Here is a 57671-nt window from a genome sequence, read left to right on the forward strand (position 1 = left end):
CTCGAAGCGCCCACACAGTTTGTCTTCCACTTCTTAATGAACCCGCCCCGAAGGCGTGATGCGTATTCTACTCATCCAGACTTCCTTGTCAAACACTTTTTTCATTTTTTATCAAAAAAATGTTTTTTATTTCAGTCTGCTTTTTGTAAGCGCACTTTGGCTATTCGACGTTTACCAACTTGAATAACATAAGATTGACCAGCATTGAGTGTCATTGCAGCGTCAGTTACCCGCTCGCTATCAAGTTTTACCGCACCTTGATTAGTTAACCTAATAGACTCTGACGTGCTTTTTGTCAAGTTAAGTTGTTTAAGAAGTTGCGCCATAACGATTGAGCCTTCACAAGAAATGGTTTGTTCCACCAGATCGTCTGGAATCGTTCCTTTTTGAAAACGCTCGATAAAAGCCTGGTGGGCAATCTCTGCCTGAGTTGTGTCATGGAAACGTGCGATTAATTCCTTGGCTAAATCAATTTTAACATCCCGCGGATTTAAACCTTCAGAAACTGCCTTTTTGGTTTGCTGGATTTCACTACTCGATTTAAAACTAAGTAAATCAATGTAACGCCACATTAATTCGTCTGAAATGGACATGATTTTGCCAAACATCGTTTCTGCTGGCTCACTAATACCAATATAATTATTGAGGGACTTCGACATTTTCTTAACACCATCTAATCCTTCAATTAAAGGAGTCATCATTACAACCTGTGGCTCATAACCATAATGCTTCTGTAATTCACGCCCCATTAAAAGATTAAATTTTTGATCAGTACCACCTAATTCTATATCGGCTTTTAAAACAACAGAATCATAGCCTTGTACTAAGGGATAAAGAAATTCATGGATAGCAATAGGTTGTCCTGTACTATAGCGCTTGCTGAAATCCTCTCGTTCCAACATTCGTGCTACCGTATGAGTCGCAGCTAAGCGAATTAAATCTGCTGCATTTAAACGCCCCATCCATTCAGAGTTGAAAGCAACGGTTGTTTTTTCCGGGTCAAGAATTTTGAATACTTGCTGTTGGTAAGTTTTGGCATTTTCAATGACCTCTTCCTGGCTTAAAGGCATACGAGTGACATTTTTTCCGGTTGGATCACCAATCATGGCCGTAAAATCACCGATCAAAAAAATTACCTTGTGGCCGATTAATTGAAATTGGCGCAATTTATTGAGCAAAACAGTATGTCCTAAATGAAGATCAGGCGCGGTAGGATCAAAGCCTGCTTTAATTGTTAACACCTGATTTTTTTGTATTTTTTTTTCCAGTTCTTGCTCTGGAAGTACCTCTTCACAACCGCGTTTTAATTCGGTACATACTGATTTTTCGATTATCATAACAACAAAACCTTATTTTTAATGATTGACCTAACATCCTACAGCGAGTATCTTAGCCCGGTTATTCTCTTCTCGCTAGAGTATAGATAATCAGAAGAGATTAGAAGCGTTAAGCTTAAGTGGTAATGACTAGTTGTGACTGATTCATCAATCTACCGATTGGGTTGAGGCACCTTAACTAAGCGGTCAGGACCAGAAGATGACTGTAAATAAATTTACTGTAGCATTTTAATAACAGCATTCTCCAGGATGACAGTAGTAAAGGCGAAACATGGATCAACGACCCAATGTCTCATTAGAAAGTTCTGCAAAGCCCTCTAAATTGCTGGCACTTATTGCCTTGGTGATCGCTTTTGCTCTGCCTTTTGTTTTAGTCAAATCCTTTCCCCACAAGCACAAAACCGGTTACAGTGAAAACCGTTTGTCGGTACCAGAATTAGAAGAGCCCAGTTCTATTCCAGTGACTGCTGTAAGGCAAGCAGCCGCCACCGTGCGAACTCAAAACACACCTGCAAAAGCAGCACCGAAGGTAAGCCAGCCCTCTAAAACAACTGTACAGGCCTCTGTGGCAACAAAGCCTAAATCTGTTGCCCCTGCGCGTACACCAGCACCACCGGCGCCTGAAAATGAGTGGAAGACAGTTATTACAAAGAGTGGTGATTCCCTCGCCACCGTATTTAATCGACTTGGGTTAAGTCCGAAAATATTGCAAGCCATTATTCACGATAATCCACATGCAAGGACACTCACCCATCTCAAGCAAAATCAACAATTACAATTTTTGATCAAAAAGCACACCTTGCAAAAGATGATAATTCCTTTTAGCGAAACACAGTATTTAGTTGTTTCCAAAGAAGGGCAGCGCTATAAAAGCAAAGTGAATTCGCGCAAGATGAATAGCTATAACCATTACGTAACTGCGACTGTGCGCGGTTCTCTGTATAGTACCGCCAAGCGCAATAACATTCCTTATAAGCTCATTCAGCAAATGACTGAAATTTTTACCTGGGATATTAATTTCGCCAAAGAAGTACGTGCAGGGGATCAATTCACTATCATCTACGAAGCTTTTTATATTGAAAATAAAGTAGTTGGCACAGGTAATATTATTGCAGTGAGTTACAAAAATCGGGGCAAAACTTATCAGGCTATTCGCCACACTGATAAATCAGGGAACTCTGAGTATTATTCCCCGCAAGGGACGGGTTTAAAGAAGGCATTCAATCGATATCCGCTTCGCTTTAGCCATATCAGCTCAACTTTTAGCCTATCACGGACACATCCCATTTTACATTACAAGCGTCCTCATAAAGGCGTTGATTTGGCGGCGCCAATCGGTACTCCAATCACCGCAACAGGTAATGGGCGTATTGAAATTATTGGGCGTCAGAGTGGTTATGGCAACATGATTAAGATAAGCCATAATAAACTTTACAGTACTATTTATGGACATATGTTGAGATTTCAAAAGGGCTTATCCAGAGGCTCCTATGTCAAACGCGGGCAAGTTATTGGTTATGTCGGACAAACAGGTTTGGCAACAGGTCCGCATTGCCATTATGAGTTTCATATCAACAGGCAACCCAAGAATCCTACCACCGTTGATTTACCACGGGGATTACCCGTTCCCGCCAGAGAAATGGCTTCTTTTAAAACCAAGAGCAACCTGTTATTAGCTCAATTAAAACAGTATGAGAGAGCTGCTCTTGCCAGTAAAGGTCCTAATAAACCACACAAAATAGCATAACCTGACTTACCTTATGTCTGTTCATTTTTTATACTAATAGACTATACTTCTAAGGTTTGATGCATTTAATCAAGCATAAACACTGTGGAGAAAGAAATGAGCAGAAAAGAGAAAACCCCTAAAGCCGAAAAAGTAACAACTACCAAGAAAAAAAAGCTTGGCTCTGAGAATTTAAAAGATGTCAGTGGCGGTAGATTGAATCCAACAATCCCTTGGCTGCCTAGAGGCAGATAGCAACAATAGACAGTCTAGGTAAAAAGCTGGCGTTTAGCCATAGATTGGAATAAACCATCCTGTTGCATTAATTCGGCGTAAGTGCCTGATTGGATAATTTCACCCTGATTCATTACCAGGATTAAATCGGCTTTTTCGATGGTCGTTAAACGGTGGGCAATAACCAAGCGAGTCGCTTTTAATCGTTCTAAACTTTCAATAACAACAGCCTGGGTAAGATTATCCAAAGAACTGGTTGCTTCATCGAAGAATAGAATCCTTGGTTTTCTAGCCAGTGCTCTTGCAATGAGTACACGCTGGCGTTGGCCTCCCGATAAGGTTCCTCCTCGCTCAGAGACGATAGTATGCATTCCCATTGGCATTTTACGGATATCATCGGCCAAACCAGCCATTTCCGCAGCATGCCAGGCATCCTCCTGAGTTAAAGGTGCGGAACCGACGATATTATCAAACAAAGTGCCTGAAACTAATATACTATTTTGTAAGACTACTCCGCATTGCTCGCGAACGCGCTGTATATTTAACTGCTTAATATCATGATCATCAAAGAAAATATTGCCTTGCACAGGCTTTTCAAAACCAAGTAAAAGACGCAAAAGTGTTGATTTCCCTGAACCTGAAGGCCCAGTAATTGCAATATATTGCCCAGGCTCAATTATAAACGAAACGTCTTTAACAACCGTCTGCTCTTTGGAGGAATAAGAAAATCGTAAATGATCTACCTCAAGCTTACCCTGTAACATCCCGGGATCAAGTTTCCCGGCGTAGATTTCAGGGATGTTTTCAATAATAGGCTTAACGCGCTTCATAATGGGGATACTGTTGATAACAGTACTGATTGCATCGGTCATTGCGAGCATACTCGCGGTAAACTGTCCTAAAGCCGCGTTAAACGCCAAAAACACTCCCAAACTGGGCGGATGTTCACGGCTAACAAATTGGGCAAAAATAATGACATACAATATAGTCAGGCATAAAGCATTCAAACTGGATAACAACGCGTTATACCAATTGGACTTATAGGTTTCCTTTTTTATCTGACTGTTTTTTATAGCCCACAACGAGAAAGCTGTTTTTTCGCGACCACTAGTCTGGATTTTACCAATACCCCCTAATAGTTGTATCACTATACCAGAGAGCTCCCCACCAAGAGATGCTATTGCTTTGTAATGAAAAAGTTGCTTTATGCTAATAAACAGCGTGTAAACACAAACGAACAATATGAGGAAAATAGCTATTAAGGCCAATTTAACATCGTAATAAAATAATAGTGCAATACTAAATAGTGAAAAAATACCACTTAGAAGCGAACTAATAACGACGCCAGCCATAATTTGCCGAACACGACTGGTTGCCATGGCCCTTTGGGCTAAATCACCGGTAGTAAATTGCTGAAAAAAAGTAACAGGAAGGCGGATAAGTCTATCCCAAATAGCGATTTCAAGATTAAGATTTAACTTGGAGCCGACCCGAAGCACAGTAATAGCTCGAACGAGTTCAAATAAACCAGCAGCCAAAGCTGCGACTACCAAAGCCCATACAATCTGGTGCAATTGCAATTTATCGCCGGCAGGCACTACTTGTTCAAATAAAATGCCAGTAAACCATGGAGTAACCAAACTGAGTATTGCAGCGAAAGAACCTACCACTACCAAGCGAATTAAATCTCGCTGGCAGCCTTGGAATGCAAAAGAAAATAAATCTCTAATTTTTAGTTTTTCCTGAGGTAGCGAAGAATAGATTTGCCAGGCTTCCGTTGAAAATAACTCGGCGTCTTCGAGAGTTAATTTTTTCCTTAACCCTTTGAGGGGATCAATCAAAATGGAACCACGGGCCCCCTTAGGTATTACCAGATAAAATCCTTCTTCATTTTCTTTTTTTAATAATAGCGGGTGTGTAACAGCTTGCCACCACTTATTACTCAGCCGGACCTGGCGCGTTTGCATGTCTGTTTTTGATGCTATTTCCTCTATTCTTGTAAAGGTAATATGTTCAGCTAAGGGGATTTGATAAAACTGGGCTGCATTTTGTATGCAAAACGTTAACGTATTACTTCGTCCTATTTTACCAATAGCGCTGTAGTTATGCAGAGTTGAAAGCATTTGAATATAAGCGCGTTTGAGTACATTATTTTCAATTTTTTTCCTTTCGCTTATACGTTGCGCTTCCTGGTAACGTGCCAACTTGATAGTAGCCATTAATTGCGGCTGAATATGCTGGTAAAAACTTAAGAGCTCATCATATAATTTGTCGGGTGGACCGGCAGCGATATCGGCACCAGGCTCGTTGGCATAGTCACTTTTATATTGATGTAAATAAGTAATAAAGTGTTGCTTCCATTGTTGTAAAGACTCTAATCGTGATGGCTTGGCAAGGGCATTCCAGCGTAAGCGCTTTAAGGTAGCATTGCCAGAGCAAGAGGCTAATAATTGCAGGTTCTCCTGCTTACCCCCCCCATGCAATCCAATAAGGATTTCACCGGTTTTCCAGTGTCCTAAAGGATAACGCTTACCACATTCTTTTCCGCGAGTAGGGATTAGAAACACATCAACGCTCCCGCTGATAATTTCATAATGGCAATCAGTCGCAAGTAAATCAAACTCTCGCGGAAAAGAATCTTGCTTTTCTGAAGTACCAGTCATTATCAGGCCTCACTCGCTAATAAACGACAATAAGCCCCTTGAAGAGCCACCAACTCTTCATGTGTACCACGCTCAACGACGTTGCCTCCTTCCAGCAAAATGATTTCATCGGCGTCACGTATCGTACTTAAACGATGAGAAATGATTAGCAAGGTACATCCCAAACGCCGTAAATGCGTGTCAATAATTTGTTCCATTTGTGCATCAAGCGCGGAAGTTGCTTCATCCAGGATAAGGATACTGGGCTTCTGGAGCAACGCACGGGCGATTTCCAAACGTTGGCGTTGTCCACCACTAAAGTTGGTGCCGCCTTCATTAATCATGCTTTCGTAACCATTTTCTCGTTCACCAGTAATCGCGTCATGCATTAAAACTGCTTTACAAGCATTGAGTATTTCCTCATCCGGAACCAGAGGATCCCATAGTGTTAAATTATCCTTTAACGTTGCATGAAATAAATTGATATCCTGGTCGACGCTAGCAATTGAATGTACTCTTACCTCGTTGGGGATTTGCTGCAATAATTTTCCATCAATCCAGATTTTACCTGACCAAGGTTGATAATAGCTGAGTAAGAGTTTACCGATAGTTGATTTACCACTTCCTGAACTTCCTACCAAAGCAACTCGTTTACCGGGTTTAATTTCCAGGGAAAATTTTGTTAATAAGGGCTCTGCGAGAGGGCTATAGCCAAATGTAACGTCTTCAAAAACAACGTGTCCTATCAGCTTATGAATCCTGGCGGTTTTTTTTGTAGTCTCCTGATAACGCTCTGCCAGTTTATGCGAGGTAATATCTTCTATCGTTAATAAATCGGCTGTAGTTTCCTGAATCTTTCCGGCCAGCATCACCAACATTTTGATTGGATAGATAAATCCCCTGTATAAAAGTTGAAACCCGACCACTGCTCCAATAGTCATCTCTCCCTCGATTGTTAACCAGGCACCCAACCCTAAGATGAGTGTATTGGTTAATAACTCCAACACGGTTGGTATTACGGAAATACAATCTCTCGTCCATCCCAACTGTTGTTCAGCTAATAAATAATTAGCGTGCATGCCGCTAAATTTACGGAAGAAATCACCTTCGGCACCAGATGCCTTATAAGTTTCCATCATTTGCAAACCACTAATTGCTGTACTCATTAGATTATTTAACGCTTTGGTTTGCCGTTTGCTTTCACTGGCTCGTCGTTGTGCAACAAGAAGGAGAATTACCACATTAATTAGAGTAGAGAATATTACTAGCAACGTTAAAGGCACACTTAGTAAGAATAGAATGACCAGATAAATGAAAGCCAATAATATATTAACCATATTCGTGCCAAATTGCTGCGAAACTAAATTGGCAACCGTATCGCTAGCCTGCAAACGATTAAGGATATCCCCCAGATAGCGCTGATTAAAGAAAGACATGGGTAAGCGAAGTAAATGCCAGAAAAAGGAAGAACCAGTCATTAGAGCCATTTTAGTTTCTAACCGACTCAACATAATTCGTTGATACCAGGTTAATAACGCATTAAAACAAGCCGCAATCACTAAACTGATTAAGACAGGCCTTTGCCAATTCGTCATATCCTGAATGAGAACCTCATCAATAAAGATCTTATTCAGCCCTGCGATAGCAATCCCCGGGATTGCCAATGCTAATGTTGCAAGTACAATGAAAATGACAGCTGTTATAGAGCTTCGTAGCCGGCTCAATAAACTGGGTAACGCTTTGGGTCTATGGCCAGATTTAACAAACTGAGGACTTGGAGTTAACTCAAGGATAATGCCTGTAAAACCTTCGTCAAATTCACTCCATGTTAAAACACGTGCGCCATAGGCCGGATCATTAATATAGACATGGTGTTTACTTGCTCCTTCCAGAACCACAAAATGGTTAAATTCCCAATGAATAATTGCTGGTAAATGAGATTGTACAATCTCTTCAGGTTCAATGCTGTAAGCATTCACCTCCATACCATGTTTTTCTGCTGCGCGAAAAATATTATCAGCTCTACTGCCATCACGAGAAACGCCACAATCATTACGTAAGACATCAAGGGGAATCCATCGGCCGTAATAAGCCAGTATAATTGCCAGAGCGACTGCACCGCATTCAACAGATTCCATCTGCAAAATATTGGGTGTCTTGTTTATACGATAAAACAATTTAGTCATTATCATAATTCATTAGTCTATCCCTAAAAATTGTTTAATCGCCGGTATAAGCAAACTAATAGGAGGCTGTTTTTTAGTAATAATATCTGCTGTACATAAAGTGCCGTTAGTCACAATCATATTAGGCCCCTTCGAGGTAGTCCATTTATAATGACTTGGTGTATCTGCTTTGGTTAAATTAATCCGCACATACAATTGAGGCCCATACTTTGTAAAATCTTCCACTAATTTTTCATTCGACAAAACAGCCATCATGCTACTCTGGCTACTGGGGAAATTCGCTACATCCTCGACAACGCCTACGATACTACCGTATTCCTGTTTCGTTACTGTACTAGGCACTACCTGGGCTGGCATTCCAGGCAAGATAACCTTACCCATCCCCGCAGGCACATAAATCACTGCATCTACCGTTTCAGCGTAGGGTTCAATGTCCATAATCTTGACCCCACTTTGTACAATTTCCCCTGGTTTGCCAATGATATTAATGATCTCTCCATCGACAGGGCTTAGGATAATACTCCCCACTTTAAGTTTTTTCTGAATAAGGGCTAAGTCCAGTTGCACCTGTAAAATACGATTGCTGATTTCCACTAATCGTTGTTGATTGGCTTCCGTACGGCGCTTAAATTCAATAACGTTTTCCAACATCTTTTTTCTAATTTCATCACGTTGTTGTAATTCTTTGAAATAATTACTTTTTAGTTCGGCTAACTCTTGGCGAGAAACCACTTTATCAACTAATTTCTCTTGCTCATCGAGTGATTTTTTCAAATATTGCACATGAAGATTGGCATTTTCCAAATCTTTAGCCCAATTTTGTTGGAGTACAATATTATTCTGTTTTTCGAGTTTAAAATCTTTTTGGATAAACTGGTGTAGATTGCCGCGCTGCTTTTGCAGTGAATCCAGCATCTGTTGTTTATGTTCCAGTTCTAAAGCAAGCAAGGGTAGTTTAATAGTGGCCAATTGCTGGCCTTTCTTGACCAGATCACCAATTTTCACATTAACAGTGAGCAAACGGCCTGAATCTTCCGCGATAACGTCATATATTTTTTGCCCGCCGCTAATCAGAATTCCGTTGCCAGAAATCCGCGTATCAATAGTACCCCATAGAGACCAAGCCACAATCATGGTCAAAAGAAGAACAAGGGCTGTTAATATGAGCCAATTTAAAGGAGGAACAATACGAAAAAGATTATCTAATTTTTCCGGACTGTTTAATCGGTGTAGACTTTTTTCACGAAACAATTTTGCCATAAATCATGCCGTTCGATTAGCCTATGTTTTCAGTATATAGCTGATATTGCAGGATTTCGAATTCAAGAAATAAAAGTAGCCGTTTCCGTTTCATCAATTTTTAGAACTAGGGGCAACGGCAGGATTTTGGTTGGCGCCGGGCTTAACATTAATTCCAGGCTTGCTACCTCCAGAGATGTTTTTTAAATCGTCGGAAGACAGTTTTTTGTTTCTTAGCTTGGCCCCTTCTTTTTTCACTTTTTTAGACATCTGAATCACCATATAATTAACCCTATTGGTTGATTATAGTTCATCGATAAGAAAAGATAGCCTTTCAGTCAATCAGGCGAAGAGATAACGACAAATAACCACACTCGCAATAATACCTGCCAGATCAGCCAATAAACCGGCCGGAATTGCATGTCTTGTACGCTTTATACCGATTGCACCAAAATAAACAGCAACAACATAAAAAGTTGTCTCTGTACTTCCCATCATTGTTGCCGCGGTCTTGGCAATCAGCGAATTCCCTCCATGTTCATGGATTAATTCAGCCATTATTCCAGTTGAAGCACTCCCGGAAAAAGGCCTAATGAGGGCTAACGGCAGTAACTCGGTTGGCATACCAATAGCCGACAGTGCTGGCGCAAGCAAACTGCTAAGTAGTTCAAAAAAACCTGAGGCACGTAACATGCCTATGGCAACTATCATCGCCACAAGGTAAGGAATAATGCTTACACTGGTATCAAAGCCCTGCTTAGCGCCCGTTACAAAGGCATCAAAAACATTAATTTTTTTCAGGGCCCCGTACAAAGGGATCCCTACCACAAAAGCCAGGAAGATCCAGTTAGAAAATTGGTTGGCAAAGTTATTCATTGATGCTACTCATCTCTTTGATTCGGTAACCAGGTAATTTAGCGAGTTTCTTAACCGCAATAATAGCAACTAAGGTTGAAATAGACGTTGCAACCAAGGCGCTAAAAATAACACTACTTGGATGCGTACTGCCATTTGCGGCAAGAAAAGCAATTGCAGTAGCCGGAATCAGTTGCACGCTAGAGGTATTAATTGCCAGAAAAGTACACATAGCATCACTGGCCTCTTGCGCTTGTTCATTCAAGCGCTGCAACTCTTTCATAGCCTGCAAACCAAAAGGTGTAGCAGCATTGGCAAGCCCTAACATATTAGCCGATATATTGAGTATCATGGCTCCCATGGCAGGATGATCAACCGGGACATCAGGAAACAAACGACGCATCACAGGGCGCAATAATCGGGCAAAACGATTGACCAAGCCAGATTCTGAAGCAATGGCCATGATACCCAACCATAAAGCCATGATACCCGTTAACCCCAGAGCGATCTCAAAACCAAGCTTTGCAGAATCTGTCACTGCATGGACAACTTGTTCGATACGCCCCTGGATTACTCCGACTACAACGGAAAGGAGGATCATCCCCAACCATATTGCATTAAGCATTCTTGTACCTCAACAACGTCATAGGTTAAAATATATACTCCACACGAATGAGGAAAGTTATGAATAGGTTTTACCAGTATCTAAAAATAACAAAACATCTTGTTTGGATTGGTTGTCTGGGTCTTTTATCATTCAATACCAATGCTGCTGTTCACCCCAAACAACAACAGGCTATTGAAACAATAAACCAACTATACCACAGCCTGAATCAGATGCAGAAATCTGATATGACGCACAGGCTTGATACCATAAGCGCCCAATTTTTAGGCAAACCTTACGCCCTTGGCGCCCTCGGTGAAGGAAGCCATGCCCGCTTTGATCAAGAGCCTCGTTATCGAACAGATGCTTTTGACTGTGAAACTTATGTAACGACAGTACTGGCCTTGGCACTGGCTAAAGACACCACAAGATTTAAGCAATGCCTGAGCAAACTGCGTTACCACAATGGACAGGTTAGCTACATCACCCGTAATCATTTTACCGAGCTTGATTGGAACCTAAACAATCAGCGTCAGGGTTTTGTCAAAGACATCACTGAATCCTTTCAGGATAAAAACAAAGCGCCTGTTGCCAAAATAGCCAACGCTTTGATTGATAAACCGTCCTGGTACCAACATTTCACCCTGGCAACCATCCGCTTGCAATCACCGGATAAAGCAGAGCAGACAAAGCGCTTAGCCGAACTGAAAAGCAGGGGAAGCAAATTGCCAAAAACCAACGCTCAACTGCCCTACATCCCCCTGACTAGCTTGTTTAACGCAAAAGGTGAGCCAAACCAATACCTGTTTGCTCAAATACCTGACGGAGCAATTGTTGAAATCGTAAGACCCAACTGGAATTTGCGCGAGCAAATTGGCACCAATCTAAATGTCTCTCATTTGGGCTTTGTATTTTGGAAAAACGGCGCTCTTACCTTTCGACAAGCCTCTTCAATCTACAATAAGGTTGTCGATGTTCCCTTAATTGATTACCTCAAAGAAGCCTATGAGAACAGCCCGACAATCAAAGGTATCAATGTACAAATCGTTGTACCGAAAACACCTCTGACTGATAGCTGCAGTGTATCCGCATAACAAAGAACGTTCTCAACCTTGCTGGTGAAAAACCCTAGCCTGTTGACCTTTCGCTTTGAGTCGAAAGGTCAACAGACCTGGCAAGGTTGTCAATTTAAATAATACAATAGCTGCCAATAGCAATGGTTCGGTTATAAGGTAACTTATAAAATTCGATATTCAGGTTTGCAGAATAGTTCCGCATTAGAAAAGCAAACAACTTTTCCTGCCAAAAAAACATGAGTGTCTTTTTTTCCCGCGAAGCCACAACATTCGGTACCTCAACAAGGTAAGTTGCCGCCTCAATGTTCAGTTCAAACGGGAGCAAGCCTTTTGTCTCATTCGCTTTGGTTAAAGCTTGCGGAACAGAAATATTGTCCATAAACCCGTAATGTAAGGTTAACTGACAAATTTTTTCGTCCAGTCGATTGACTTGAAAACGCTGGTTTGAGCGTACGTGAGGTTTGTTTTCTACTGTGTAATTAACAATCAATATATTTTCCGGGACAGCAAGGCTTAGTTTAAGGAAATGGAGAAAGCTACCGCCGCTGCGATCATAGATATCGGTAATAAAGATCGCCGTCAATCCTGATAGTTGCTTAAGGGACTTATAATGTAACTGTTTGACAATTTTTGAAATATCTTCTTTCTGCATATAAAAATTATGAATTAAAAATTGCAATCCCAAGTTCCAGGTATACATGATGAAAGCAACAACGAGAGCAAAGCAGACTGGGACCCAACCCCCGGTTAAGAATTTATGAGCATTGGCACCCAGGAAAGTCAAATCAATAAACAGGAAAGGGGTAAACACAAGAATGATGCGAATTAAAGACCAATGCCATACATGGCTTGCTGCATAAGCGACCATGGTTGTCACTAACAACATATCCAGGTTAACGGCAATACCATAAGCATGGGTCATACCGCTTGAATTTTTAAAAGTAAAAATAAGCAATAACGTACCGATTAATAAGACAAAATTCATCTGTGGAATATAAATTTGGCCCATATGTTCTTTTGATGTTTGCACAATCGGCAGCCGTGGGTATAAACCTAATAAAACAGCCTGTTTGGTTAAGGAAAAGGTGGCTGAAATCACCGCCTGTGAAGCAATTACCGTAGCAATAGTAGCTATGACGATAAGAGGAATGTTGAACCAATCAGGAGAGAGCATATAAAAGGGGTTTTCGATGGCTTCCGGATGTTCAAGCAAATGTGCACCTTGGCCGAAGTAATTTAATAGAAGACCAGGTAAAGCAATGCAAAACCAACTGTAACGAATGGGATTTTTGCCAAAATGCCCGATGTCAGCATAAAGGGCTTCCCCGCCTGTCATTACCAGGAAAACGCCTCCAAGCAAGAAATACCCTCTTAAACCATTCGTATGTAAAAAATCATACGCATAATAAGGGTTGATCGCTTGCAACACGACAGGATTATCAACTATATGTACCGCCCCCAAGATGCCAATGGTAACAAACCAAACCAGGATCATGGGTCCAAAAGCAGCCCCAATTTTTCCAGTACCTTTCGATTGCATAATAAAAAGTAAAATCAGAATGGTGCATGATAAAGGAATAATAAAATCATTAAACTGAGGCGCAATGACTTTAAGTCCCTCTATGGCACTGGTCACCGAAATTGCCGGTGTTAACATCCCATCACCTAATAGAAGGCCGGCACCAAAGATAGCCAGGAGATAAAAGAGAGGCTCATGAGTCGTCTTTTTTTGCTTCAGCAGGGCTAACAATGCCAGAACGCCGCCTTCCCCTTCATTATCAGCGCGAAAAACGATGACTAAATACTTGATGGAAATAACAAGGATTAATGACCAGAAAATTAACGATAGAACACCGAGCACATCGATCAAATCGATTGGTAAACCACTCAAGGTTTCACGCATGGCATACAGAGGGCTAGTACCAATATCGCCAAAAACCACCCCTAAAGCAGCCAAAGCCAATGGGAAAGAAACTTTTTTCTCAGTTACCATAGTTAAGGGTATTGTGAACGCGTTATCTTAACCACTATAACCAATCAGAACCGAATTGCGTAGTATTTATAAAACTATTTTTAACTTAACAACTTATTCCAGCAACTGTTGATTGCGAAATAGATATGGATGCTTAATAATGGAAAAATTCTTCTATTAAAGGAGTGGGAATGTCACACAAGAGCTCTCTTGGGCGCTTGGCCTTTGTTAGTTTATTGACTTTTGCTTTGAGTGGCTGCTTCCGCCCACCCTATAACAATTTCAAACCCTATAACCGCACCTATATCCCAGCCAGCCAAGGTGCTTTGGCTGGAACCGTTGCTGTTGCTGCAGCAACCGGACCTGTTGGGGTAGGAACAGCAGCTGGCGCCGCGGTAGGTGCTCTCGTAGGGCTTAATAAAGAGAGCCGCCGATCCGTTATTAATGAATTAAAAAAATTTGATATCCAATTTGTTGAATATGGCGACACTCTCACACTCATAGTGCCTACCGATCGCTATTTTATTTTTAACAGTGCGCGCTTCAATGAACTCTGTTATCCAGGCTTATACAGCATTATCAAATTAATCAAAATGTATCCTCCACACTGCCCCGTTTATGTTGCAGGTTTTTCTGATAATGTTGGTTCGCGTGACTATAAAAGAAAAATGTCACAAGCTCGTGCTGAAACCATGTTGACCTTTTTATGGGCTAATGATATTCCTTCTCAACGGTTGATTGCAGAGGGTTATGGTGATAAAAACCCTGTTGCGGACAATCACCTTGTTCATGGCAGTGCTCAAAATCGCCGCCTGGAAATACAGTGGTTTAACAATTGTTCGGTTGCGCAGGCTCAGCCTGCTCCTTTTATAGGCGTTTTCAAGTAGTTTTACTACCATGCGCGCCCAGTAACTGGTAGGTGTATTTATGAAATCCAGATTTATTGGTGGAATCCTTCTTATTGTCGGCACGTCGATTGGTGGAGGGATGCTTGCCTTGCCTGTAGCGAATGCAGCAACCGGCTTTTGGCAATCCTCTCTTTTTTTATTGCTATGCTGGGCGATCATGACACTCGGCGCGCTATTTATTCTGGAAGCCAACCTTTATTTACCACCCGGTAAGCATATGGTTTCTATGGCTGCAGCAACACTTGGTGTACCAGGTTTATTCCTGGCCTGGTTGAGTTATCTTTTTCTTCTCTATACCCTTTTAGCCGCTTATATTTCCGGGGGTGCCGACGTCTTTGGTAATTTATTTGGCAAAATCGGCATTTCTATTAACGAATGGCAAGCCAGCCTCTTGTTCACTGTACTTTTTGGCCTGGTGGTTTACGGTGGCATTCGCCGCGTGGATTTACTTAATCGCGGTTTAATGTTTGGTAAATTAGCAATCTATTTTCTTCTCGTGGTATTGATTGCCCCCCATATTAATTTTACCCACTTTCAGGGGGGACATTACCAATACATCACCGGCACAGTGATGATTTTGATCACATCATTCGGCTTTGCAATCATTGTACCTAATTTGCGTGACTACTTTAATGACGATGTCAAGGCGCTCAAACAAGTCGTATTAATTGGTTCATTGATCCCTCTTTTATGCTATTTAGCCTGGGATGCCGTAATCATGGGTAGCCTCGCTTCCCATGGTGAACATGGCTTAGTCGCTTTGATGCATGATGCCCATACCACAACCGCGCTGGCAGCCACCCTATCTAACACCGTGCAAAATAACGTGATTAGCTCTTTGTTTAATTTCTTTACTTCCATCTGTATGCTAACTGCTTTTCTTGGTGTTTCCCTGTGTCTCATTAGTTTCCTGGCAGACGGCTTAAAGATGGCACAGAAAGGCAGGCAGGGTTTTGGTTTGTTTCTGCTAACTTTCGTTCCACCCCTGCTCATTGTGATCTATTATCCTGGCGCCTATATCCACGCCCTAAGCTATGCCGGTATTTTTTGCGTGATCTTATTACTTCTTCTGCCAGCATTGATGACTTTGTATGGCAGAAAAAAATTTTCAAGCCGCTATCAAGTACCTGGCGGTAAAATAGCCCAATGGTTAGTTATCACTTCGTCGGTAGTATTACTTATTAATGCAATTTGGCAGTTAGTAGGTTAATCTAGTTAATTCATGTAAGTTAACTAAAATACCATTGACTCCAACAGGTATTTTAATTTATCATATTGGTTTAATTTTATACAAATGGACGTTACAGTGCCTGACTCGAAATTCATTGGTGGTATGTTGCTAATTGTTGGCACCTCCATTGGCGGAGGAATGCTCGCTCTCCCCGTATCAACGGCGGAGGTTGGCTTTACCAATTCAATTTTTTTCTTGATTATGTGCTGGCTGGTTATGACCGTAGGTGCCTTACTTATTCTAGAAGTGAACTTACGTTTACCGGCCGGTTCTAATATGGTATCGATGGCAAAATTCACTCTTGGAAAACCGGGACAAATTATTGCCTGGATCACCTATCTTTTTCTTCTCTACACATTGCTGGCGGCCTATATTTCCGGCGGTAGTGACGTTTTTAATGGCTTACTGCAAAAAGCCCATATTTCTCTCCCTAGCTGGTTAACCTCACTCTTGTTTACTTTGCTGTTTAGTTTGGTTGTCTATGCTGGGATTCGGGCCGTTGACTACGTTAATCGCGGCCTTATGTTCGGTAAACTTGGTGTTTATTTGCTGTTGGTAATTATTATCAGTCCACATGTGGATCTGAGCAGCTTGCGTGGTGGCTCCATTAAAGCCATTACGGGTAGCCTGATGATTTTAATCACCTCATTTGGCTTTGCTTCGATCGTACCGAGTTTGCGCGAATATTTTAATGACGATGTTCATGCGTTACGTAAGGTTATTCTTCTTGGTTCCCTGGTTCCCTTGACTTGCTATATTCTTTGGGATGCCGTGATCATGGGTGTCGTACAGAGAGAAGGCAGTAATGGTTTACTGGCACTCATGACGAATGACCATGCTACTAGCGGCCTAACCAATGCATTGAGCAATGCCGTGCAAAGTCAGTGGATTACTGGCTTTTTTGGCTTTTTTACTTCGATTTGCATGGTTACTGCTTTCTTGGGAGTATCCATTGGCTTATTTGATTTTTTAGCCGATGGTCTGACACTGAAGAAAACCGGATTACAGGGCAAATGGACTTTAATACTAACCTTTCTCCCACCGCTGGCAGTTGTATTAATTAATCCTGGCATTTACCTGCATGCCCTAAGCTATGCAGGAATTTGCTGTGTCATTCTCTTATTGCTTTTACCTGCGTTGATGACCTGGCGCGCCAGGGCAGTTGATCCTCGCGGAGGGATTCAACTCGTTCCTGGTGGTAATTTAAGTTTAGGGTTAGTTGCTTTAATAGCCGTGTTTCTGCTTACTCTCGCAACATAATATAGTGGCGGGCAATCTGCCCGACCAATTGGAATCCCGCTAAAGTCTCTACTTATTGCATCCAGGCCACAAATCTCAGACATTAGAAAATGTGATGTCTGGGTTCTGTTCTTGAAGGCGCTCGGCCATTTCCTTCGCCAGCTCATGATTGAACAATTCCTCAAACGCAAGAAAATCAAGCCAGTAGGTCTGTAATACCAACAGTCCCTTGTACCCCATCTCTAAATTGTTTGCTAATAATCGTTCAGCCACTTGTACAAATTGGTGATCATAATGTTGGTTAATTGGTTTTATAGGTACTGGCAAGTTAGCTAACATCTTCTCAAACGCTTTATTAAAATAGTGAGTAACTAACTTGGGTACCGGCAAATTGCCATCAAAAATACGATGATCAGCGCTGATAGATACAGGAAGAATATCCTGTGGTTCAAATTCTTGAGTCGCTTTATTCCATACCGGCTTACGTTCAACCTCTAACAGGGTAATTTTCATCGCTTCGGAAGAACGCAAAGGGGATTTGGTTCGTGCATAACCGCAAAAACCGATATTACTTAAAGAGACAACGGAGTTTCCAGGCATGGGATAAGCGTAAAAATCATTTGCAAATTCATATAATCCTTTATTAACAATAGCCTTTAGATGAGGATATTCTTGCTCAAGCTGCTCCCGCCTCTTGTAACAGTAAACCATCACTCTGACAATATTCCTTACTCTAACCGCTAACTCTTGTACGGTTGTTTGGTGGCAGTTCTCAAAAACAATAGTCCCAATGTGATCGCCGCACTCCGGTAATTTTACAATTAAACCGACATAGGCTTCTTTACTCTGATACATTTTCTGATGGCTTAGAAAAGAACGGAAAGAATCATTCTCACTTATCCCCATGCTTATAGCGTGCATCATAAGCGTAGTAATTGTTTCCGGTGGGAATTTCTTATTAAAAAAATCAATGCAACTTACATTGAGATTGAACTCACCTACCATAGTCGGATCACTGGGATTATCCCATTGAGTCATGAATACTTTGCGAATAGGCGTCATTTCAATTTCATGGTTGAGTTCAGCATACCGCTGGATACGCGGGAAGAGCTCATGCGCAACTTTCATAAAAAAGTACCAATTTTCACTTGGCTCAAGCCCTATTTTCTTTATCTGCTCAGTATGTTTCTTATCCAGCTCTTGTAAAAATTCAATTGCACCATCAACGCCCTGTAATGCTACTACCGAAGCCACATATTTATATTGTAAAAATATATTGCTCAGTAATTGGTTTTCCAGATATTCAAGCTTGGTGCGCATAAGATCGTGCTCAGGTAGCCCAATATCACGATATAAATCGGCCTCACATACATGTCGATGCTCATCATCGATAATAGTTGTAAATACTTTTTCCGCAATTCCCTGACGCTGCAGGCTTTTGAAAATTTCTTCAATCCACCCTTCCCCAATTAAATTTAATAAAACCACCGCAATCTTGGGGCAATCTTCATTACGAATAAAATTACACAGGTGTTCAATATTTTCGTTGTATGCAGGTGGTAAAGCATGTGGTGCGCACAATAAATAAACAATTTTGGTGAAAACCATGCCATGGAAAATTTCATCCAGTAATTGAATTCTCATACGCTTTTGATCTTTGGGAGAGGACATCTTGGATTCGAATTTTAATGGCACCTGGATTGCTAAAACTTCCAATTGAGCCAATAAAGAGAACGTGTAGATATAAAACAATTTATCATGCTTTAACTCGAAAGGAAGGCCATCCTTAAATAACTCGTCCATCCGGTTTTTAATCAATTCTTTTTCTTCGCTGGAAATACGGTTCCAACCCTCTAAAATCCATTGTTCAGAGCCCCAGGAAGGTCTCAATAGTTCGCTAAGTTCGTTCACGTATTCATCCAGCATCTAAATCGTAGTGCCTGAATCATACCCACAGCAAGCAGACAGCGTCAACCATCACTCTCGCAGCCAGTGAACTGGCGATTACACAATTATTATAAAATTGACGCGACAGGATCTGGTTATTTATGCGATATTAAGTAATACTTCGCTGTAATAAATCAGTACTCTTCCTATGATTAAAACCAAACCTTTCCTGAAATGGGCTGGCAGCAAATTTCGCTGTATTGAAACTATTTTAAACTCCTTACCTGCCGCAGAACGCCTCATCGAACCTTTTACTGGGTCTGGAGCAATTTTTGTTAACTCCCACTACAAAAATTATCTTTTAGCAGAAGAAAATAGTGATTTAATTGCCTTGTTTACCTGCTTGCAAAAAGAAGGCGAAGTATTTATTGATTATTGTGCCCGTTTTTTTGTAAGTGAAAATAATTGCGCATCAAAATACTATCAATTACGCGAGGAATTTAATCAAAGTACCGATAAACGGTTGAGAGCGGCTTTATTTCTCTATTTAAACCGTCATGGCTACAACGGTCTATGTCGCTATAACCGTAGAGGCTTATATAACGTTCCCTTTGGCCGCTACAGTAAACCTTATTTTCCACGCCTGGAAATGATTCACTTTCAGCAAAAAAGTCATTCAGCACAATTTGTTCAAGGTGATTTTCGTCAAACTTTTGCTCAAGCGCGTACAGGTGACCTGATTTATTGTGATCCACCTTATGTACCTCTATCAGCAAGCGCCAATTTTGCTTCTTATACGAATAAAAAATTTAATGAAGCGGATCAAATTGACTTGGCCCAGCTTGCTATGGAAAGCGCTACTCGGGGTATCACTGTCGTTATTTCCAATCACGATACACCTTTTACCCGCCATCATTATCGTAACAGTCAAATGATATCCTTCCCAGTCAATCGCTTTATCAGCTGCCAGGGCAATAAGCGTCATCCTGCTCAGGAACTTGTAGCCGTATTTAGTCAACAATAAATTATTTATACTAATCAGAGTCAGCTTTCAGGCTCAGCAAAGTCTTGTTGAGTACAGCAAGTCCTTAGGCAAGGACTTGCCAGCTTAGTGAACAGTAGAACGAGCATCTTTCATAAAGAAAGCAAGAATAGTCACTAGAAGAAGGGAAAGTGGTAAAATTGATAAGGCAAGTTGATAATCCAAAACAGTATAGATATGTTCCCCATTTACAATCCGGCTATCACCAAATGTATCAAGCAATTTACCAACTAAGGGCTGAAATACTACTCCACCCAGGGTAACAATCATGTTAACTGCGGCAAAGACAGTACCTGATAACTTGGCGCCGCTATTTTCTTTTCCCATGATAAAAACAATAATTTCAGTCGCGCTGAATACCCCATATAAAAATAACAAAATATTTAACCAGGTATAGGATAAGCCAGGGTAATAAAGCACAAAACTAATACAAATCAGGGCCATTATTGCACCAACGACCAAGGGCAATACTCGTCGACCACTTCTGTCGGAAAGATAACCAGCTAGAGGCGCCCCTACAGCCCAACCAAGAAACATCGCAGAAATAGTCCTTGCAGCCTCAATTTTAGTCAAATGATGTGCTTGCTCCAAATAAGTTTTTCCCCACAACTCACCGAATACTGATAAAGAAGTATAAAGACAAGCGCCGACGAACCCGATTAACCACACCTGCGGGGAAGATAAGACATGCCATACATTCCCAAAAAATTCCGGCCATGCATAGCGATGGGTGGTATGCCCCTCGGGACCGTCTCGTACAACAAAGAAGATGATGACAGTGAGCACAGCACCAATAGTGACCATGAGGGATAAAACATGATACCACCCCATCGCCAAAGAGATATCAGTAATTTTCATTTCGCCATATACCAGGCCCAACATACCTAATGTCGTAATTAAGCCGGCGACCAATGAAAAATAACGGCGCGGCAACCAGTGCATTGCAAGCGATAAAACGCCGACAAAAGCAAAGGAAGAACCGAAGCCTACTAAGAAACGCCCGCCTCCCGCGATGAGCATTGAGGAGGTATCTGTAAACATCCACGAACCAAGTGCACAACAGAGACAGGCAAAAGTTAATAATCGTCGTGGACCAAAACGATCCATCAACATTCCCACCGGCAATTGCATGGGGGAATAGGCAAAATAATAAAATGCTGATAATTGCCCGAATGTAGTTGCGGAAATGTGACCAAAAGCAGCACTTAGCTCACTTTGCAAGGCTCCAGGTATGATTCGTAAGACGAATTCATAACAATAGAAAAAAGCCCCTACTGCACAGATTAAACTGCCAAGCAGGGCTTGGTGTCGAGTTATAGGTTTAGTTATCTGCATTAGCATAAGTTTCCTTCAAAAAGAAGGTTAAAATGGCAGCAATGATTATGCCGATTGGAATAATTGATAAAGCAAATTGATAATCATCTGCTGTATACAATTGTTGTAATTTATCCACAGACACCTCTTGTAAAGGCAGACTGGCCATGTGAGTAGATAAACTGAAATCCAGTAAACGCCCGACTAGAGGTTGCAAAAACATCGCCCCCAACATCACAATCATATTAGTCATGGCCATTGCTGTCCCGGCCGCCTCGTTGGGACTTAATTCACGGCCTACGGCAAAAACGATACACTGTGCGCTATACAACAGCCCCAGAAGAAACATTAACGCGCCAATATGTGATTCTGTCAGGCCTGGCATATACAGAACGATCATCATCACAATTCCTGCACCTGCCGCACCAAATAACATAGGTGGTTTACGACGCTTTAATTTATCCGATAGATAGCCCATCAAGGGTGCACCGATTGTAAATCCTAAAAATAATAGTGAATTGGCAAAATCTGCACTTGCTTGCGACAAGCCATGCGCATGCTTCAAATAAGGAATTCCCCACAACTCAGCAAAAACCGTTGTTGGCAAATACACTAAACAGCCGAACATACCGTTAATCCATATTTGGCTATTTTTAGCAATAAGTCCTAAATCGATCATGCTCTTTTTAAAATTCTCTACTGTACCGCTGCGTCGTTGATGGCTTTTCTTATCTCGGATACCAAACCATAAAATAATGGCTAAACCAATACCAAAATAAGCGGTTAAATTGACTGTCTCACGCCAACCTACGTTTATAACCAGAGTACCCAGCAAATTATCACCGATCATCGCACCAATCGTACCCAGGGCAGCAGCCAAACCAGAAACCATTGCCAGCTTATTTTCAGGCAACCATATTGTGGCAAGTTTTAATACACCAACGAAAGCGAAAGCAGAACCAAAGCCGACCAGAAAACGTCCAGTCGCCGCTATCCAGAATACGGTCGTACCTGCAAAGATAAACGTTCCTACAACACAGATAAGGCAAGCGATGGTTATCAAAAGCCTCGGGCCATAACGATCGAGGAGCACACCAACCGGTATCTGTAAAGGAACATAGGCATAGTAATAAAATGCCGAAAGCAAGCCAAACCCGGTAGCAGACAAATTAAAGTGTTCACGTAGGGCAGGCTCCATGACACTGGGAGAAATTCGCAAAAAGTATTCATAACTGTAATAAACGGCGCCAAGACCACAAATTAACCAGGCAGCCAACAAATATTTTTTATCATTCTTCATTCGGAAATGGACTCCTTCATTAATTGGTTAGGCATGACGCCTCAGTAAATTAATACTTTTCAGCAAGATCAACCCGGCTGACACCGCTTGCGATAGCAGCCTTTGCCACAGCAAACGCAACTCGTTCCTTCAGGCGGGGATCAATAGGTTTTGGGATGATATAATGCGGGCCAAAATCCCAATTGACTACACCGGGATAATTGTCTTTGACAACTTGGGGAACAGGCTCTTGCGCCAGTTGGCGAATCGCTTCAACAGCTGCAATCTGCATTGATTGATTGATACAGGTCGCACGAACATCTAAAGCACCACGGAAGATGTACGGAAAGCAAAGTACATTATTAACCTGGTTAGGGAAATCGCTTCTGCCAGTTGCAATAATTAAATCGTCACGAACCTGATGGGCAATTTCAGGTCTAATTTCTGGATCTGGATTGGACAAAGCAAAAATGACTGGTTTAGGTGCCATCAATTGCAGAAGCTCTGCACTCAGTAAATCAGGCTTCGCTACACCTATAAATACATCTGCATCCACCAAAGCATCAGCCAGCGTACGTCGTGGGGTAGTACGTGCAAAAGCAAACTTATAAGGGTTTAAGTCTTCTCGCCCTGTATGGATTACACCTTTCGTATCTAAAAGCAACATTTTTTCTTTATCAGCGCCAAGAGCAACGAGTAAACGCATAGACGCTAAACCAGCTGCACCGGCTCCGATACACACAATGTTTGCTTCAGAAAGCTTCTTTCCCTGTAAATCCAGGGCATTCAACAAACCAGCCGCAACAACAATTGCGGTACCATGCTGATCGTCATGAAAGACAGGAATATCCAATTGTTCTATCAACGCTTGTTCGATTTCAAAACATTCAGGCGCTTTGATATCTTCCAGGTTAATACCACCAAAAGTTGGGGAAATACGTTTTGCAGTAGCAATAAAAGCTTGAGGATTTTCTGCGGCGACTTCAATATCAAACACATCGATATCTGCAAAACGTTTAAATAAAACCGCCTTCCCTTCCATGACTGGCTTAGCGGCTAATGGACCAACATCACCTAACCCAAGTACTGCCGTACCATTGGTCATCACGGCCACTAAATTCCCTTTGGTTGTATAACGATAGGCATCTTCAGGGTTCTCTGCAATAGCGAGTACTGGTTTAGCTACACCTGGCGTATAAGCAAGCGACAAATCATCTTGTGAATTCGTTGGCTTGGTCACATGCACACCTAGTTTTCCCGGAGTGGGGAATTCATGGTAGTGCAGAGCACGCTGCTTCAATACATCTTTATCCAAAGTACGTCCCCTCTTTTCAAACAACCCGGCGAAAAATCATATAGAAAAATGCTAGGGATGAATAGTCATTTTGAAAAAAAAAGGCGCAATTTCATTGCGCCCAAATACTTTTTTAACTCTGCAACAACGATTACGCGCTCTTCTTTTTCTGATAACGATCGCGGAATTTCTGTACACGACCGCCAGTATCAACTAATTTTTGCTTTCCAGTATAAAATGGATGGCATTGGGCGCAAACCTCGATAGTCAGATCACGACCCAAGGTTGAACCTGTTTCAAAGGTGTGGCCACAACTGCAGGTCACATTAATCGTTTTATAATCAGGATGAATTGAGGCTTTCATAATACCACTCTCTTTGTTTTCAAAACGAGTATCGCCACCTGAACCGCTGTCAAGCACCATACTCTCTATAAATGACGCGCAACATTACCAGAAATACTATTATAGATCAATTTTTTCCCGCTGGTAAAAGACGTCCTTCCTCAAAAAAAGTTACTTTGCCCGTTTTAATATCATGCAATCCAGCAACAATGCCTACCTCGCCCTTGGCTAATAACTCTTTAATAATAGGGCTTTGCTCTTGAATTTGTTTGACTACGTGCAAAGCATTGTTTTTAGCAATGGCATCGACTAATTCAGCTTTATCACAATCCTGAGTGCCCAGGTCTTTTTCTGTAGGTGCGACTACCGGTTTGATCTTCGCCAGAACATGGTCCAAATGCCCTAAATTAACATTATGGCAAGCACCCGCTACAGCCCCACAGGAAGTATGCCCAAGAACAACAATCAAACGTGAGCCAACGGCCTTGGTAGCGAATTCCAAACTACCCAAAATATCTTCATTCAAAACATTGCCTGCTACACGTAAAGTAAATAAATCAGCCAGTCCTTGATCAAAAAATAATTCTGGAACGCTACGTGAATCCATGCAATTCAGCACCACAGCCCAAGGAAATTGGCCATAAGAAGCTTGCTTTGCCTGGGCAAGATAATTACGTTGACGCATATTGTTAGTTAGGAAGCGTTGATTACCTTCTTTCAAACGCAGCAAAGCCTCCTTGGGAGACATCGCTTGCTGTGTAGTTGCCGATGTTACTTTTTTTTGCATCATCAACGCTTCTTCAGCGGATTTAGCGGCCCAAACCCCGGTGCTCAATAGAAAAACTGCACTAGCTAAAAGCCCTGTCCTAATATTCATTGTTACGTCCTTATACGAATTATGGTTATCAACAGTACAAACGGTAACTAGTTTACAATGAAACTGCCATTAAATACGATCATTAATCTCAACCCAAACTGGCGCATGATCAGAAGGGCGCTCTGCTTTACGAGGCTCTTTATCAATACCTGCCTGCATACAGAGGGCCTTTAGTGCTTCACTCAGCAGGATATGATCAATACGTAATCCCCGATTGCGCCTAAAAGCAGCTGCGCGATAATCCCACCAGCTAAAGGCTTGCTCTTCCTGCGGAAAATAACGGAAACTGTCCGTTAAGCCTAAATTTAATAAAGTAGTAAACGCTTCTCGCTCCAGAGGACTGACTAATACCTGCCCTACCCATTCCAATGGATCGTGCACATCCTTATCTTCAGGGGCAATATTAAAATCACCGACAACAGCAAGCTTTGGATAAAGTAGCATTTGTTCCTTAATAAATGCCGTCACTTTTTCCAGCCAATCAAGCTTATAACGATATTTCTCTGAAGTTAACTCGGATCCATTCGGTACGTAAAGATTGATAAGACGAAGTTCTCCTATCGTCGCTGCTAAAATTCGACGTTGGGGATCAATTAAATTTGGAATATCGGTAATCACATCGTTCAGGGGATAACGGCTGATAATCGCAACACCGTTATAGGTTTTTTGCCCAGCATAAACAACCTCATAGCCACACTCAGTAAACGCTTCTTTGGGGAAGCTTTCATCAACCAATTTAATTTCCTGCAAAGCCAAGATATCGATCGCTGATGAAGCAAGCCAAGTTAAAACCTGATCTAACCGAATTTTCAGCGAATTGACATTCCAACTGGCAAGCTTAATCACACCAATCCCCCTTATATTCGATAATCAAGGGAGCATGATCAGACCAGCGTACTTCACGAGCAACACTGACCTTACTGACACTATCGATTAAACCAGGCGTAATGACTTGATAATCAATCCGCCACCCGATGTTTTTATCCCAAGCCCCGCGACTGCGGTAGGACCACCATGTATATTGTTCTTCTTCTTGATTTAATACTCGAAAAGCATCTACAAATCCTAAAGCTCCAAAAAGATGATCCATCCACTCACGTTCTTCAGGCAGAAAACCAGAATTTTTTTGGTTACCGCGCCAATTTTTTAAATCAATTTTTTTATGAGCGATATTGTAATCACCACACAGAATCAGTTCACGGCCTTCATTTTTCAGGATTTTCAGATGATTGGCAAAACGCTCTAAAAAATCATATTTCACAGCTTGTCGGCCTTCTCCACTCGTTCCCGACGGCAGATAAAGGGAAATCACACTTAAACGCGGGTAATCAAATTGAATATAACGGCCTTCAGTATCACAATAATCGAAACCTAAACCCTTTATTACTTTTAAAGGCTTATGACGAGCATAGATTGCCACGCCGCTGTAACCTTTTTTCTGGGCATCATAATATTCACAAAAATAATCACGTGGATAATACAGTTCTTCTGGCAACAACTGTGATACCTGGGCTTTTGTTTCCTGAAGGCAAACAAAATCAGCATTCTGGGTAGCTAGCCAGTCATAAAATCCGTTCCGAGCTGCCGCTCGAACCCCATTGGCATTAAAACTGATTATTTTCACGTGTTAATCACCGATAAAAATTAGTGACCTTACTTAGGTCTTGGTTAGAATCATACATTTAAATTGCTGCCTTCTTTTTCAGGCTCATAGCAATCTCTCCTAAACGCTTACCCAACTGTTTTGCCAGTATAATTTCATCCTGGCTCAACGAAGTGACATTGCTAAGGCCTGAAACATGGGTAACACCATAAGGAGTACCACCCGTTTGAGTACTACTCAGAGTCGGTTCAGTATAAGGTAAACCTAGCAGTAACATGCCGTGATGGAATAACGGTAACATCATACTGGTTAGGGTAGTTTCCTGTCCACCATGCATCGAGGTTGAAGAAGAGAAGACACAAGCTGGCTTACCCACTAAATCACCGGTGAGCCACAAAGGGGTCGTGCTATCTAAAAAATATTTCAGGGGAGCCGCCATATTACCAAAACGAGTCGGACTTCCTAGAGCCAGTCCTTGGCAATGACGCAAATCATCCAGTGTCGCATAAGGTGCTCCAGTATCAGGCACAGACTTATCCACTGCCTCGCAAGTAGCGGAGACAGGGGGTACTGTTCTTAATCTGGCTTCTATTCCAGTAACGCTTTCCACACCTCGAGCAAGGTATTGGGCAAGTTGAGCTGTCGCACCAGTGCGAGAATAATAAAGCACCAGAATATAAGGTTTAATCATTAAGCAGCTCCAAAATTTTCTCCGGTGGACGAGCAATCAGCATCTGTAGACCCAAAATAACGATGGGTCTTTGTAAAAGTTGTGGGTGGTCAATAATCGCCTGAATGATGGTTTCTTCATCAGCCTCGGCCAAACGTTGCTCCTTATAGACGGCTTCATTACTGCGTACTATGGCAGCCAATCCTAATTTGGCGGCAAAGCTACGTACGATCTCCGCAGACAACGACTGATGCATATAATCAACAATTTTAAGGGGCACTGCAGCTTCTTGAAGTAGCTGTAAACAAGCACGCGATTTCGAGCAGCGTGGATTATGGTAGATTGTATACATGCCTCAATCCTCAATAAAAAGACTGAGTATAACAAAGATCATTTTATCGTCCATAAAGTGAATTAAGATGATTTAATTAAAATCATGGTGAATATACATGAGTCTTAATGTATAATGACTACCCCCTTTTAAAATCATGTGAGACTGGTATGTCACAGCCTTTGATCAATATATCACGTCAACAGGCGCTTTATTTTGCCAGTTTCCTGGTTCTTTACCAGTTTCTGGTCTACATAGCTAACGATATGATTATGCCTGGCATGATTCAGGTTACTACCTCCTTCCATGCTCCGGAGTCGGCTATAGCGACTTCATTAACGGTCTATGTACTGGGCGGTGCAAGTCTGCAATTATTTTTAGGACCGGTTTCAGACCGTTTTGGCCGCAGACCTGTCATGCTGTCTGGTGCATTCATTTTCCTTTTTTTTACTCTGCTGATTGCCTGCTCGAATTCAATGGAACAATTTTTACTCGCTCGCTACTTTCAAGGCATGGGTTTATGTTTTATTGCAGTTATTGGCTATGCCACTTTACAAGAAATCTTTGCTGAAATGGATGCTATTCGTTTAATTGCCATCCTTGCCAATGTGGCTTGTCTCGCCCCCTTGCTTGGGCCTTTAGCTGGAGCCAGCTTTATCCTGTATTTTGACTGGCGTGGTATTTTTGCCTTGATTGGCGTATTGGCACTACTTGCTCTTTGGGGAATATGGCGCTTTATGCCTGAACCTGTAGGCGCCATTAAAAAAGATGGTGAAAGAATTAAACCTGCTGCGTTAACACTGCGAGTAGTTGCGACTAATTACCTGCGGTTGTTACGGAATCCATCTTTCATGCTTGGTGCAATAGCCAATGGCTTATTGGCAATACCCTGCATAGCCTGGATTGCCCTCTCGCCAATTATTCTGGTGACTGACGCCCAATTAACAGTGGTCGAATATGCTCTATGGCAGTTACCCGTTTTCGCAGCAGAGATTTTAGGTAGTTGGTATCTGCGTAAATTAACGCACCGATGTTCAATTAAACACATTATTCTCTTAGGTTCAACGATAGCCATTTGTGGCCTTTTAGCGGCATGTTTGCTTCCCTTTACAAGTAATGGCAGTTTCTTATATTTCATGCCTGGGCTTCTTATCTACTCTTTTGGCCAAGGTGTAACTACCGCCCCTCTAATCAGGCGTACTCTTTTTGCAACACCTATCAGTAAAGGCACGGCTTATGCTTTGATAAGTATGGTAAGTATGTGTGCTCAAGCGCTAGGCGTTGAAGTAGCGAATAAGTTCTATTCGACACACAATAATAGCCACTTCGGTCTCTATTGTGCGATAGTGGGCGTACTTTACCTGATTACTTTATTGGGTGTATTTAGCTTCGCGCGACAACAAGATAATGAAGAGGGGTTAGCAACAACATAACATCATATTGATACAGGATCCCGTACAAATGCCAGGCATTTTACGAGATAATGTTCGTTGAGCGATCTAACATCGAACTCACGTTAATTAGCAATAACTAGGTTGCCCATGGATTGGAAAGAAAGAATAGCCAATAAATTTTATGAAGCTGAGCGTTTTATTCGTTTTGTGGCTCATCATTTTATCGATGATGATTGCACTTACCGTGCTTCCGCACTCGCTTTTGCCAGCCTGCTCGCTGTTGTTCCCCTTATGTCTGTTGGCTTGGCTATCCTTTCTTCCTTTCCAGTTTTTCAAGGGCTTGCGCAACCGACACAAGACTTTATTTTTGACAATTTTGTCCCTACTACCGGAAAGGTAGTACAAAATTATTTACAACAATTCGCAACCCAGGTCTCTAAATTGTCAGTCTGGGGGGTCGTGTTTCTCTTTGTTACAGCTATCCTGGTTATGGTAACCATTGAAGGTACCATGAATAAAATTTGGCGGGTTTCCTCACCAAGAAAAGGAGTAGCAGCCTTTCTCCTTTATTGGGCTATTTTATCCTTAGCACCACTCTTACTGGGTTTAAGTTTGGTCATCAGCTCTTACGTCATTTCAATTCCATTACTTAAAGATCATCATGCCCCTTTAATTTTGTTAAATGCAATTCCCTTTGTTATATCGTTGACTGGTTTTACCTTTTTATATGTCATCGTGCCTAATTGCACTGTTAAATTTCGTGATGGCCTCTGGGGAGGCGTTGTAGCAGCCTTATTATTTGAGTCTGCCAAGCAAGGTTTCGCTTACTATCTAACGCGCTACAACACTTATCAATTACTCTACGGGGCATTTGCCACCGTACCTATCTTTTTTATCTGGGTTTACTGGGTCTGGATTATTACCCTTTTAGGTGCGGAAATCAGTTATGCTCTCGCAGTACATCACCAACGACGCACGGGAAAAGCAATCGACGGATTTTCACATGCATTGCTGTGGCTTCATCAACTTTGGCACGCTCAAAGAAAAGGCAAAAGCCTGCCTTTGGACTCACTTGTCAACGCCAGTGCTCATCCTTTTGCAATTGATGTTGATGACATGGTAAAGATTCTGACCAGTCTGGAGTTGATTCATACTACAGCCGAAGGCTCTTTTATGCTAAGTCGCGATCTAAGTCAGCTGAGTTTATACAGCCTGAGCCAGTTACTTCCCTATCGCCTGCCTACACCAACAGAGGTCGAACATATTAAATCGGTGCACACTAATCATTGGCGGGCCATTTTTAAAAAAAATGACGAGGAACTGCAGAAGTGCCTCGCCATGGATTTAAATCAACTATTTAGTCAAAGTTGTGCGACTTAGCCTTCGTTAAGAGTCAGCCCTCTTTTCTGCAGCATCGTTTAATACTTCGTGAGCAACAAGAAGGGCTTGAGAAAACTCTGCAAAAACATTTTCTGTACCGACTAACTTGACAATGCCCGCTTTTTGCAACTTGGATTTTACCCGCGTATTTGCCCCAGTCAACATTACTCGAACTTGGCGCTTATGGAAATTAACAATGACCTCTTCTAAAGTCTGCAAGCCGGTAATATCAATAAAAGGAACCCAACGTAATCTAATAATTAACAGGCGCGGCTCGGTATGAGTACTAATGAGTGCCCGTTCAAAACTCTCTGCAGCCCCAAAGAAGAAAGGTCCTTCCACAGCATAGACTAAAAGCCCAGTAGGCAGAATATGGATACCATTAGTAGCGAACTCTTTTTGTAATTCCTGATCGCTAACTTGCTGCACTTCAACACTGGCAGCCATGCGTCGCAGAAAGTGGAACGTCGCTAAAATAACACCGATATTGACTGCAACCACCAAATCAACAAAAACAGTGACTCCAAAAGTCACTAATAGGATAAGCACATCCGCTCTTGGCGCTCGCTTAAGCATTTTGAAAAAATGAGGTGCCTCGCTCATATTCCATGCCACAACAAATAAAATAGCTGCTAGTGCGGCCAATGGAACATTTACTGCCAATGGTGCAAGAAACAGAATAATCAATACTAAGGTAACTACGTGAACTATACCCGCAAGAGGGCTATTTCCCCCATTACGAATATTGGTTGCCGTACGCGCAATCGCCCCTGTTGCAGCAAAACCACCAAACAAAGGAGCAGCGATATTAGCAATACCCTGGCCTATTAACTCTTGGTTAGAATTATGCCGAGTTCCGGCCATACCATCAGCAACCACAGCCGAAAGCAGTGATTCGATAGCACCAAGCATTGCAATAGTAAAAGCCGGGCCAAGTAACTCAATGAGACGATTAACCGTAACTGTCGGCCAATGTAAGGCAGGTAAGCCTTGAGGGATCCCACCAAATGTACTTCCTATGGTAGCTACCCCCTTAAAATGAAAATAGGATTGCAAACCTGTTGCAACCAGCAAAGCGACCAAAGGTCCAGGGACTCGTTTCAGACCCGGTAATTTGTATGAAAAACGTACCAGTAGTAAAGACAGTATTGCCAAGGCCGTAGTAGTTGGTTGCCATTGTGGGAATACTTGCAGCAAATGCCACAGCTTCTCATGAAAATGAACGCCTGACACGGCTGGCAGACCAAAAAAATCTTTCCACTGGCCTACCCAGATAATAACCGCAATACCTGCTGTAAAGCCAACAATGACTGGATCAGGGATAAATTTTATTACCGTACCAAGACGTGCCATACCCAGAAAGAGTAATATAAATCCTGCCATTAACGTCGCAATTTGCAACCCATCAATACCATATCGGGCAGTAATACTGGAAAGAATAACAATAAAGGCACCTGTTGGCCCTGCGATTTGTAAGCGGCTGCCTCCAAATGCGGAAACCAGAAGTCCAGCGACAATTGCTGTATAAATTCCCTGTTCCGGTTTAGTACCAGAAGCAATCGCAAAAGCCATTGCCAATGGTAGGGCCACAACACCCACAATAACGCCTGAAACAATGTTGGGTAGCCAGTTTTGTCGACGCAGCAACCCAGCTCGGTAAGCTTCTAATAAAGCAATCATGAGCACTCAACCTGTGATTCGAAAAATCGCCATTATAGTTCTTTTATTGTTTATTTTGCGACAAATTTCTCACAATTAAGCGTATTTTAATACATCAGACTCTTTCAAAAATCGCTGTCAGAGCTGTGCGAAGAGAAACAGTGCGCAGAACCGCCATGTGCATAGTCAAAGAGACTCTCCAAGCCAAAAGGCCTCTTTTCCTTTGGATTAGCTGTGAGGTAAATCTGAAGGTGCGGAAGTATCACTCAGCGTAGCAATCATTCGCCTGATACCCAGTTCGCCTGTTATTTTTTGACTGACAATTAAATTAATATTCACTAATTGAACTACCTTGCCTTTATCGCTTTGATAGAGAACTTTTAAGGGTAACGCGATTTTCCATTGATTGCCTTTGGCTTCAAGCAATTGAGCACGTCTGGCAATTTCACTGCTCATAGTTAACTGAAGCGTTTTAATGGCTTCAATATTACCTGACTTATTCATTGCAGTCTGAAATTCAACCCACCCTTTTTTGGTGAAACAGGCTTGTAATCGCTGTAATTGGGTATCAATGAGTTCCGAATTAAAATTAAAAGATTGCATTGCTGCATATTCTGCCCATCTTAAAACAAGTGCCTGATCAATGCTGGTAGTCCCAGCAGGAGTTTTATAATCACAGTTGATAACATCGCTTTGTGCAGCAATGGTGGATTGAAGGGTTGGAGGATTTTGCAGCACTACCTGAGGTAGTTGCTGTGGAATAGAGGGTTGAGCTTGCTGCATTGGATTATTTTCTTGTATTTTTTGCATCGCCTCTGCCGCTTGATTAATCCTGGCCGTACTTGTGTCAGCATTGGGTGAAGCAGCGCCCATAGTTGGGTGTACAGAAGGGCCACTCGCTGAAACAATCCTTGGCCTGGAGTCATTAGCAGTAATTGTCCAACCTATTGTCACCTGTAATTGCGTTACTTTATTTTTATTATTTGCATCAGCAAGGTTTAAAGGAAAAGTGATTTTCCACTGATCGTTATCAGTAGCTGTAAGACGCGCCGCCTCATACAGGGGACTATTCATGGCGGTTTTTTGTGTACTACTTGCCTGAATGCTATCAGATTTCTGTGCTGCAGTTCTAACCTCTCCATTTTCTGCATACCACGAATGTAACTCTTGGACAGGTGTATCTAAAAATTTATATTTAAAATTAAACGACTGGATCAAAGCCTGATTTAATCCAAATAAAATAAAGTTTTGATTCATTTGGGTAATTTCGGCAAGCGTTTTATAACCAAAATTGCTATTAGGCTCTTCTTGATGTTGAGCAATTGGCATTCGCTGTATTGCTTGGGCTCTTTGTGGAAATGGAGAGGGCGGCAGTTGAGCGATATGTCCTAACTGTCTTTGCTGGGCAGTGGTCGTTGGAGCCCTTAGTCCAATCCGCTGAGGGAATAGGGACGTAAAAAAAGAAGTCATGCTTTTTTGTACGGTATTTAAAGCCTCTACTTTTTTCTTAGCCACAATCTGGTACATATCTCCCACGGCTTCATCCACCGACGTTGATTTTAGAGAGATAGGAGCAAACCGTGGTGTGGCAATCATCTGCATGATTCCGAGATTACCGTTTATTTTTCGACCTACCGTTAAATAAATATTAAGGAAATGAGTAACTCTTTCCTCATTGCTTTGATAAACAACCTTTAGAGGTACATTCATTTTCCATAAGTAATCTTTGAATTCGATGAGTTGTGCCTGGCCATCTATCTGACTACTCACGGCCAGGTTTTGCGTTTTAATGACATCCACATTACCAGAACTCTGCAATGCGCTCTTAAATTTAACCCAACCACTTTCAGTATAACAAGCTTGTAATTTTTCCAATTGGGTATCGATGGATGCAAAATTAAAATCAAACGATTGCCTAACAGCTTGCTGGGCCCAATTGATGACAAACTCTAAAGAAATACTTGAAATTTCAACTGGGATTCTATAATCACAATTAATAGTATCTGCTTGCTGATGTTGTTCAGGGAATAAGCGTTGCGTATTTTGCTCTTCTTGCGGCTGCGGCAAAGCAAAGGAATGGGCCTCCTGTACTGCACCATTTTCTTGTTTTGGCGGCGTTAATCCTGACTGCAAGGATTGTTTTATGACAGAACCCCTACCTATCAATATGGCTGTAGAAGGATCGGGATATTGCATAGCCTGCGCTTCAATACAGATTAAGTTAACGAGTGCACCATAAAGAATATTTTTTTTCATGGAACAATTTTATTAATAAGTATCTGACCATTCTGTGATAATCACGGGTTTTCGTCTATAGACTTAGAACCATAGCCAATGGCATAGCGCAAGATTTAAAAAATAATCATTTAAATTCACATGGTTATGATTAAGTATTTTTTTAGTACGCTGCCAGAAAAAGGCCACCTGTTTTGGCATTCTGGATATTTTAAATGCTTATTAGAAATAAAAATTGCTTTTATTGAACCGATGAAACAATGGGGGGGAAAAATCGGAAATCCATTGCGCTTCTTTCGAAATTTGCTGCCATCAGAGAATTGCCAGGAGAACGGCGCGCAGAACCTCTATGTACATGTCAGTACATGAGGATTCGGGCACCGTATCGACCAAGCTATTCTAAGGGACAATAGCGTTTCAACCCTCCGCACAGCCTGGTCACAGAGGGTAACTCCGGCTTATAAAATATAGCGAGCCAAATCTTCATCAGCCACCAATTTGCCTAAATGTTTCTCCACATAGGCAGCATCAACATGGACAGATTCACCCCCTTTATCCGTTGCCTCAAAAGAAACAACCTCCAATAAACGCTCCATAACGGTATACAATCGACGAGCCCCAATGTTTTCGGTGCGTTCATTGACTCGCCAGGCTACCTCCGCAATACGACGTATACCGGTTTCATCAAAGCTTAATTGCAAGCCTTCAGTCGCCATGAGTGCAGCGTATTGCTCTGTCAATGAAGCACTAGGTTCCGTGAGGATACGAACAAAATCATCGACACTTAATGCAGCTAATTCTACCCGAATTGGTAAGCGCCCCTGCAATTCAGCGATTAAATCAGAAGGTTTCGCCACATGAAAAGCGCCTGAGGCAATAAATAAAATATGATCTGACTTTACCATACCGTATTTAGTCGATACTGTGCAGCCCTCTACCAACGGTAATAAATCACGCTGCACACCCTCACGCGATACATCACCACCACCCTGCTCAGCTCGTTTAGCAACTTTATCCAATTCATCAATAAAGACAATGCCATGTTGCTCAACATTTTCAATAGCACGCGTTTTAATATCTTCTTCATTGATTAATTTAGCCGCTTCTTCCTCACGCAAGATCTTCATTGCTTTGGCAATTGTTAATTTACGTGTTTTTGTACGGCCTGTGCCCACCTGCTGAAACATTGCCTGTAACTGGCTGGTCATTTCTTCCATACCAGGTGGTGCCATGATTTCTACGCCAACGGGTGTTGCTGATAACTCGATTTCAATTTCATTGTCATCAAGTGCTCCTTCACGTAATTGCTTACGGAAAACCTGGCGAGTTGATGATTCATTTTCACTGGTAATTACAGCCCCTCTAGCCGGAGGCAATAAAACATTCAAGATGCGCTCTTCGGCAGCATCCTCAGCAAGATTCTCCACTTTCTTCATGGCCGATTCGCGCTCTTGTTTGATAGCAATATCCGTCAAATCACGAAGGATAGAATCAACATCTCGTCCGACATAACCAACTTCGGTAAATTTAGTCGCCTCTACTTTAATGAAAGGCGCCTGGGCTAATTTTGCCAGGCGTCTGGCAATTTCTGTTTTACCAACACCTGTTGGCCCAATCATCAAAATATTCTTGGGCATTATTTCGTTACGTAACACAGGATCTTTGATTTGCATGCGTCGCCAACGGTTACGTAGAGCAATCGCTACAGCGCGTTTCGCTTCATCCTGACCAATAATGTGCTTGTCTAATTCTTGCACTATCTCACGGGGAGTCATTATCATTGTATTATTCACTAGTCACTATCCAATTCTTCAATGGTTAAATTGTGGTTGGTGTATATGCATATATCACCAGCAATTGATAAACTTTTACGGACAATCTCTGACGCTGACAATTTAGTATTTTCCAACAGTGCTCGAGCCGCCGCCTGGGCAAATGGGCCACCAGAACCAATAGCAATCAATCCTTCCTCTGGCTCAATGACATCACCATTTCCGGTAATAATTAAAGAGGCTTTACTGTCTGCTACTGCTAACAATGCCTCCAAACGACGTAAGATTTTGTCTGTTCGCCAATCTTTGGCAAGCTCAACAGCAGCACGTACCAAATGTCCCTGGTGCATCTCCAGTTTGCGCTCGAAACGCTCAAAAAGGGTGAACGCGTCAGCAGTCCCACCAGCAAAACCGGCAATTACTTTATCTTTATAAAGTCGTCTGACTTTGCGGGCATTGCCTTTCATCACGGTGTTCCCCATAGTGACTTGGCCATCACCCCCGATAACCACTTTACTGCCCCGTCTGACAGACAGGACGGTTGTACCACGATATTGTTCCAAGATACATCCTCATTACAGGTCGAAAAACCTAAAATGGGGATGCAAAAAAAAAAATCAATAGAGGGTGTGAATTATTTTTCTCTTTCTTTAGGCATAACAGATGAGAATATTTAGCTGGCGGGACAACATTTCCTGCAAAGACCTTTCAATTCAATAGCATCCTGACCTAAATGGAAATGGTTCTCCGCAGATAATTTTTGTACCAGGGCACGTAGCGTTTTATCGTACACCTCATGAACCTGATGGCAATCATGACACACCATTAATACCTCGGTAGGTAGCTGTTTTTCAGGCTGATGGCAAAGTGTATACGATTGGATAGATTCAATTTTATGTACTACACCCGATTCAACAAAATAATCAAGTACACGATACACTGCGGGAGGCTTGGAGCTTTGCTTGCTTTGTAATAATTTATCGAGAATTTCATACGCTTTTAATGGCTTTTCTGCACTCCATAAAAGGAACAAAACACTCTTGCGTAAAGAAGTGAATTTCAATTCAATCGCGGTACAATAATCTAGAAAGGGGACTGGATAACTCATGTCTTTTGCTTCTTTAGCCCCTCAATTATAAAGTTAACTCACTATTCTAGGCCGTTCATAAAAGATACGCCATGCATTAAGGGCTCAATTTGCAAATATTCCGCGATGCTTTGGCCAATATCCGCAAAACTATCGCGACGTCCGATAAAACAACTACCTAATTTTGGGCCAAAAGCCAAAACGGGGATATGTTCCCTTGTATGATCTGAGCCCGGAAACGTAGGATCACAACCATGGTCGGCAGCTATGACAACCACATCACGAGGTTCCAATTGTTCTATCAGCTCTGGTAAACGCTGATCAAATTGTTCTAGCGCATGAGCATACCCGCTCACATCGCGCCGATGACCATAAGAAGAGTCAAAATCAACAAAATTGGTAAAGACCAAGCTACCCGCTGGCGCTGTTTTCATTGCCGCTAAAGTAGCATCAAATAAGGCTTGATTACCATCTGCTTTAATTGTCTGCGTCAACCCCTGATGAGCAAAGATATCGGCAATTTTACCAATAGCAATGACTTCTCGCCCTGCCTTTTTTAAAGCATCTAAAAGTGTCGGTGCAGGCGGCAAAGTTGCATAATCACGGCGATTACCCGTACGGGAAAATCCACCAGGTCTACCAATAAAAGGCCGGGCAATAACCCGTCCTATCTGATAATCATCGACTAGTTGACGCGCAATTTCACATACTTCATATAAACGCGCCAAACCAAAACTTTCTTCATGGGCCGCAATTTGAAACACACTATCAGCCGACGTGTAAACGATTGGTTTACCGGTCTTAATATGCTCTTCACCCAGCTCATCAATAATTGTGGTGCCCGAAGCATGTTTCTGCCCCAATACACCAGGTAAACCTGCTTTTTTTATCAATTCATTAATTAGTTTTTGCGGAAAACAGGGCTGTTCAGCGGGAAAATAACCCCACTCAAAGGTCACTGGCACTCCAGCCAACTCCCAATGGCCACTTGGTGTGTCCTTGCCCAGGCTTTGCTCCACAGCATAACCGTAATATCCCTTTGGAGTAGCAAGCGTTGATAAATCTAGTAAAGGAAGACCTGAACTGGCTACAGTTGCATGATACAAACCCAGGCTTGCTAAATTAGGGAGATGTAATGGCCCCTGACGCACTCCGTCTTTATTAGCAAGTCCTTCACTGCAAGTCTGATAAATGTGAGCAAAGGTATTAGCTCCCTCATCACCATAACGGTGCGCATCAAGACTTGCGCCAATTCCCAAGGAATCCATTAATAAAATACAAACACGCCCAAGCATCCTTATACCTCTTTTTGTCGACAGTGGGTTTCTTTTAAACCAAATAAGACAAACAGAGCCAGAATTAAGCCTAGCGGTAAAATCATTGCAGCATATTGGTAATCGCCCAATGAATACACAGGAACACCATCCAGCATTTTCATCTCGCCATGATGCATCAATAAAATACTAAATAAATTCTGATAAATGATATAACCGCCTTGAGTCAATATGGAAACCACACTGACTGCCGTGGCAGTTATTAATGGAGAACTGCTTTCAGCAACCAGTGCATAACTTATTACCTGGGCAGCTGTAAAAAAACCCAAGAGAAAAAATAACACTTTCATGACAGGTAAAGAAACAGGCACAAACAATACTACAAGCATGGTTACCAAAGAGGCCCATACGCCAACCTTCATTGGTAATACACGTAAACCCAGTTTATCTGAACACCAGCCAATTAATGGCCCACCAATAATTGCCCCAAGAAATAACATGGAATTAACCACTGCCGCATCTTCTTTGGTGACGCCCATTCTCTGGACTAGATAGAGTGAACCCATCATAGCACCAAACACAGCAATAGCCATGTTCATAAGGCTAGTATAGAGTGCAGCCCTTAAGGTTTGTGGATTAAGATAAGCTTTTTTAGCCGTAACAAGCAAACTGACTTTTTGCCCCGCTTTGTGGCCTGGATCCTGCGCTTTGTCAATAATTGCAAACGACATGAAAACCAACATGGCCGTACCAAGCCAGCCTACTTGTATCAAAGCATCCCGCCAACCAATCTGGGCGACTAATTTGGTCAAAGGATATTGCGCCAACATACCACCGGTCATTGCCATGGTGACAATTACACCGGCAACCATTGCCATACGTTGGGGTGGAAACCAGCGGGAAGCCAAACGAACTGGCCCCAGAAAACAAAATGCGCTGCCAATACCAGTAACAAAACGACAAAACAACGCCAAATAAAAGGAATGTGCATGAGCAAGGATGAAGGTGCTTAACACACAAAGCAGCATTGCCACCAGAATAGTTTTTTTAGTTGAAAATCGATCGAGGACAATACCTGCTACAAACAGGAAGAGAACATTTGAAAGATAGTATATGCTTGATAAATAAGCCATCTTATCGGCTTGCACATGAAAATCGTACATAATATTATCAGCAATAGATGCAAACATATTGCCTTGAATAAATTCGTAAAAGAAAAACAGTGATGCACTAAAACAAACTAACCATGGTAAGAAAGTTGATGCCAATCTCTCACTTCCTTTGAATTCTTCCACCATCTGCATAAAAACTCCTCAATCCAAACGTTTGCAGTAAGTCTCACGAGTCATCAAAACCGCCAGTAAAGCTGCTACAGCGGTTAGAGGAAATATCCACATCGCATATTGAAAGTCAGCTACTGTATATTGTTGTGCTGAAGCAATAGCATGGTGTTGCATTAATACACCAAATATTACTTGCCCCACACCGCCTCCGCCCATGATAAGAACTGAAGCGATACCAGTTGCCGTACCTGTATTTTTGGTTGAATTACTTTCAGCAATTAGGGGATAACTAATCACTTGAGTGCTTGTGAATAAACCCAACATGAAAAACAGGATACTTAATTGGAGCTGCGATAAAGCAAGATCCATAAATAAAGGCAGTACAGCTAATAAGGTTGCCAGGGCACCAATGATCATTAAGGGTTTGCGACGTCCCTGGCTATCCGAAAGCCAGCCCACCAAGGGGCACCCAAGAATGCTCCCCATAAAGATGAGGCTAACAACATTAGAGGCATCCATTTCAGATAAATGGTGCACAACTTGCAAATAACTAGCTCCCCACAAAGCACAAAGCACCATGATAGGTAAATTCAAAAAAGAGGTATAAAAACCAGCAAGCCAGTTTTGGCGATTAGCCAGCGACTGCAGAAAACCCGGAAGAAGGGCTGCTTGCTCTGACGTATGACGCATTGAGACGATATAGGGCTTATCTTCAACTATTTTATAAATCCACAGCAACAAAATCACGCCTACTGCCCCGTCAATCAACAAAGAATTTCTCCACCCATAGTACTCATTAAGATGAGCAAAAGGAGTATGTGCCATCATCCCACCCAAAAAGGCCATTGTTACTAAGGAACCGATAACCAAGGCTTGACGGCGTGGTGGAAACCAATTCGAGACTAATACCACACAGGATAAAAAACAGAATGCATTACCAATCCCTGATAAAAAATGAAAAAAACAAGCTAAAGCAAAGGAGTGAGTCAGTGCAAATCCGAACGTACCAATCACACAAATGAACATGGCACTAAGAATTACCTGGCGGGTAGAAAAACGATCCAGAATGATGCCTGCGGGTAACAGAAATAAAATATCTGCCCACAAATAAGTACTCGACATCCAGCTAAGCTGAGCAGCATTTAAGTGAAAATCATCGCGTAAGGGTTGGTTAATTACATCAAAGATATTAAGTTGAAAAAATTCGTAAAAGAAAAATAATCCTGCTGACAGGCAGACCATCCAAGCCATTAAGTCACCACGAGGCAAAGTTACGCCCGAATCCACTGCGACTGAATCAGACAAGATCACTCCTTAGCAAGGGTTGCAAAATTTGCGGCGAATTGTATCAAAAATCACATTGGATTGGTATCTTTATTGAACAATTTTTTCTTGCCAGGCAATACACCGACTTCCCCAGTTTTAAAATGCCGCCGGCAAGTAGAAACATAAAGTCCATCTCCGCCAATAACTACCTGCTCCCCCTCTGAAATCACTTCACCTGCTTCACCAAGACGCAAATTCATGATTGCCTTACGCCCGCAATGACAAATTGTTTTAAGCTCGATTAATTCATCGGCCCAGGCAAGTAAATATTGGCTCCCCTCAAATAACTCCCCTCTGAAATCAGTTCGTAAACCATAGGCTAAAACTGGAATCTGTAATTGATCAGTAATTTCTGTTAGCTGACTAACCTGCTTACGGGTTAGAAATTGCGCTTCATCAATCAGTACACAAGCATAGCGTTGCCCTTGTTGCAGGCGAGAACTGACTTGTTTATACAAATCATCTTCATTGTCAAAAATTAAGGCTTGCTCTGCTAAACCAATTCGGGAATGAATAACTCCTTGCTGATATCGAGTATCAATAGCCGGTGTATATAGTAAGGTTTGCATGCCACGCTCACGATAATTATGGCTGGATTGCAGTAAAACCGTGCTTTTACCTGCATTCATAGCCGCAAAATAGAAATAAAGCTTTGCCATAAAAACGATAACCTAATTAAAAGTTCACGTACTCTACTATGGATTAGCTAAAGAAAATAGAATCGGGACTTACGAAAAACGTCGAGGTCGAGGCAAAATTGATTTTAATGAGGGAGTTTAGCCTCACTAAATGACCCAATTAAAAGCAAATTTAACGAAGAGATCGGCGTTTGCGTAGTATCAGGACTTACGAAAAACGTCGCGGCTGAGGCAAAATTGGATTTTAATGAGCGAGTTTAGCCTCACTAAATGACCCAATTAAAAGCAAATTTTAACGAAGAGATCGGCGTTTGCGTAGTATCAGGACTTACGAAAAACGTCGAGGTTGAGGCAAAATTGGATTTTAATGAGGGAGTTTAGCCTACCTAAATGACCGAATTGAAATCAAATTTTAACGAAGAGATCGACGTTTTTCGTAAGTCCTTTGCAAATTAGATCGACTGAGCCTATATTAGCAGCGACTCAAGCTCATGCTAAGGATAATTCTATGATTCCAGTACAAGGATATGCTGCCCCAAAGGCAAAAGCGCCTCTTGCTCCTTACTCTTTTAAACGCAGAGATGTAGGCGAGCATGATGTTTTGATTGATATCCGTTATTGTGGTATTTGCCATTCCGATATTCACCAGGCACGCGATGAATGGGGTGGAGCGCTTTTTCCTATGGTACCTGGCCATGAAATTGTTGGTGTCGTCAGTAAAATTGGCGGGAAAGTAAAAAAATTTAAAGAGGGAGACCCCGTTGGAGTTGGCTGTTTCGTAGACTCCTGCCGACGTTGTGAAAGCTGCCGGGAAGGGTTAGAACAATATTGTTATGAGGGGATGACCACCACCTATAACGGTATGGAACGTAGTGGTAAGCAACTCACCCAGGGCGGGTATTCAACCAAGATTGTGGTGAACGAAAATTATGTCCTTCATATTCCCGACAATTTGCCTCTCGATGCAACAGCACCTCTTTTGTGCGCCGGGATTACTCTCTACTCGCCATTAAAACATTGGAAAGCCGGCCCAGGAAAAAAAGTGGCTATTGTTGGTTTGGGTGGTTTGGGGCATATGGGTGTCAAGCTTGCCCATGCGTTAGGAGCAGAGGTCACTGTGCTCAGTCATTCATCTGCCAAAGAAGCTGACAGCAAGCGCCTGGGTGCTGATTATTTTTATGCAACCTCAATGGCGTCGACTTTCGTCAAATTAAGCGCCAGTTTTGATCTTATTATATGTACTGTTTCGACAGGCATTGATTGGAATCAATACTTAAGATTACTTAAACGCGAAGGAACCATGGTCGTCTTGGGAGTTCCTGAAAAAAATGTTCCGGTTGGTGCATTTTCGCTGGTTAGCGGGCGTCGCAGCCTTGCCGGTTCCTTGATTGGCGGGATTAAAGAAACCCAGGAAATGCTTGATTTCTGTGGTAAGCATAACATCACATCGGAGATTGAGTTAATTTCCATTCAACAAGTCAATGAAGCCTATGAACGCGTTTTAAAAAGCGATGTCCGCTATCGTTTTGTCATTGACCTAGCCTCGTTGAAATAAATAGTGAGCCCGGCTATCGGGCTCATCAAAAAACTGCCCTCAGTTCAAGTGGACTTCACCAATCAATATGCCTATAATTTGGGCAATTATTAATTGTTGTAGCGCTGTAAATTGTGAGAGTTTTATTTATTAACTTGTCTGACCCCGGGACATTAGGGAAAAAATCGGGTGAAGCTTTAAAAAAAAACATAAACCCTCTTTCTTTGCCAAAGATAAAAGTAGCAAAGTAACCGTATTAAACCTGATGACTTGCGCGTTGCAATTTGCCGACTCAGGAACGATCACTTTAGATCAGCAGACCTCAAAAATTCTTCAGGACTGGTTAAGCAAGAGAAAAAAGAACTATAAAATTATTATTGCCGCGCACGGTAAAGTCGATGATACCGATTACTGTTACGCCGAATCAGATCCTGAAGAGCTTTTCAAAACCCATAAATTACTCAATTATGCTCAGCTCGCTGCATTCGTAAAAAGTCTCCTTGTCATGAAAGGTCAAAAAATGCCTTTCAATATGACTTTGAGTATTTGTTATAGTGCCCGCAGTCAAGAGCATGGGAAAGACCATATTCGCCAACTTGCAGAAATTGATATACGAACCAGTTTTGCAGCAAAATTTTATGCTCTCCTGGTTACTGAGTGCAACCTGCGTCTAAAAGCAGTTACGGGTTCCGTCGAATTTGATGAGATAACCGGCTCTTTACTCGTCGAAAGTGAAGAAGCCATCGAGGTAATGGAGCGTTATGATAGTTGCCTTAGAGAACTTAAACGTTTTGAACAAAAAACAGTCCAACCGCTGATGACAGCGTTTATCGATACCAATGGCTATGACGCCTGGGAAATTTATTTGCGCGATAATGATTATAAAAAGCAGGACACCCCTTTAGATAAGGTCTGGACGCTATTTATTGCTATACAGGACAAATATGAAGAATTGCGCAAGGTAAAAACTCAATTAAGTCAAAAACATTATGGGCAAATCGTGTTTCATTATGATACACAAAGGGATACAGTGACTATTTCGTTAAAGCACAAAGAAAAACAAACCACCCTTAAAGTAATAAAACGGGATGATTTTGTTGCTTATTATAGCCCTGCTGACCAACAAGAGTTACTGCACGGCAAAAAACCATCGCCTGCGAAAGCTATTTCAGACGAGATAGACTCAATGTTCTCAAACCATAAGGCATAACAGTACTCCTTTTGACAATGATTGGCTAATTGCTTACTTTTAAAGACTACCCTCCGCAATTGCAAAAGGATTTGGACCGTGAGACTCATAAGTTCGGTAAAAATACCCGCCTTTTTAGCAGGCTTCGTTTTTTCCTTTGCAAGCCTGAATTTCCCTCTAATCGCCGCTGCTACTCCTTCTGACGCTAAAAAACCGATCTTACAAGTCAGGGATAAACCCTTTCAATTGGATAGTCAGGGAAAAACAGTAAACGCTTTTGAAGTCGTATTGATTCAACCTGATGGGACAGAAAGCAAAGAAGGCTATACCGGTGTTAAAGGAGACTGGTTTGATGTCATTGTGGAAAATAAATCCGCAGAGCCGATTACCTTGCATTGGCATGGCTTGATTGTACCTAATGATCAGGATGGCGTTCCTGGGGTCACCCAAACGTTAATACAACCAGGCGAAAAACGGCCTTATAAGTATAAGCTCGTGCAATCGGGCACCTACTGGATGCATTCCCATGAAGGCTTCCAAGAGCAACAGCAATTGTCAGCACCCTTTGTCATTTATGAATCGGAGCAGCAAAAAAATAGCGAACAGGATGTGGTTATGTTTATGAAAGATTTTACTTATCAAGACCCACAAGCCATATTCAACAAACTACGAAATACTAAAATGCCCGCTATGCAAATGGATAACATGCAAAATGGGGCTGGTATGCAAATGATGAAAGGAAGCGCTGATTATAATGATGTCAATTACGATGCGTACATCACGAATAAAAAAACCCTGGCCAAACCAACTATTCGTTATGTCACGCCTGGTCAAGTTAGATTACGTATTATCAATGCAGCCGCTGCCACCAATTTTGTTGTTGATTTAGGAAAATTGCAGGGTTCTTTAGTGGCTGTTGATGGCGCAAAAGTTAAACCGGTTCAAGGTTCTAAATTTCCAATTGGTATTGCTAACCGCCTCGATATCATTGTGAATATCCCCTCCAATGGAGGGGCTTTCCCTATTTTGGGCCAAGCAGAAGGAACCAATAAACAAACAGGCTTAATACTCGCCACCAAAGGTGCGGAAATTCCCCAACTAAGTCCGACTGCCAGTCAAACCATCGGACGAATTCCTTATTATGAATTAGAACAATCACTCAAAGCAGTTGACCCCTTGCCAAAGAAAACAGTCGATATCAGTTTAAATTACAACTTACAGGGAACAATGAACGGTTATCGCTGGATGTTAAATGATGAAAGCTGGCCTAAAATTAATCCGAAAATTGTCAAAAAAGGGCAACGTGTGGAGTTGGTATTTACCAATAAAACTGCCATGTCCCACCCTATGCATTTTCACGGCCACGTTTTTCAAGTGACAGAAATTAATGGGAAGCCCCTCAAAGACGGCGCCAGACGAGATACTGTCCTGGTTCAGCCATTTACTACCGTCAAGGTTCAATTTGATGCTGATAATCCCGGCATCTGGATGAATCATTGCCATAATCTTTATCATATGGCAGGAGGAATGATGACCACGATCGAATTTGCCGGTTATCCCAAACCTGCTTTTTATTTATCTACCATCGGCAAAACCCAATAATGGGCAGAGCAAGCGTATTTTTTGGCGCAAAATAAGACTTGGCTTGGTGCCCTTATTGGATTGATTACTGCCAACGTTCTGTTTAATCTGGCCAGTACCAACCAGGGGCATCTAAAGGATCCTGGCCTTGCAGTTCAGTTTTACCAAGCTGTTTTTCAAGTTTGATCACGTTGCATCCAGGTTGTTCTTGCAAGAGGGTTATCAAACGCTCGGCATGAGAAACCACCCAGATCTGAGTATTGTCTGATGCACGCAAAATCAGTCTTGCCAAAGCAGGTAATAAGTCCGGATGCAGGCTGGTTTCTGGTTCGTTAAGAATCATTAGTGAAGGTGGACGAGGGGTTAGCAGTGCGGCTAACAGTAATACATAACGTAAAGTACCATCCGAAAATTCAGCGCAGGATAGTGGCCTTAACAAACCATGCTGGGAAATAGCTAACGATAAATACCCTTCCCCATGCTGAATAATGATCAACTTTGCCCCGGGAAAGGCATCGCTAAAGGCTTCATCTAAAGCATTACTGTCACCTATTTCTCGTATGGTCTGTAATGCAGCCGCAACATCATGACCATCATGATGAAGCACTGGTGTACGCGTGCCTAATTGCGCCCTGCGGGCAGGCGCATCACGATCAGTACGAAAATGATCATAAAATCTCCAGTTACAAATAAACTCCCGCATATGGATTATTTCCGGTGTATGCTCTAAGGAGCCAATTTGGTTAAAGAGGCTTTCAAAAATATTCAAATGCTGTGAAACAACGTCAAACCGTCGTCCGGCACGGACTTTGACGAGAGGTCCCCGTCTGTCAACCAAAAGACTGGCTGGTCGGTAATAAGGCCCAGCCCATATGCACTCTCTCTTTATTTCTGGATCTAACGAGAACGCCGATGACGAAGGTGCTGGTAAGCCAAGAGAAATAGCATAGCCAAATTCGTCTGTAGCAAATCCCATGCGCATACGCTTTCTTTCTTTACGAGCCTGGCCTTCGACGGCTACCTCTCCTTTTAACATTGCCTTTGAAATGGTTTCGGGACCAGCCCAAAATGTTGAAGATAAGCCTCCCTCCTGGGCCAAAGCCTGCACTACCCCACCCTGTGCTGTTTCTGCTAATAAACGCAGCGCACGGTAAATATTTGACTTCCCACTGCCATTTGGACCCGTAATAAGATTAAGCGAACCTAACGGAATAGCTAAATTTAAAACAGAACGGTAGTTATTTATGGCAAGCGTAAAAATCATCAGGATTGGCTAAACACGATCAATTTTTTGCATTGTACAATGCCAACCAGATTGGGCAAACTAGGAAATTGTTATAAAAATTTCTAGCTGCCATTTTTGGAGAAAAAAGAATGAAGGTAACTTTAATTGGTTTAGGGAAAATGGGCTCTGTTTTGGCAAAAAGACTTTTAGATGCCAATTTTGAATTAACTGTTTTTAATCGCACCCGGGAAAAAATGCAACCACTCATCACTATGGGTGCCAAAGGAGCAAACAGCTTGGAAGAAGCTGTGACTGGCAAAGAACTCATCATTACCTCTCTTTTGGATGATAATGCCGTACTTCAAACTGTAGATGGCTTTATTCACTTCATGAAACCAGGGGCAATTCACCTGGGGACCTCAACCATTTTACCGGAAACCTCAAAAGAATTGACTGCGTTACATGATAAACATGGACTAATTTATATTGCTGGCAATGTATTAGGAGTCCCTAAAGCTGCCGCAAGAGGCGAACTGACTACTATTGCGGCAGGAAACGCCGAAGCAATCGAACAGTGTCGCCCCGTATTCAATGCCTATTCAATTAAAATTATCAATGCCGGATCAATGCCTTATCAGGCCAATGTCATTAAAATATGTATGAATTATCTCCTCGTTTCAACAATTGAAACCATGGGGGAACTTTATACCTTTGCCGAAAAAAGCCAGGTCGATACAGGCATCCTGAATACTTTATTTCATAGTGTTTTTGCTCATCCAGCCTTTCAACTTTATGTGGATAAAATTAAAGAACGTAATTTTGATGACGTAAATTTTGATTTAAAGGGCGGATTTAAAGACTTGAGTTTATTCCAACAAGCCTTGACCAATGCCCAGGTTGTTCCCCATATTGCCAATATTATTAAAGATAAATTTATTATTGCCCTAGCCCACCACCTGGAAGAGAAAGACTGGAGTGCAGTCACTGAAATTACCCGCCTGCAAGCTAACATTCTTAAATAGTTTCAGTTCATAATCGGGGGCTGTTTACCTTTCGCCAGCTTGAGTAGGATGACTTTATTTTGAGCGAAAAAGCGCGCAGGAAATTAACGTTTTTTTGGCCAAGATAGTAAAAATACCAACAGCCCCTCGCTTGCCGTGCAGAAAATCAAACATGAACTATAATTAGAAGTGCTGTGCACTCTTGATTGAGTCTCCCGACTTTTTTGCCATTTATTACAACAATAAAGAGCAAACTATATTTAGAGATGAAGGATCATCATCATGTTAACGAATAATGAAGTTATTGCTCCCATCTTCAACATCAGCGCAGAAGATGAACAAGATCTTTGGGGAGCCGACAAAACGATCTGGTTTAAAAAATTATCTACCAAAGAGCTACAGGAACTGGTTAATACAGACCATTATGAATTAAAAGATATTGCTCAAGGCGGTATAGGGAATTGTTATTTTTTGGCTGCCCTGAGCGCCATTGTAGACAGGGATCCTGGTTTATTAGAGAACATGATAACCCTGGGCAGAGACAGAGAAGGAAATCTGCGCGTCAATGTGACGCTGTATGCGGAAGATGGTTCACCACGAATTTATTCTATGCCTCCCACAGTGACACGGGGTTATACCGAAGGCACGGTTAATTACCACAAAAAACCCTGGGTCGAGATCCTGGAGAAAGCATACACTTTTCATCGCTTAACCCATTTAAAAAGTAAACCCACCCAGGAAGAATTTGAACGTGCTCAAAGTTTACTAAAGCAAGATGAAAGTGATTGGAGCGAAGACGATACTAAGCTGATCAAACGTTACAGAGAAACCCGCGAATACCTGGCCTCCCTGTCTTCTGGCTCACCTGCTGAAGTATTCAAAACCTTGTTAGGAACATCGGCTACCCGTGAAAAACTAGGGCAACATTCCCTTTTAACCGATGCTTTTTGCTTACTGAACGATGCCTATGATGTAGTAGCCGATGAACGTCAATTGCGAAACTTAAAAATGTCTATTAAAGAATGTTTTCGCAACGCTTTCGGCTTCGAAGAACTTAATAATGACTGGCTAGAACAAAAGGCACTGCAGCTAGTCGCCCATTTTAAAGAGAGAGAACGTCTCAGTCCTAAAAGAAAAATTTATTGTCATGAGTTAGAACCCCTCATCGAATGGCTCGAGGTCTGTATCAATGAACTGAAACAAATGGCTACAGAACAATTACCGGAACAATACCTACTTGGTGAACAAACGTTAAATTCGCTCAAGCTCTTTTTACAACAAGACAATTTCCCTATCAGATCGCCGCTCTCACTGAAAGAATTTCATGTTGTCTTTCTCATTAATAACCTTCTGGCCAATAATCAGTTCATCACGCTTTCAACGGGGCCTCGTAAAGATTATCAAAATCACCCGCTATCCCGCGTTATTGCGATGTCGGAAGATTCTGGTCATAGTTACCAGTGCCTGGGTTTATGGCTGGAAGGGGATGAATTATTTCTCCATCTCCGTAACCCTTGGGGCAAAGGCCAAATCGACTACAAACGTGATATGGTCGGAAACCTATTGCGAAACGAAGACGGGGAATTATTGCCTTTCATTATCCCGGAGAAAAAGAAACACTCTTCTTTCATGAGTTTTTTTGAAGGATTGGTAATCGGCGAAATCGATGACATGGAAGAGCCAGAACGCATGAATTTATTTGTCAATTTAAGCGATGAAAAAATGCAAGAGCAGCAAGAATCTGGCGGGGTTTTCTACCTTAGTTTGCATGATGTTGCACGCTATTTTACGGATGTGGATTTCACCAACGAACCAGAGGGATTTCCGTATTCAGAAACAGCACAACCCAAAATTAGCTTCGAGCAATAAATAAGAGGCCTCTATGCAACACATTGCTCCTTGTCTATGGTTTGATAATCAAGCTGAAGAAGCAGCCCATTTCTATACTTCAATTTTTAAAAACTCAAAAATTTTGCGTCTCAGCTATTATGGGGATGCCGGCGCAGAAGTATCTGGAAAACCCAAAGGCAGCATAATGACTGTTACTTTTCAACTTGAAGGACAACAGTTCATTGCCTTAAATGGGGGGCCTGACTTCAAGTTCTCGCCGGCCATCTCTTTATTCGTCAGTTGTGAGAGCCAGGAGGAAATAGATGATTTATGGAATAACCTGTCTGCGGATGGTGAAACAGTACAATGTGGATGGCTGCAAGATAAGTACGGTATCTCATGGCAAATTGTTCCCACTATCTTAGTGGATTTCTTAAATGATCCCGACACAGAAAAATCAGAACAAGTGATGAAAGCCATGCTTAAAATGAAGAAATTGGACATGCAGGCATTAAAAAAAGCCTATAACCAGTAAGAATAAAAAAAATACTATAATTTAAATAGAATATGTTTCCAAAAAAAACACATTTTGTTAAAAATTTAATAATACCTTAATAAATTTCTGGTAAAACTATGTGGAAGATAAAGTATCAATTTGTTGATAAAGTGTAGCGAGAGCATCATGCCAAAAACGAAAATTGGTCTGAAAAAACAGGCGTTTTTTGATAGAACAGCTAACGACGTTGAAGTTTCTTTTAAAGACTATGAGTTTAATTTAAATCAGCTTAAAACAGAATTTTCATCTCTATTTCAACTCTTTCTTTCCAATAAAGAACGTTTGACATCCAAGAGCGAACTCGTTACTTATCTCGCCGCCGTTTGTAATTTAATGATTGAATACCACAAATTGGATTACGTGGGTGGGGATTTAAAAGATCTCTTAAAAAAGAAAGAGCAACTAGATGACTTTATCGGAAACAATTTCACTAAAGCCGAGCAGGCCAGCATTGCCAAACTCTCTACTTTTGTCGTATCTGGCGCAGTAAGCAACCTTAAAGATTATGCGTCTGCCTTTGTGAGCTCCGCGAAATTACGCGAACATATTTCCACGCTAAACAGCACTCGAACTCATTGGAATTACAGTCGCGCTTTGGCAAGTTCTGCAATTCTCTATCTGCAAAGCATTGGTTTTCCTGAATTTATTAAAAGCTTGAATGCCAAGCTGGGTAATACTTATACCCCAGATGAGTTTGTCAGTTTATTAGATCAATCACGGGAAACATTGCGTGCATTGAGTGTTGGAATCTATGGGCTTCGCCTGGCAATCAACTTGGTCACCATGACTAAGCACATCATAGTAGCTGGAGTAAGTGAGGACTTATCTGCAGAGAAAGTTGCTGTACAGGAAATACAAAAACGCGGTTTCACTATGTTGAATGATGCGGTTTGGGGAACAGTCAATCTGCTGACCAACTATAATGACTATTTTAAAATTTCAACAGCTACAGCATCACAAATCACTGTTGCTTTCCTTGCATTTGATATTGCCTTATTCGTAGCACGTTGGTCTTATGAAGCCTATCAATACCAGAATCGTATCCTGGAGTTAAATGAACAAGCAAAAAGCGCTACACCATTTGAGCAGGAAGTCATTCAGCGCCAAATTGATATATTAAATGATGAATGGGAAGCTCAATGTGCTTACTACCTCTTTAACATTGCCGCAGCGACTATCCTGATTGTAGGTTTTACTGCCAGCCTCACCTTTACTGGCCCTGCTGCTGTAGCTGGTCTGGCCCTATTCAGTATGCTGGGTAATGCCATGTATAACAGTGCTGATGAATATAAGAAATATCAACAAGCCTCTATTGCAGTACAACGTGAGAGTGGGAATGACGTTAGTGGTGATGATCTGCAACACCACCAAAAATTAATCAAAGAACTGAACGAGGACGCCAGTCAAGCTTATACCAATTTTTGGAAAACCCTGGCCTTTAATACGGGTGGAACTGCCTTCATCATTACAGCTGCCGTCATTTCCTGGCCTGTAGCCCTTGGCTTAACGCTCGGATACGGAGCTTATCGCTTGAATAATAATTATCAAAGCCAATTAGGTGGCAGCGATAAAAAACAGGAAGAACCACGCGATATATATCGTCTGTTTACTCCACAGGGGAGTCAAGGGACTGTTCCTTCGACCAACGATAATCCACCAGTTGTCGTACCTGCAACCAAGCCCATCTAAACAACATTGCGAAGACTTAACAGGGTTAGGCTACAACCTAACCCTGCTGATTACGAGCCTTGTCAGTGAACCAATGCACTCTCCACCATAACATGGTTCGAAACACCGGTTTTCATAAATGTAGTTCGGCCCGAAAGCCAAACATTGCTGACCTGTCATTGGAAAAGGGCATTGGGCAAGCGTCCAACCTGCTGCTCAGAGACATCAAGGGAATCAACGATTTCCTTGATGCTCCTGCCAAACGCGGAGAGAGACAGACCTTCCTTTTCACGCTCGCGATGCGACCTAAAAATTTAATCATGTCAGGGAATCACTACAGACGCCCATCAAACGATAAACAGAGCACAACCGGCATCGACAGCTAGCTAATCTATTTTCGGAAATTTAATAATGAAGTGAGTATACTTGCCAAGTTCTCCCTGACAATCAATAGAACCACCGGCTGCTTCTACCAGCTGCTTGCTACAAGCCAATCCTATTCCAGTCCCACCTTTTCTTTCAGAATAAAACGGTTCAAAGATGATTTTTGTTTTTTGGGGAGAAATTCCTTTGGCAGTATCCCTAATGTGCAAATAATTAAAATCATCATCCTTACTTCCTTCTGCGACCCAAATCGATATTTCTCCCTTACCGACTTCTTCAATTAGCTCAAAACCATTCTTTAATAGATTCCAGAGCAGATTCCTGAAAACCACATCAGCAACCCACACCGAGTAATCGCAGGCCAGATCCAGCTGAATAAGCGCCTCTTGACCTTTTTTAAATGGGTATTCTTCCAAAGCCTGTTTAAGTAATTCTTTAATGGGATAAATAACAAATTTGCGCGTATCAAACCTGCCACACTGAATATTATTTAATTGAATACCAATAAGCTGATTGATACTCTCAATACTACGCCCAATGATATGAACCCCATCACTTAAGCGTTTTTTCACGTCGGGGTTTTTAATTTTTTCAATTTCCCCTTCTTGCAGTTGGGCCTGTAAATAGATGCTTGCTAAAGGTGTGCGCAAGTCATGAGCCAAACTCCCTGCTAACAGACGAATTCCAGAAATCCTGGCATGAATTAATTCCCGCTCCCTGGCAAACAAGGTACCGATCACAATTGCCGTAACAAAAGTCATGGCCAACTCAAAGAAAGAAGGATTATTAGAAACATAATGGATTGAGCTGTGAGAGCCGCATAAATAACAAAAAGACGCTAACCCACTACCAAGTAGTAGCAGAACAAGTGAATCCAAGGCGCTTGCGACAAGAAAAAGGAAAAAGGTGGCAGAGATACAATTCATTAGCCAGAATGTTGCGCCATGGTTAAGTAAGGTCAAATAGGTAAAAAAGAATGGCAGACAAAAAACCAGGGTCAAATACCAGACGATAGGGAGAGATTTCTGGCATTGTATTGGCCAAAATTTATGCAGAGATAGGATTGAACAAAGACCTGTTGCGATAAATCTCAGTATAATTTCTTGATTTGAAATAGGGTTTTCGACGTGCTCCAGCAACCCAAACAGTGGAAAGTTAATCATCATGACGAGACCAAACAAACTGATTTGATGGCTAGATTCAACTGCTTTATCTTTAAAATAACTATATGAAGGATAGGCCATTTACACTCCTCAAAAGCTGATAGTTACTTGATCGAATTGATTTCTATTAATCAGAAGTAAATGGCAACATCGCTCCTGATTATCAAAAACTCGGCAAATTGGTTGCCAGGCTTTCTCATTACCTGAGAAAATAGTACTTAATTTGAACAAAAAAGACTAGGGGGACAAACTCCCCTAGATATGTTCAAAAATAGATCATTTTGATATAATGAGGCTAGCTCCTATCTGGTATAACGTTGTTTTATGAAAACTGAAGAATTACTTCTCTTAAACCACTTAGAACATTTATTTGAATTAGCCTCTGTCAATGTTTATTCAAAAGACATCAAAGGATGTTTCATGAGTAGCAATCAAACCATGCTAGAGGTTAATAATATACCGTCAGAGCAGGATATCCTTGGAGCAACCGATTATGATCTGGCCTGGAAAGAACAAGCCCCTGCTCTCATCAAAAATGATCAGGAGGTCATTCAAACCAATAAAGCAAAAACCTATATTGAACCCGTTTGGTTAAATGGCGAACAATTACATTGTTATATCAGCCACAAAAGACCTCTACGCACTTCACTCGGGAAAGTGATAGGCGTTTTCGGCCTTTCTTTTTTACTGGAAGATGAAAACTCTTTTATAAATACCGTGAATGAGATAACTGCCCTAAGCAATTCTAACCTTTCCAAGCAGATACAAGACGTAGGAGAACAACCCTTTCTTAGAGGACGCCATTTGACCAAACGACAAATGGATTGTCTTTATTATTTGGTTAAAGGTATGACCATCAAACAAATTGCCAATACACTTAATTTATCGCCCAAAACAGTTGAGCATTATCTTGATGCCGTGAAAGTAAAGCTAAAATGCCGCAATCGTACCGAATTGATTACAACCGCCCTGCAAATGCCAGCTATCAGAGAACAATTATAGTATCAGGTCTACTGTTTACTCCCATAAGGTCTGGTCATTAACTCAAGCAAATGGCCATCAGGATCTTCAAAATAAACACCCTTTCCCCCATCGCGATAATTAATTTTACCTGGTTGTATTTGACCAGGATCGGCCCAATAATTAAGCCCGCGTTGACGAATCCTGTTAAAGATTTCATCGAACTCTGATTCTGTCACTAAAAAGGCATAATGCTGGGATGTAATATCTTTATCAGTCTCATAAAAATCGAGGCTAACTGCATTACTCATTTCAACCACCAGGAAAGGACCGTAAACACTGGCCTCCGCTAATCCAAGAATCTCAGTGAAGAATTGCGCCGATTTTTTTTGATTGTGCGACCATACAATCGTATGATTGAGTTGTACCGCCATAGGTTTTCTCCATTAAGCGCCTCAAAGAGCGAAGCAGCAAAATCTTTATCAGCGAACAGATTTTCTATCGCCTTTAGCAACAGAGGCTTTTAGAATAGTGCTCAAAATTAACTGTTTTAATTCACTCTGCAATTTCTCCTGCCCCATCTCATTGGGCAATCACTAAAGAGAGTGGGCAGGGAAGCAAGGGATAAAAAACCATGACAAAAATGCATGAAAATGAGGTAAGTATAGACGCGGCCCTTGTTCATACCCTGCTCAAAGCGCAATGTCCTCATTGGGCTAATTTGCCTCTACAAGCTATTTTATCAAGCGGCACAGACAATGCCTTATTTCGTTTAGGCACTGATTATGTTGTTCGCCTCCCTCGCATCGATTGGGCAACTAAAAGTATCCATAAAGAATATGAATGGGTTCCCAGACTTGCTCAACATCTGCATCTCCCTATTTCGGTACCTTTGTTTAAAGGCCGTCCCTATCAATCCTATCCTTGGTCTTGGCTCGTCTCTCAATGGAATGAAGGCCATAATCCCCCCTTTGAAAACAGGGACGAATATGAATTATTGGCTAAAGAGTTAGCTGCTTTTTTAAATGAACTACACGAAATAAACCTGGCTAACGGCCCACTTTCCAGACGCGGGGTATCTTTAAAAGAGTTGGATGAAGAAACAAGGCAAGCAATAAGCGAACTAGGTGGAGAGATTAATAGCCAAGCGGTCACTTCTTTATGGCATCAGCTATCCAATTCCCCCTCATGGCATAAAGCACCTGTGTGGATACACGGCGATTTTCTACCAGGCAATATTTTAGTACAAAACCATCGCCTGACTGCGGTGATTGATTTTTCTGATGTGGGCATCGGTGATCCTGCTTGTGATTTGGTGATTGCCTGGAGCTTATTGAACTCACATTCAAGAAACGTTTTTAGAACCAATTTGAAAAATATTGATGACAACACCTGGGAAAGAGGGCGAGGCTGGGCCCTATCAATCGCCCTCATCATGCTGCCCTATTATAAGAATTCCAACCCTGTTTTAGCGGCATTAGCAAGACGCATGATAGAGCAGGTATTGGGGAATTAAACTGGACGAATACCCACTGGTGCTGAAAGTGCCATACTTTTACCAAAGGCTTCCCTGCCTTCGCAATATTTACTTTATGGATAGCTTCCCTTTGATAAACCAAGTTTATTCAGTTTAATTCAATAAGGAATTCAGCCTTTATAAACTATATGTTAAAAGGACAATCCGTTGGGCTAGCATTTTTACTACGACAAAACCCTGGCGATTCAATATTCCATAAACCGGATTCGGGATTTTTAGTCAAGGCACTCTGCGAATACAGCGCCACATAATAAGGTCTTTTATCAGTATTTATTTTATAAACACAAACTATTTTTCCATTAGGAACTTTCTGTGTGGTTGCCCAGGCAAAACTTAACTCATTATTGCTAATTGCTTCAACAGGCTTGCCGGTTGCTGCAATTGAAACCATCCAGCCTCTATTCAAATGATTAACCATTTGCCCGTTTTGGATTGAGGATGATAACTCGCTGGTTGGCGGACAATAGCTAACTCCAGACGGCAATTCTGCGGTTGAAGCGTTAAATAGGCCACCCGAGTAAGACCAGCTTATTTCTTTATTGTTGTAGGAAGGGGTAGCAATAATTGTGTCGTTTTCATGCAAAAAGCTGAATACCTTTGTATTGGGTACGATGGTTATAACACCATCTTTTATAAGCAGCTCTTTAACTGGCTCCTTATCTTTTTCTTCCTCAGTCATGTTGGGATTGGACGTAATTAAATCACTACATCCTATTGGAGTACCCCGACGCTCAATACACTGAGCAATGTATTTTTGATAACGTTGAATCGCTGCGAAGTTCATACGGATATAGGCACTAATGTACTTCGTATTGTCAGGGTATTTTTGTCTTGCTTCTTCAATGAGCAATTGTACGGATGGGTTGACCAGGGGCGCTGTTTGACCATAACTGCTATTCGCCATCATGGTTATCATAAGCAATACAAGAAGGGCCGCCCTTATACTCTGTAACATTATCGACTCCCAAAGACTTCGTGTGCGCTGAATAATGAGCACTTTTTTTCGTAAGATCAACCTTTGAAAATAAATTGAGCATATAACGACCAACAAGAATTTTACTGTAGCAAAAATTATTTATTTTCAACAAAATCTTAAAAAAATAGTC

The 57671-nt window shown here is 41.8% G+C and carries 49 protein-coding genes; 18 read left to right on the forward strand and 31 right to left on the reverse strand.

Translation table 11 applies throughout. From position 1 onward, the window contains the following. Positions 1-131: 131 nt before the first annotated feature. Entirely contained in the window at positions 132-1337 is a 1206-nt protein-coding gene (tyrS, locus tag Lfee_RS13920; RefSeq protein ID WP_058447594.1) for a tyrosine--tRNA ligase, read from the reverse strand. Positions 1338-1608: 271 nt separating this feature from the next. Between tyrS and Lfee_RS13925 the strand changes: the two genes are divergently transcribed. Beyond that, entirely contained in the window at positions 1609-3084 is a 1476-nt protein-coding gene (locus tag Lfee_RS13925) for a peptidoglycan DD-metalloendopeptidase family protein (protein ID WP_058447595.1), read from the forward strand. Between the two features lie 96 nt (positions 3085-3180). Continuing rightward, on the forward strand, positions 3181-3318 hold the full coding sequence (locus Lfee_RS17120; protein WP_156413402.1) for a hypothetical protein: 138 nt from the start codon (positions 3181-3183) through the stop codon (positions 3316-3318). A 14-nt stretch (positions 3319-3332) separates the two neighbouring features. Here the strand turns inward: Lfee_RS17120 and Lfee_RS13930 are convergent, their stop codons facing one another. The 6 genes from Lfee_RS13930 to Lfee_RS13950 all read right to left on the reverse strand — a co-directional run bounded on the left by Lfee_RS13930 (position 3333) and on the right by Lfee_RS13950 (position 10844). After that, the gene (locus Lfee_RS13930) at positions 3333-5960 is read right to left on the reverse strand and encodes an NHLP bacteriocin export ABC transporter permease/ATPase subunit (RefSeq protein WP_058447596.1); all 2628 of its coding nucleotides are present in this window, start codon (positions 5958-5960) and stop codon (positions 3333-3335) included. Between the two features lie 2 nt (positions 5961-5962). Continuing rightward, complete coding sequence (locus tag Lfee_RS13935) at positions 5963-8125, reverse strand: NHLP family bacteriocin export ABC transporter peptidase/permease/ATPase subunit (RefSeq protein WP_058447597.1); 2163 nt, start codon at positions 8123-8125, stop codon at positions 5963-5965. A gap of 12 nt (positions 8126-8137) precedes the next feature. Beyond that, on the reverse strand, positions 8138-9385 hold the full coding sequence (locus tag Lfee_RS13940) for an NHLP bacteriocin system secretion protein (protein ID WP_058447598.1): 1248 nt from the start codon (positions 9383-9385) through the stop codon (positions 8138-8140). A gap of 93 nt (positions 9386-9478) precedes the next feature. Then, on the reverse strand, positions 9479-9634 hold the full coding sequence (locus Lfee_RS17125; RefSeq protein WP_156413403.1) for a hypothetical protein: 156 nt from the start codon (positions 9632-9634) through the stop codon (positions 9479-9481). A 72-nt stretch (positions 9635-9706) separates the two neighbouring features. Continuing rightward, positions 9707-10240, reverse strand: coding sequence for a spore maturation protein (locus tag Lfee_RS13945; protein WP_058447599.1), 534 nt, complete (start codon positions 10238-10240; stop codon positions 9707-9709). Further along, positions 10233-10844, reverse strand: a complete 612-nt coding sequence (locus Lfee_RS13950) for a nucleoside recognition domain-containing protein (RefSeq protein ID WP_058447600.1) — start codon at positions 10842-10844, stop codon at positions 10233-10235. The genes Lfee_RS13945 and Lfee_RS13950 overlap by 8 nt, the downstream gene beginning before the upstream one ends. Positions 10845-10903: 59 nt before the next feature. Between Lfee_RS13950 and Lfee_RS13955 the strand changes: the two genes are divergently transcribed. Further along, positions 10904-11917, forward strand: a complete 1014-nt coding sequence (locus Lfee_RS13955) for an N-acetylmuramoyl-L-alanine amidase-like domain-containing protein (RefSeq protein ID WP_058447601.1) — start codon at positions 10904-10906, stop codon at positions 11915-11917. A 94-nt stretch (positions 11918-12011) separates the two neighbouring features. Here Lfee_RS13955 and Lfee_RS13960 read toward each other — a convergent pair whose 3' ends face one another. Then, the gene (locus Lfee_RS13960) at positions 12012-13892 is read right to left on the reverse strand and encodes a potassium transporter Kup (RefSeq protein WP_058447602.1); all 1881 of its coding nucleotides are present in this window, start codon (positions 13890-13892) and stop codon (positions 12012-12014) included. Between the two features lie 170 nt (positions 13893-14062). On the opposite strand from Lfee_RS13960, the gene cmpA reads away from it, so the two are divergent. The 3 genes from cmpA to Lfee_RS13975 all read left to right on the forward strand — a co-directional run bounded on the left by cmpA (position 14063) and on the right by Lfee_RS13975 (position 17270). After that, the gene (gene cmpA, locus Lfee_RS13965) at positions 14063-14758 is read left to right on the forward strand and encodes a C-OmpA-like family protein CmpA (RefSeq protein ID WP_058447603.1); all 696 of its coding nucleotides are present in this window, start codon (positions 14063-14065) and stop codon (positions 14756-14758) included. A 40-nt stretch (positions 14759-14798) separates the two neighbouring features. Further along, the gene (locus tag Lfee_RS13970; RefSeq protein WP_058447604.1) at positions 14799-15989 is read left to right on the forward strand and encodes an amino acid permease; all 1191 of its coding nucleotides are present in this window, start codon (positions 14799-14801) and stop codon (positions 15987-15989) included. 96 nt (positions 15990-16085) lie between these two features. Beyond that, the gene (locus tag Lfee_RS13975; protein WP_082646662.1) at positions 16086-17270 is read left to right on the forward strand and encodes an amino acid permease; all 1185 of its coding nucleotides are present in this window, start codon (positions 16086-16088) and stop codon (positions 17268-17270) included. A gap of 75 nt (positions 17271-17345) precedes the next feature. Here the strand turns inward: Lfee_RS13975 and Lfee_RS13980 are convergent, their stop codons facing one another. After that, a complete protein-coding gene (locus Lfee_RS13980; RefSeq protein WP_058448035.1) occupies positions 17346-19160 on the reverse strand; it encodes a 2-oxo acid dehydrogenase subunit E2 in 1815 nt (604 codons plus the stop codon). 184 nt (positions 19161-19344) lie between these two features. Here Lfee_RS13980 and Lfee_RS13985 point away from each other — a divergent pair, with 184 nt between their 5' ends. Beyond that, positions 19345-20160, forward strand: coding sequence for a Dam family site-specific DNA-(adenine-N6)-methyltransferase (locus tag Lfee_RS13985; RefSeq protein WP_058447606.1), 816 nt, complete (start codon positions 19345-19347; stop codon positions 20158-20160). An 84-nt stretch (positions 20161-20244) separates the two neighbouring features. On the opposite strand, the gene Lfee_RS13990 is transcribed toward Lfee_RS13985, so the two are convergent. The 9 genes from Lfee_RS13990 to arsC form a co-directional block, all read right to left on the reverse strand. Beyond that, positions 20245-21513: an MFS transporter gene (locus Lfee_RS13990; protein WP_058447607.1), complete on the reverse strand. Its 1269-nt coding sequence runs from the start codon at positions 21511-21513 to the stop codon at positions 20245-20247. Then, a complete protein-coding gene (locus tag Lfee_RS13995; protein ID WP_058447608.1) occupies positions 21500-22792 on the reverse strand; it encodes an MFS transporter in 1293 nt (430 codons plus the stop codon). Before Lfee_RS13995 ends, Lfee_RS13990 begins: the two co-directional genes overlap by 14 nt. Positions 22793-22841: 49 nt before the next feature. After that, entirely contained in the window at positions 22842-24086 is a 1245-nt protein-coding gene (locus Lfee_RS14000; protein WP_058447609.1) for a malic enzyme-like NAD(P)-binding protein, read from the reverse strand. Between the two features lie 130 nt (positions 24087-24216). After that, positions 24217-24429, reverse strand: coding sequence for a 50S ribosomal protein L31 (rpmE, locus tag Lfee_RS14005; RefSeq protein WP_058448036.1), 213 nt, complete (start codon positions 24427-24429; stop codon positions 24217-24219). A 106-nt stretch (positions 24430-24535) separates the two neighbouring features. Further along, a complete protein-coding gene (locus Lfee_RS14010; protein ID WP_058447610.1) occupies positions 24536-25285 on the reverse strand; it encodes a carbonic anhydrase in 750 nt (249 codons plus the stop codon). A gap of 69 nt (positions 25286-25354) precedes the next feature. After that, entirely contained in the window at positions 25355-26131 is a 777-nt protein-coding gene (gene xth, locus Lfee_RS14015; protein WP_058447611.1) for an exodeoxyribonuclease III, read from the reverse strand. Continuing rightward, positions 26124-26909 (reverse strand): exodeoxyribonuclease III, encoded by a 786-nt coding sequence (locus Lfee_RS14020; protein ID WP_058447612.1) that lies wholly within the window; start codon positions 26907-26909, stop codon positions 26124-26126. The genes xth and Lfee_RS14020 overlap by 8 nt, the downstream gene beginning before the upstream one ends. A gap of 58 nt (positions 26910-26967) precedes the next feature. After that, a complete protein-coding gene (wrbA, locus tag Lfee_RS14025; protein ID WP_058447613.1) occupies positions 26968-27579 on the reverse strand; it encodes an NAD(P)H:quinone oxidoreductase in 612 nt (203 codons plus the stop codon). Beyond that, positions 27572-27910, reverse strand: a complete 339-nt coding sequence (gene arsC, locus Lfee_RS14030) for an arsenate reductase (glutaredoxin) (RefSeq protein ID WP_058447614.1) — start codon at positions 27908-27910, stop codon at positions 27572-27574. Before arsC ends, wrbA begins: the two co-directional genes overlap by 8 nt. A 149-nt stretch (positions 27911-28059) precedes the next feature. On the opposite strand from arsC, the gene Lfee_RS14035 reads away from it, so the two are divergent. Both Lfee_RS14035 and Lfee_RS14040 read left to right on the forward strand, forming a co-directional pair. Then, entirely contained in the window at positions 28060-29322 is a 1263-nt protein-coding gene (locus Lfee_RS14035) for an MFS transporter (protein WP_058448037.1), read from the forward strand. 108 nt (positions 29323-29430) lie between these two features. Next, entirely contained in the window at positions 29431-30663 is a 1233-nt protein-coding gene (locus Lfee_RS14040; RefSeq protein WP_058447615.1) for a YihY family inner membrane protein, read from the forward strand. Positions 30664-30669: 6 nt separating this feature from the next. Here the strand turns inward: Lfee_RS14040 and Lfee_RS14045 are convergent, their stop codons facing one another. The 9 genes from Lfee_RS14045 to Lfee_RS14090 form a co-directional block, all read right to left on the reverse strand. After that, the gene (locus Lfee_RS14045) at positions 30670-32343 is read right to left on the reverse strand and encodes a SulP family inorganic anion transporter (RefSeq protein ID WP_058447616.1); all 1674 of its coding nucleotides are present in this window, start codon (positions 32341-32343) and stop codon (positions 30670-30672) included. A 207-nt stretch (positions 32344-32550) separates the two neighbouring features. Further along, positions 32551-34578 (reverse strand): DotI/IcmL family type IV secretion protein, encoded by a 2028-nt coding sequence (locus Lfee_RS14050; protein WP_058447617.1) that lies wholly within the window; start codon positions 34576-34578, stop codon positions 32551-32553. A gap of 437 nt (positions 34579-35015) precedes the next feature. Next, positions 35016-36338: an ATP-dependent protease ATPase subunit HslU gene (gene hslU, locus Lfee_RS14060; RefSeq protein ID WP_172606866.1), complete on the reverse strand. Its 1323-nt coding sequence runs from the start codon at positions 36336-36338 to the stop codon at positions 35016-35018. Positions 36339-36349: 11 nt separating this feature from the next. Then, positions 36350-36892, reverse strand: coding sequence for an ATP-dependent protease subunit HslV (hslV, locus tag Lfee_RS14065; protein WP_058447619.1), 543 nt, complete (start codon positions 36890-36892; stop codon positions 36350-36352). A gap of 110 nt (positions 36893-37002) precedes the next feature. Beyond that, positions 37003-37437: a transcriptional repressor gene (locus Lfee_RS14070; RefSeq protein ID WP_058447620.1), complete on the reverse strand. Its 435-nt coding sequence runs from the start codon at positions 37435-37437 to the stop codon at positions 37003-37005. A 41-nt stretch (positions 37438-37478) separates the two neighbouring features. Continuing rightward, on the reverse strand, positions 37479-38711 hold the full coding sequence (locus tag Lfee_RS14075) for a phosphopentomutase (protein WP_058447621.1): 1233 nt from the start codon (positions 38709-38711) through the stop codon (positions 37479-37481). A gap of 2 nt (positions 38712-38713) precedes the next feature. Beyond that, complete coding sequence (locus tag Lfee_RS14080) at positions 38714-39994, reverse strand: MFS transporter (protein WP_058447622.1); 1281 nt, start codon at positions 39992-39994, stop codon at positions 38714-38716. Positions 39995-40003: 9 nt separating this feature from the next. Next, positions 40004-41278 carry an MFS transporter gene (locus tag Lfee_RS14085; protein WP_058447623.1) on the reverse strand — a complete coding sequence of 425 codons (1275 nt, stop codon included), beginning with the start codon at positions 41276-41278 and terminating at the stop codon, positions 40004-40006. A gap of 50 nt (positions 41279-41328) precedes the next feature. Further along, positions 41329-41958, reverse strand: coding sequence for a thymidine kinase (locus Lfee_RS14090; RefSeq protein ID WP_058447624.1), 630 nt, complete (start codon positions 41956-41958; stop codon positions 41329-41331). Between the two features lie 487 nt (positions 41959-42445). On the opposite strand from Lfee_RS14090, the gene Lfee_RS14095 reads away from it, so the two are divergent. The 3 genes from Lfee_RS14095 to Lfee_RS14105 all read left to right on the forward strand — a co-directional run bounded on the left by Lfee_RS14095 (position 42446) and on the right by Lfee_RS14105 (position 46262). Then, entirely contained in the window at positions 42446-43492 is a 1047-nt protein-coding gene (locus tag Lfee_RS14095; RefSeq protein WP_058447625.1) for an NAD(P)-dependent alcohol dehydrogenase, read from the forward strand. A gap of 256 nt (positions 43493-43748) precedes the next feature. After that, positions 43749-44681 (forward strand): hypothetical protein, encoded by a 933-nt coding sequence (locus Lfee_RS14100; RefSeq protein ID WP_146751420.1) that lies wholly within the window; start codon positions 43749-43751, stop codon positions 44679-44681. 78 nt (positions 44682-44759) lie between these two features. Then, positions 44760-46262 carry a multicopper oxidase family protein gene (locus Lfee_RS14105; RefSeq protein ID WP_058447627.1) on the forward strand — a complete coding sequence of 501 codons (1503 nt, stop codon included), beginning with the start codon at positions 44760-44762 and terminating at the stop codon, positions 46260-46262. A gap of 82 nt (positions 46263-46344) precedes the next feature. Here Lfee_RS14105 and Lfee_RS14110 read toward each other — a convergent pair whose 3' ends face one another. Beyond that, a complete protein-coding gene (locus Lfee_RS14110; protein WP_058447628.1) occupies positions 46345-47505 on the reverse strand; it encodes an AAA family ATPase in 1161 nt (386 codons plus the stop codon). A 110-nt stretch (positions 47506-47615) separates the two neighbouring features. Here Lfee_RS14110 and Lfee_RS14115 point away from each other — a divergent pair, with 110 nt between their 5' ends. From Lfee_RS14115 to Lfee_RS14130, 4 genes are all read left to right on the forward strand, one after another. Further along, on the forward strand, positions 47616-48488 hold the full coding sequence (locus Lfee_RS14115; RefSeq protein WP_058447629.1) for an NAD(P)-dependent oxidoreductase: 873 nt from the start codon (positions 47616-47618) through the stop codon (positions 48486-48488). A 261-nt stretch (positions 48489-48749) separates the two neighbouring features. Further along, positions 48750-50336 (forward strand): C2 family cysteine protease, encoded by a 1587-nt coding sequence (locus Lfee_RS14120; protein WP_058447630.1) that lies wholly within the window; start codon positions 48750-48752, stop codon positions 50334-50336. A gap of 13 nt (positions 50337-50349) precedes the next feature. Continuing rightward, positions 50350-50832: a VOC family protein gene (locus Lfee_RS14125; protein WP_058447631.1), complete on the forward strand. Its 483-nt coding sequence runs from the start codon at positions 50350-50352 to the stop codon at positions 50830-50832. A gap of 147 nt (positions 50833-50979) precedes the next feature. Next, a complete protein-coding gene (locus tag Lfee_RS14130) occupies positions 50980-52542 on the forward strand; it encodes a hypothetical protein (protein WP_058447632.1) in 1563 nt (520 codons plus the stop codon). Positions 52543-52907: 365 nt separating this feature from the next. On the opposite strand, the gene Lfee_RS14140 is transcribed toward Lfee_RS14130, so the two are convergent. After that, complete coding sequence (locus tag Lfee_RS14140) at positions 52908-54149, reverse strand: sensor histidine kinase (protein ID WP_058447634.1); 1242 nt, start codon at positions 54147-54149, stop codon at positions 52908-52910. Positions 54150-54392: 243 nt separating this feature from the next. Between Lfee_RS14140 and Lfee_RS14145 the strand changes: the two genes are divergently transcribed. Beyond that, on the forward strand, positions 54393-55070 hold the full coding sequence (locus tag Lfee_RS14145) for a LuxR C-terminal-related transcriptional regulator (RefSeq protein WP_058447635.1): 678 nt from the start codon (positions 54393-54395) through the stop codon (positions 55068-55070). A gap of 8 nt (positions 55071-55078) precedes the next feature. On the opposite strand, the gene Lfee_RS14150 is transcribed toward Lfee_RS14145, so the two are convergent. Further along, positions 55079-55462, reverse strand: a complete 384-nt coding sequence (locus Lfee_RS14150) for a VOC family protein (protein ID WP_058447636.1) — start codon at positions 55460-55462, stop codon at positions 55079-55081. 200 nt (positions 55463-55662) lie between these two features. On the opposite strand from Lfee_RS14150, the gene Lfee_RS14155 reads away from it, so the two are divergent. After that, positions 55663-56544 (forward strand): aminoglycoside phosphotransferase family protein, encoded by an 882-nt coding sequence (locus Lfee_RS14155; RefSeq protein ID WP_082646663.1) that lies wholly within the window; start codon positions 55663-55665, stop codon positions 56542-56544. Between the two features lie 145 nt (positions 56545-56689). Here Lfee_RS14155 and Lfee_RS14160 read toward each other — a convergent pair whose 3' ends face one another. Then, entirely contained in the window at positions 56690-57520 is an 831-nt protein-coding gene (locus Lfee_RS14160; RefSeq protein ID WP_131753167.1) for a hypothetical protein, read from the reverse strand. Between the last annotated feature and the right edge of the window lie 151 nt (positions 57521-57671).

Origin of the sequence: Legionella feeleii (genome assembly GCF_001467625.1) — a bacterium.
Lineage (GTDB): Bacteria > Pseudomonadota > Gammaproteobacteria > Legionellales > Legionellaceae > Tatlockia > Tatlockia feeleii.

Excerpts from the sequence above, each read along its gene's own strand:
- Lfee_RS14110 (WP_058447628.1), bottom strand. The coding sequence starts at position 47,505 with ATGATTTTTACGCTTGCCATAAATAACTACCGTTCTGTTTTAAATTTA.
- Lfee_RS13970 (WP_058447604.1), top strand. The coding sequence starts at position 14,799 with ATGAAATCCAGATTTATTGGTGGAATCCTTCTTATTGTCGGCACGTCG.
- Lfee_RS14090 (WP_058447624.1), bottom strand. The coding sequence starts at position 41,958 with ATGGCAAAGCTTTATTTCTATTTTGCGGCTATGAATGCAGGTAAAAGC.
- Lfee_RS13990 (WP_058447607.1), bottom strand. The coding sequence starts at position 21,513 with ATGCAGATAACTAAACCTATAACTCGACACCAAGCCCTGCTTGGCAGT.
- Lfee_RS13935 (WP_058447597.1), bottom strand. The coding sequence starts at position 8,125 with ATGACTAAATTGTTTTATCGTATAAACAAGACACCCAATATTTTGCAG.
- Lfee_RS17120 (WP_156413402.1), top strand. The coding sequence starts at position 3,181 with ATGAGCAGAAAAGAGAAAACCCCTAAAGCCGAAAAAGTAACAACTACC.
- Lfee_RS13955 (WP_058447601.1), top strand. The coding sequence starts at position 10,904 with ATGAATAGGTTTTACCAGTATCTAAAAATAACAAAACATCTTGTTTGG.
- Lfee_RS13995 (WP_058447608.1), bottom strand. The coding sequence starts at position 22,792 with ATGAAGAATGATAAAAAATATTTGTTGGCTGCCTGGTTAATTTGTGGT.
- Lfee_RS14125 (WP_058447631.1), top strand. The coding sequence starts at position 50,350 with ATGCAACACATTGCTCCTTGTCTATGGTTTGATAATCAAGCTGAAGAA.
- Lfee_RS14040 (WP_058447615.1), top strand. The coding sequence starts at position 29,431 with ATGGATTGGAAAGAAAGAATAGCCAATAAATTTTATGAAGCTGAGCGT.
- Lfee_RS14155 (WP_082646663.1), top strand. The coding sequence starts at position 55,663 with ATGACAAAAATGCATGAAAATGAGGTAAGTATAGACGCGGCCCTTGTT.
- Lfee_RS13945 (WP_058447599.1), bottom strand. The coding sequence starts at position 10,240 with ATGAATAACTTTGCCAACCAATTTTCTAACTGGATCTTCCTGGCTTTT.
- Lfee_RS13925 (WP_058447595.1), top strand. The coding sequence starts at position 1,609 with ATGGATCAACGACCCAATGTCTCATTAGAAAGTTCTGCAAAGCCCTCT.
- Lfee_RS14120 (WP_058447630.1), top strand. The coding sequence starts at position 48,750 with ATGTTAACGAATAATGAAGTTATTGCTCCCATCTTCAACATCAGCGCA.
- Lfee_RS14075 (WP_058447621.1), bottom strand. The coding sequence starts at position 38,711 with ATGCTTGGGCGTGTTTGTATTTTATTAATGGATTCCTTGGGAATTGGC.
- Lfee_RS14145 (WP_058447635.1), top strand. The coding sequence starts at position 54,393 with ATGAAAACTGAAGAATTACTTCTCTTAAACCACTTAGAACATTTATTT.
- Lfee_RS14130 (WP_058447632.1), top strand. The coding sequence starts at position 50,980 with ATGCCAAAAACGAAAATTGGTCTGAAAAAACAGGCGTTTTTTGATAGA.
- Lfee_RS14050 (WP_058447617.1), bottom strand. The coding sequence starts at position 34,578 with ATGAAAAAAAATATTCTTTATGGTGCACTCGTTAACTTAATCTGTATT.
- Lfee_RS14160 (WP_131753167.1), bottom strand. The coding sequence starts at position 57,520 with ATGTTACAGAGTATAAGGGCGGCCCTTCTTGTATTGCTTATGATAACC.
- Lfee_RS13940 (WP_058447598.1), bottom strand. The coding sequence starts at position 9,385 with ATGGCAAAATTGTTTCGTGAAAAAAGTCTACACCGATTAAACAGTCCG.
- Lfee_RS17125 (WP_156413403.1), bottom strand. The coding sequence starts at position 9,634 with ATGTCTAAAAAAGTGAAAAAAGAAGGGGCCAAGCTAAGAAACAAAAAA.
- Lfee_RS14115 (WP_058447629.1), top strand. The coding sequence starts at position 47,616 with ATGAAGGTAACTTTAATTGGTTTAGGGAAAATGGGCTCTGTTTTGGCA.
- tyrS (WP_058447594.1), bottom strand. The coding sequence starts at position 1,337 with ATGATAATCGAAAAATCAGTATGTACCGAATTAAAACGCGGTTGTGAA.
- Lfee_RS14045 (WP_058447616.1), bottom strand. The coding sequence starts at position 32,343 with ATGATTGCTTTATTAGAAGCTTACCGAGCTGGGTTGCTGCGTCGACAA.
- arsC (WP_058447614.1), bottom strand. The coding sequence starts at position 27,910 with ATGTATACAATCTACCATAATCCACGCTGCTCGAAATCGCGTGCTTGT.
- Lfee_RS13930 (WP_058447596.1), bottom strand. The coding sequence starts at position 5,960 with ATGACTGGTACTTCAGAAAAGCAAGATTCTTTTCCGCGAGAGTTTGAT.
- hslU (WP_172606866.1), bottom strand. The coding sequence starts at position 36,338 with ATGATAATGACTCCCCGTGAGATAGTGCAAGAATTAGACAAGCACATT.
- Lfee_RS14010 (WP_058447610.1), bottom strand. The coding sequence starts at position 25,285 with ATGAATATTAGGACAGGGCTTTTAGCTAGTGCAGTTTTTCTATTGAGC.
- Lfee_RS14095 (WP_058447625.1), top strand. The coding sequence starts at position 42,446 with ATGATTCCAGTACAAGGATATGCTGCCCCAAAGGCAAAAGCGCCTCTT.
- Lfee_RS14035 (WP_058448037.1), top strand. The coding sequence starts at position 28,060 with ATGTCACAGCCTTTGATCAATATATCACGTCAACAGGCGCTTTATTTT.
- cmpA (WP_058447603.1), top strand. The coding sequence starts at position 14,063 with ATGTCACACAAGAGCTCTCTTGGGCGCTTGGCCTTTGTTAGTTTATTG.
- Lfee_RS14080 (WP_058447622.1), bottom strand. The coding sequence starts at position 39,994 with ATGCAGATGGTGGAAGAATTCAAAGGAAGTGAGAGATTGGCATCAACT.
- Lfee_RS13985 (WP_058447606.1), top strand. The coding sequence starts at position 19,345 with ATGATTAAAACCAAACCTTTCCTGAAATGGGCTGGCAGCAAATTTCGC.
- Lfee_RS14070 (WP_058447620.1), bottom strand. The coding sequence starts at position 37,437 with ATGAGTTATCCAGTCCCCTTTCTAGATTATTGTACCGCGATTGAATTG.
- Lfee_RS13950 (WP_058447600.1), bottom strand. The coding sequence starts at position 10,844 with ATGCTTAATGCAATATGGTTGGGGATGATCCTCCTTTCCGTTGTAGTC.
- wrbA (WP_058447613.1), bottom strand. The coding sequence starts at position 27,579 with ATGATTAAACCTTATATTCTGGTGCTTTATTATTCTCGCACTGGTGCG.
- Lfee_RS14150 (WP_058447636.1), bottom strand. The coding sequence starts at position 55,462 with ATGGCGGTACAACTCAATCATACGATTGTATGGTCGCACAATCAAAAA.
- Lfee_RS14140 (WP_058447634.1), bottom strand. The coding sequence starts at position 54,149 with ATGGCCTATCCTTCATATAGTTATTTTAAAGATAAAGCAGTTGAATCT.
- Lfee_RS13960 (WP_058447602.1), bottom strand. The coding sequence starts at position 13,892 with ATGGTAACTGAGAAAAAAGTTTCTTTCCCATTGGCTTTGGCTGCTTTA.
- rpmE (WP_058448036.1), bottom strand. The coding sequence starts at position 24,429 with ATGAAAGCCTCAATTCATCCTGATTATAAAACGATTAATGTGACCTGC.